Annotated in this window: 60 protein-coding genes and 1 tRNA gene (2 of these 61 cut by a window edge); 31 read left to right on the forward strand and 30 right to left on the reverse strand. The window is 63.2% G+C overall.

The genetic code is table 11. From position 1 onward, the window contains the following. The 3 genes in view from NKH59_RS14060 to NKH59_RS14070 are tightly spaced (at most 19 nt apart) and all read left to right on the forward strand, a layout consistent with a single transcriptional unit that may run on beyond the window. A protein-coding gene (locus NKH59_RS14060) for a tripartite tricarboxylate transporter permease (protein WP_352539407.1) crosses the window boundary here: on the forward strand, nt 1–521 show its 3' portion. The gene continues 1,003 nt to the left of window position 1, outside the view; 521 of the gene's 1,524 nt are visible here — the last part of the coding sequence; the start codon falls outside the window, past its left edge; its stop codon occupies nt 519–521. A 15-nt stretch (nt 522–536) separates the two neighbouring features. Further along, nucleotides 537–1,721 carry a CaiB/BaiF CoA transferase family protein gene (locus NKH59_RS14065; RefSeq protein WP_352469449.1) on the forward strand — a complete coding sequence of 395 codons (1,185 nt, stop codon included), beginning with the start codon at nt 537–539 and terminating at the stop codon, nt 1,719–1,721. A gap of 19 nt (nt 1,722–1,740) precedes the next feature. Continuing rightward, the gene (locus NKH59_RS14070) at nt 1,741–2,592 is read left to right on the forward strand and encodes a citryl-CoA lyase (protein ID WP_352469450.1); all 852 of its coding nucleotides are present in this window, start codon (nt 1,741–1,743) and stop codon (nt 2,590–2,592) included. Between the two features lie 80 nt (nt 2,593–2,672). On the opposite strand, the gene NKH59_RS14075 is transcribed toward NKH59_RS14070, so the two are convergent. From NKH59_RS14075 to NKH59_RS14135, 13 genes are all read right to left on the reverse strand, one after another. Beyond that, nucleotides 2,673–3,182, reverse strand: a complete 510-nt coding sequence (locus NKH59_RS14075; RefSeq protein ID WP_352469451.1) for an NUDIX hydrolase — start codon at nt 3,180–3,182, stop codon at nt 2,673–2,675. 130 nt (nt 3,183–3,312) lie between these two features. Further along, complete coding sequence (locus tag NKH59_RS14080) at nt 3,313–3,579, reverse strand: hypothetical protein (protein WP_352539406.1); 267 nt, start codon at nt 3,577–3,579, stop codon at nt 3,313–3,315. A gap of 160 nt (nt 3,580–3,739) precedes the next feature. After that, nucleotides 3,740–4,432 carry a response regulator transcription factor gene (locus NKH59_RS14085; protein ID WP_352448298.1) on the reverse strand — a complete coding sequence of 231 codons (693 nt, stop codon included), beginning with the start codon at nt 4,430–4,432 and terminating at the stop codon, nt 3,740–3,742. Beyond that, nucleotides 4,429–7,170, reverse strand: coding sequence for a DUF4118 domain-containing protein (locus NKH59_RS14090; protein ID WP_352539405.1), 2,742 nt, complete (start codon nt 7,168–7,170; stop codon nt 4,429–4,431). Before NKH59_RS14090 ends, NKH59_RS14085 begins: the two co-directional genes overlap by 4 nt. Before the next feature lie 53 nt (nt 7,171–7,223). Then, nucleotides 7,224–7,793, reverse strand: coding sequence for a potassium-transporting ATPase subunit KdpC (kdpC, locus tag NKH59_RS14095; RefSeq protein ID WP_352502664.1), 570 nt, complete (start codon nt 7,791–7,793; stop codon nt 7,224–7,226). Nucleotides 7,794–7,805: 12 nt separating this feature from the next. Next, the gene (gene kdpB, locus NKH59_RS14100; RefSeq protein WP_352539404.1) at nt 7,806–9,899 is read right to left on the reverse strand and encodes a potassium-transporting ATPase subunit KdpB; all 2,094 of its coding nucleotides are present in this window, start codon (nt 9,897–9,899) and stop codon (nt 7,806–7,808) included. Between the two features lie 213 nt (nt 9,900–10,112). After that, entirely contained in the window at nt 10,113–11,816 is a 1,704-nt protein-coding gene (kdpA, locus tag NKH59_RS14105; protein ID WP_352539403.1) for a potassium-transporting ATPase subunit KdpA, read from the reverse strand. Nucleotides 11,817–11,841: 25 nt separating this feature from the next. After that, nucleotides 11,842–11,931 carry a K(+)-transporting ATPase subunit F gene (locus tag NKH59_RS14110; protein ID WP_023675300.1) on the reverse strand — a complete coding sequence of 30 codons (90 nt, stop codon included), beginning with the start codon at nt 11,929–11,931 and terminating at the stop codon, nt 11,842–11,844. A gap of 333 nt (nt 11,932–12,264) precedes the next feature. After that, complete coding sequence (locus NKH59_RS14115) at nt 12,265–13,746, reverse strand: hypothetical protein (RefSeq protein ID WP_352994655.1); 1,482 nt, start codon at nt 13,744–13,746, stop codon at nt 12,265–12,267. A 107-nt stretch (nt 13,747–13,853) separates the two neighbouring features. Beyond that, the gene (locus NKH59_RS14120; RefSeq protein WP_352469832.1) at nt 13,854–14,036 is read right to left on the reverse strand and encodes a hypothetical protein; all 183 of its coding nucleotides are present in this window, start codon (nt 14,034–14,036) and stop codon (nt 13,854–13,856) included. Continuing rightward, nucleotides 14,036–14,224, reverse strand: coding sequence for a DUF3606 domain-containing protein (locus tag NKH59_RS14125; RefSeq protein WP_352502669.1), 189 nt, complete (start codon nt 14,222–14,224; stop codon nt 14,036–14,038). The genes NKH59_RS14120 and NKH59_RS14125 overlap by 1 nt, the downstream gene beginning before the upstream one ends. Before the next feature lie 233 nt (nt 14,225–14,457). Beyond that, nucleotides 14,458–14,688: a hypothetical protein gene (locus tag NKH59_RS14130; RefSeq protein ID WP_352469460.1), complete on the reverse strand. Its 231-nt coding sequence runs from the start codon at nt 14,686–14,688 to the stop codon at nt 14,458–14,460. Nucleotides 14,689–15,062: 374 nt separating this feature from the next. After that, complete coding sequence (locus tag NKH59_RS14135; protein WP_352539401.1) at nt 15,063–15,497, reverse strand: DUF3597 domain-containing protein; 435 nt, start codon at nt 15,495–15,497, stop codon at nt 15,063–15,065. Between the two features lie 320 nt (nt 15,498–15,817). On the opposite strand from NKH59_RS14135, the gene NKH59_RS14140 reads away from it, so the two are divergent. The 4 genes from NKH59_RS14140 (at nt 15,818) to NKH59_RS14155 (ending at nt 18,374) form a co-directional block, all read left to right on the forward strand. Next, nucleotides 15,818–16,243 carry a cupin domain-containing protein gene (locus NKH59_RS14140; RefSeq protein ID WP_352994653.1) on the forward strand — a complete coding sequence of 142 codons (426 nt, stop codon included), beginning with the start codon at nt 15,818–15,820 and terminating at the stop codon, nt 16,241–16,243. A 120-nt stretch (nt 16,244–16,363) separates the two neighbouring features. Then, nucleotides 16,364–16,963: a YdeI/OmpD-associated family protein gene (locus NKH59_RS14145; protein WP_352818264.1), complete on the forward strand. Its 600-nt coding sequence runs from the start codon at nt 16,364–16,366 to the stop codon at nt 16,961–16,963. 461 nt (nt 16,964–17,424) lie between these two features. Next, nucleotides 17,425–17,697: a hypothetical protein gene (locus tag NKH59_RS14150; protein WP_352469463.1), complete on the forward strand. Its 273-nt coding sequence runs from the start codon at nt 17,425–17,427 to the stop codon at nt 17,695–17,697. A gap of 269 nt (nt 17,698–17,966) precedes the next feature. After that, nucleotides 17,967–18,374, forward strand: a complete 408-nt coding sequence (locus tag NKH59_RS14155) for a hypothetical protein (RefSeq protein WP_352501933.1) — start codon at nt 17,967–17,969, stop codon at nt 18,372–18,374. A gap of 213 nt (nt 18,375–18,587) precedes the next feature. Here NKH59_RS14155 and NKH59_RS14160 read toward each other — a convergent pair. Continuing rightward, nucleotides 18,588–18,677 (reverse strand) — tRNA-Ser (locus tag NKH59_RS14160). Nucleotides 18,678–19,107: 430 nt separating this feature from the next. Between NKH59_RS14160 and NKH59_RS14165 the strand changes: the two genes are divergently transcribed. From NKH59_RS14165 to NKH59_RS14175, 3 genes are all read left to right on the forward strand, one after another. After that, entirely contained in the window at nt 19,108–19,431 is a 324-nt protein-coding gene (locus tag NKH59_RS14165; RefSeq protein ID WP_352469464.1) for a hypothetical protein, read from the forward strand. 66 nt (nt 19,432–19,497) lie between these two features. Then, entirely contained in the window at nt 19,498–20,160 is a 663-nt protein-coding gene (gene msrA, locus NKH59_RS14170; protein ID WP_353012658.1) for a peptide-methionine (S)-S-oxide reductase MsrA, read from the forward strand. 216 nt (nt 20,161–20,376) lie between these two features. Beyond that, the gene (locus NKH59_RS14175; protein ID WP_353012661.1) at nt 20,377–21,366 is read left to right on the forward strand and encodes a BMP family lipoprotein; all 990 of its coding nucleotides are present in this window, start codon (nt 20,377–20,379) and stop codon (nt 21,364–21,366) included. 84 nt (nt 21,367–21,450) lie between these two features. Here NKH59_RS14175 and NKH59_RS14180 read toward each other — a convergent pair whose 3' ends face one another. Continuing rightward, nucleotides 21,451–21,660: a SlyX family protein gene (locus NKH59_RS14180; protein WP_031211352.1), complete on the reverse strand. Its 210-nt coding sequence runs from the start codon at nt 21,658–21,660 to the stop codon at nt 21,451–21,453. Nucleotides 21,661–21,840: 180 nt separating this feature from the next. On the opposite strand from NKH59_RS14180, the gene NKH59_RS14185 reads away from it, so the two are divergent. The 6 genes from NKH59_RS14185 to deoA are packed head-to-tail and all read left to right on the forward strand — an operon-like array spanning nt 21,841 to nt 28,015. Beyond that, nucleotides 21,841–23,373 (forward strand): ABC transporter ATP-binding protein, encoded by a 1,533-nt coding sequence (locus NKH59_RS14185; RefSeq protein WP_352539397.1) that lies wholly within the window; start codon nt 21,841–21,843, stop codon nt 23,371–23,373. Beyond that, on the forward strand, nt 23,370–24,509 hold the full coding sequence (locus NKH59_RS14190; RefSeq protein WP_352979034.1) for an ABC transporter permease: 1,140 nt from the start codon (nt 23,370–23,372) through the stop codon (nt 24,507–24,509). The genes NKH59_RS14185 and NKH59_RS14190 overlap by 4 nt, the downstream gene beginning before the upstream one ends. Nucleotide 24,510: 1 nt before the next feature. Continuing rightward, entirely contained in the window at nt 24,511–25,482 is a 972-nt protein-coding gene (locus tag NKH59_RS14195) for an ABC transporter permease (protein WP_352469471.1), read from the forward strand. A 6-nt stretch (nt 25,483–25,488) separates the two neighbouring features. Beyond that, nucleotides 25,489–25,881 carry a cytidine deaminase gene (gene cdd / locus NKH59_RS14200; RefSeq protein WP_352488680.1) on the forward strand — a complete coding sequence of 131 codons (393 nt, stop codon included), beginning with the start codon at nt 25,489–25,491 and terminating at the stop codon, nt 25,879–25,881. Next, nucleotides 25,878–26,696 (forward strand): purine-nucleoside phosphorylase, encoded by an 819-nt coding sequence (locus NKH59_RS14205; RefSeq protein ID WP_352539395.1) that lies wholly within the window; start codon nt 25,878–25,880, stop codon nt 26,694–26,696. The genes cdd and NKH59_RS14205 overlap by 4 nt, the downstream gene beginning before the upstream one ends. Then, nucleotides 26,696–28,015 carry a thymidine phosphorylase gene (gene deoA / locus NKH59_RS14210; protein WP_353022187.1) on the forward strand — a complete coding sequence of 440 codons (1,320 nt, stop codon included), beginning with the start codon at nt 26,696–26,698 and terminating at the stop codon, nt 28,013–28,015. Before NKH59_RS14205 ends, deoA begins: the two co-directional genes overlap by 1 nt. A gap of 110 nt (nt 28,016–28,125) precedes the next feature. On the opposite strand, the gene NKH59_RS14215 is transcribed toward deoA, so the two are convergent. The 3 genes from NKH59_RS14215 to NKH59_RS14225 form a co-directional block, all read right to left on the reverse strand. Continuing rightward, nucleotides 28,126–28,686 (reverse strand): TIGR02281 family clan AA aspartic protease, encoded by a 561-nt coding sequence (locus NKH59_RS14215; RefSeq protein WP_352539393.1) that lies wholly within the window; start codon nt 28,684–28,686, stop codon nt 28,126–28,128. 100 nt (nt 28,687–28,786) lie between these two features. After that, entirely contained in the window at nt 28,787–29,416 is a 630-nt protein-coding gene (upp, locus tag NKH59_RS14220) for a uracil phosphoribosyltransferase (RefSeq protein ID WP_023675320.1), read from the reverse strand. Nucleotides 29,417–29,544: 128 nt separating this feature from the next. Next, nucleotides 29,545–30,519, reverse strand: a complete 975-nt coding sequence (locus NKH59_RS14225) for an adenosine deaminase (RefSeq protein ID WP_352469476.1) — start codon at nt 30,517–30,519, stop codon at nt 29,545–29,547. 167 nt (nt 30,520–30,686) lie between these two features. Between NKH59_RS14225 and ubiE the strand changes: the two genes are divergently transcribed. From ubiE to coaBC, 3 genes are all read left to right on the forward strand, one after another. Continuing rightward, on the forward strand, nt 30,687–31,463 hold the full coding sequence (gene ubiE, locus NKH59_RS14230; RefSeq protein WP_352539392.1) for a bifunctional demethylmenaquinone methyltransferase/2-methoxy-6-polyprenyl-1,4-benzoquinol methylase UbiE: 777 nt from the start codon (nt 30,687–30,689) through the stop codon (nt 31,461–31,463). 64 nt (nt 31,464–31,527) lie between these two features. After that, complete coding sequence (gene ubiB, locus NKH59_RS14235) at nt 31,528–33,102, forward strand: 2-polyprenylphenol 6-hydroxylase (protein ID WP_352539391.1); 1,575 nt, start codon at nt 31,528–31,530, stop codon at nt 33,100–33,102. Nucleotides 33,103–33,167: 65 nt separating this feature from the next. Then, entirely contained in the window at nt 33,168–34,625 is a 1,458-nt protein-coding gene (gene coaBC, locus NKH59_RS14240) for a bifunctional phosphopantothenoylcysteine decarboxylase/phosphopantothenate--cysteine ligase CoaBC (protein WP_352539390.1), read from the forward strand. On the opposite strand, the gene NKH59_RS14245 is transcribed toward coaBC, so the two are convergent. From NKH59_RS14245 to rpsU, 4 genes are all read right to left on the reverse strand, one after another. Continuing rightward, the gene (locus tag NKH59_RS14245) at nt 34,622–36,079 is read right to left on the reverse strand and encodes an MFS transporter (protein ID WP_352539389.1); all 1,458 of its coding nucleotides are present in this window, start codon (nt 36,077–36,079) and stop codon (nt 34,622–34,624) included. The two genes, coaBC and NKH59_RS14245, sit on opposite strands and share 4 nt — an antisense overlap. A gap of 403 nt (nt 36,080–36,482) precedes the next feature. Beyond that, a complete protein-coding gene (locus NKH59_RS14250) occupies nt 36,483–36,956 on the reverse strand; it encodes a DUF992 domain-containing protein (RefSeq protein WP_352469481.1) in 474 nt (157 codons plus the stop codon). Nucleotides 36,957–37,092: 136 nt separating this feature from the next. Further along, a complete protein-coding gene (locus NKH59_RS14255; RefSeq protein WP_352469482.1) occupies nt 37,093–37,938 on the reverse strand; it encodes a tetratricopeptide repeat protein in 846 nt (281 codons plus the stop codon). A gap of 161 nt (nt 37,939–38,099) precedes the next feature. Continuing rightward, on the reverse strand, nt 38,100–38,372 hold the full coding sequence (gene rpsU / locus NKH59_RS14260) for a 30S ribosomal protein S21 (RefSeq protein ID WP_023675331.1): 273 nt from the start codon (nt 38,370–38,372) through the stop codon (nt 38,100–38,102). A 207-nt stretch (nt 38,373–38,579) separates the two neighbouring features. Here rpsU and NKH59_RS14265 point away from each other — a divergent pair, with 207 nt between their 5' ends. Both NKH59_RS14265 and NKH59_RS14270 read left to right on the forward strand, forming a co-directional pair. Continuing rightward, the gene (locus NKH59_RS14265) at nt 38,580–38,867 is read left to right on the forward strand and encodes a type II toxin-antitoxin system RelE/ParE family toxin (RefSeq protein WP_352448269.1); all 288 of its coding nucleotides are present in this window, start codon (nt 38,580–38,582) and stop codon (nt 38,865–38,867) included. 1 nt (nt 38,868) lies between these two features. Next, a complete protein-coding gene (locus NKH59_RS14270) occupies nt 38,869–39,159 on the forward strand; it encodes an addiction module antidote protein (protein WP_352448268.1) in 291 nt (96 codons plus the stop codon). 134 nt (nt 39,160–39,293) lie between these two features. Here the strand turns inward: NKH59_RS14270 and NKH59_RS14275 are convergent, their stop codons facing one another. Next, nucleotides 39,294–39,680, reverse strand: a complete 387-nt coding sequence (locus tag NKH59_RS14275; RefSeq protein ID WP_352454023.1) for an SET domain-containing protein — start codon at nt 39,678–39,680, stop codon at nt 39,294–39,296. A 128-nt stretch (nt 39,681–39,808) separates the two neighbouring features. Continuing rightward, complete coding sequence (locus tag NKH59_RS14280) at nt 39,809–40,567, reverse strand: SDR family oxidoreductase (RefSeq protein WP_352469483.1); 759 nt, start codon at nt 40,565–40,567, stop codon at nt 39,809–39,811. Between the two features lie 195 nt (nt 40,568–40,762). Here NKH59_RS14280 and NKH59_RS14285 point away from each other — a divergent pair, with 195 nt between their 5' ends. Beyond that, nucleotides 40,763–41,503, forward strand: coding sequence for a hypothetical protein (locus tag NKH59_RS14285; RefSeq protein WP_352539387.1), 741 nt, complete (start codon nt 40,763–40,765; stop codon nt 41,501–41,503). A 47-nt stretch (nt 41,504–41,550) separates the two neighbouring features. On the opposite strand, the gene NKH59_RS14290 is transcribed toward NKH59_RS14285, so the two are convergent. Continuing rightward, nucleotides 41,551–41,919 (reverse strand): DUF2568 domain-containing protein, encoded by a 369-nt coding sequence (locus NKH59_RS14290; protein WP_352488692.1) that lies wholly within the window; start codon nt 41,917–41,919, stop codon nt 41,551–41,553. Nucleotides 41,920–42,124: 205 nt separating this feature from the next. Between NKH59_RS14290 and NKH59_RS14295 the strand changes: the two genes are divergently transcribed. The 6 genes from NKH59_RS14295 to NKH59_RS14320 are packed head-to-tail and all read left to right on the forward strand — an operon-like array spanning nt 42,125 to nt 47,944. Continuing rightward, complete coding sequence (locus NKH59_RS14295) at nt 42,125–43,378, forward strand: sarcosine oxidase subunit beta (RefSeq protein WP_352448264.1); 1,254 nt, start codon at nt 42,125–42,127, stop codon at nt 43,376–43,378. Then, nucleotides 43,378–43,800 carry a hypothetical protein gene (locus NKH59_RS14300; protein ID WP_352488693.1) on the forward strand — a complete coding sequence of 141 codons (423 nt, stop codon included), beginning with the start codon at nt 43,378–43,380 and terminating at the stop codon, nt 43,798–43,800. Before NKH59_RS14295 ends, NKH59_RS14300 begins: the two co-directional genes overlap by 1 nt. Nucleotides 43,801–43,808: 8 nt before the next feature. Further along, nucleotides 43,809–44,105 (forward strand): sarcosine oxidase subunit delta, encoded by a 297-nt coding sequence (locus NKH59_RS14305; protein WP_023675338.1) that lies wholly within the window; start codon nt 43,809–43,811, stop codon nt 44,103–44,105. Next, on the forward strand, nt 44,102–47,095 hold the full coding sequence (locus NKH59_RS14310) for a sarcosine oxidase subunit alpha (RefSeq protein WP_352539385.1): 2,994 nt from the start codon (nt 44,102–44,104) through the stop codon (nt 47,093–47,095). Before NKH59_RS14305 ends, NKH59_RS14310 begins: the two co-directional genes overlap by 4 nt. Then, complete coding sequence (locus NKH59_RS14315) at nt 47,088–47,666, forward strand: sarcosine oxidase subunit gamma (protein ID WP_352539384.1); 579 nt, start codon at nt 47,088–47,090, stop codon at nt 47,664–47,666. Before NKH59_RS14310 ends, NKH59_RS14315 begins: the two co-directional genes overlap by 8 nt. Nucleotides 47,667–47,719: 53 nt before the next feature. Next, on the forward strand, nt 47,720–47,944 hold the full coding sequence (locus tag NKH59_RS14320) for a hypothetical protein (protein ID WP_352539383.1): 225 nt from the start codon (nt 47,720–47,722) through the stop codon (nt 47,942–47,944). Nucleotides 47,945–48,045: 101 nt separating this feature from the next. Here the strand turns inward: NKH59_RS14320 and NKH59_RS14325 are convergent, their stop codons facing one another. Continuing rightward, the gene (locus NKH59_RS14325; protein ID WP_352539382.1) at nt 48,046–48,285 is read right to left on the reverse strand and encodes a DUF680 domain-containing protein; all 240 of its coding nucleotides are present in this window, start codon (nt 48,283–48,285) and stop codon (nt 48,046–48,048) included. 177 nt (nt 48,286–48,462) lie between these two features. After that, nucleotides 48,463–49,104 (reverse strand): TetR/AcrR family transcriptional regulator, encoded by a 642-nt coding sequence (locus NKH59_RS14330; protein WP_352469491.1) that lies wholly within the window; start codon nt 49,102–49,104, stop codon nt 48,463–48,465. A gap of 189 nt (nt 49,105–49,293) precedes the next feature. On the opposite strand from NKH59_RS14330, the gene NKH59_RS14335 reads away from it, so the two are divergent. Further along, nucleotides 49,294–49,995 carry a hypothetical protein gene (locus NKH59_RS14335; protein ID WP_352469493.1) on the forward strand — a complete coding sequence of 234 codons (702 nt, stop codon included), beginning with the start codon at nt 49,294–49,296 and terminating at the stop codon, nt 49,993–49,995. Nucleotides 49,996–50,036: 41 nt separating this feature from the next. Here NKH59_RS14335 and NKH59_RS14340 read toward each other — a convergent pair whose 3' ends face one another. The 3 genes from NKH59_RS14340 to NKH59_RS14350 form a co-directional block, all read right to left on the reverse strand. Further along, on the reverse strand, nt 50,037–50,531 hold the full coding sequence (locus NKH59_RS14340; RefSeq protein ID WP_031211357.1) for a MaoC family dehydratase: 495 nt from the start codon (nt 50,529–50,531) through the stop codon (nt 50,037–50,039). A gap of 38 nt (nt 50,532–50,569) precedes the next feature. Continuing rightward, nucleotides 50,570–51,385: an SDR family oxidoreductase gene (locus NKH59_RS14345; protein WP_352539381.1), complete on the reverse strand. Its 816-nt coding sequence runs from the start codon at nt 51,383–51,385 to the stop codon at nt 50,570–50,572. A 506-nt stretch (nt 51,386–51,891) separates the two neighbouring features. Continuing rightward, nucleotides 51,892–52,719, reverse strand: a complete 828-nt coding sequence (locus NKH59_RS14350; protein WP_352469495.1) for a MurR/RpiR family transcriptional regulator — start codon at nt 52,717–52,719, stop codon at nt 51,892–51,894. Between the two features lie 146 nt (nt 52,720–52,865). Between NKH59_RS14350 and NKH59_RS14355 the strand changes: the two genes are divergently transcribed. Further along, complete coding sequence (locus NKH59_RS14355) at nt 52,866–53,690, forward strand: N-formylglutamate amidohydrolase (protein WP_352539380.1); 825 nt, start codon at nt 52,866–52,868, stop codon at nt 53,688–53,690. 22 nt (nt 53,691–53,712) lie between these two features. Further along, nucleotides 53,713–54,582, forward strand: partial view of an amino acid permease gene (locus NKH59_RS14360; RefSeq protein ID WP_352539379.1) — the 5' portion only. It continues 693 nt past the right edge of the window; the window shows 870 of its 1,563 coding nt (coding positions 1–870); its start codon is at nt 53,713–53,715; the stop codon falls past the right edge of the window.

Below are 54,582 nucleotides of genomic sequence, written 5' to 3' on the forward strand. Positions count from 1 at the left end.
TGTCGGCGTTCCAGAGCTACGGTATCAATCCGGGGCCGCTGCTGCTGACGACGCAGGCCGACCTGGTGTGGGGGCTGATCGCCAGCCTGTTCATCGCCAATGTCATCCTCGTCGTCCTCAACCTGCCGCTGATCGGGCTCTGGGTGCGATTGCTGAAGATCCCGGCGCCGCAGCTCTATGCCGGCATCCTGGTGTTCGCCACGGTCGGCACCTACGGCATCTCGCAATCGCCGATCGACCTCGTCATCCTCTATCTGCTCGGTGCCGCCGGCTTCCTGATGAGGCGTTTCGATTTCCCGACCGCGCCGGTCATCATCGGCATGATTCTCGGGCCGCTTGCCGAAACGCAGTTCCGCCGCGCGATGACCATCTCCAACGGCGATTGGACGGTGTTCTACAAGCATCCGCTGTCGCTGACGCTGCTGACGCTGGCCTTCATCGGGCTGGTTGGACCGCATATCTGGGCCTACATCGAGCACAGGCGCATGCGTGGACCGGAGCACGTGCCGGGCGATGCCTGAGCTGTTCGTGACGTCATGACAGACCTGCTTTCCGGCATCCGCGTCCTTGACCTGACCAATGTGCTGGCCGGCCCCTATTGCGCCTACCAGCTGGCGTTGCTCGGGGCCGACGTCATCAAGGTCGAGACGCCGCAAGGTGGTGATCTGGCGCGCCAGCTCGGCGCCTCGCCGGAGCTCAACCGGGCGGGCATGGGCGCTTCGTTCCTGGCGCAGAATGCCGGCAAACGCTCGGTGGCGCTCGATCTCAAGCAGGAGGCCGACCGCGAACGCTTCCTCGATCTGGTCGCTTCGGCCGACGCGCTGGTCGAGAATTTCCGCCCCGGCGTAATGGACCGGCTGGGGCTTGGCCATGCCAGGCTGAAGGAGGTCCGGCCAAGCCTTGTCTACTGTGCGATATCGGGCTTCGGCCAGACCGGGCCGATGCGCGACAATCCAGCCTACGACCAGATCATCCAGGGTCTTTCCGGCATCATGAGCATCACCGGTACACCGGAAACGGCGCCGCTGCGTGTCGGCTATCCCGTCGCCGATACGCTTGGCGGGCTGGTAGGGGCGTTCGCCATTACCGCCGCACTGGTCAAGCAGAAGACGACTGGCGAGGGCGCGTTCCTCGACGTGTCGATGCTCGAATGCACGCTTTCTGCGCTCGGCTGGCCGGTGTCGAACTATCTGACGGCGGACGTCGAGCCGCAGCCGATGGGCAATGAAAACATGACGGCCGCACCGTCTGGCGCGTTTCGCACCGGCGACGGCTTGCTCAACATCGCCGCCAACAAGCAAGAGCAGTTCGTCACACTGTGCCGGTTGATCGGTCGGCCGGAGTTGGCGTCGGATGTCCGCTTTGCCGAGCGCGAAACGCGCAAGCAGAACCGCATTGCATTGAAAGCGCTGATCGAGGATGCCTTGGCGAGCGGCTCGGCCGCCGCCTGGGAGGAGACGTTCAATCGCGCCGGCGTGCCGGCAGGCCGGGTGCTGACAATCCCGCAGGTACTGCAAGAGAGACAAGTGATCGAGCGCGGCATGACGGTACGCTTCCAGGCCGTGTCCGGGATGGCTAGGCCGCTGACCGTGGTGCGCGGCGGCTTCATGGTCGATGGCGAGGCACCTTTGCCGAGCAGGCCGCCGCCGGGGCTGGGCGAGCATATGGACGAAGTTTTTGCCAACCTGCCGCCACGCGCCAAGAAAAGAGCGAAGGCATGAGCGGCACGGAAAAGAAGCCATGAGCGACACGGAAAACAAGGCTGGCCGCGCGCGCGGCGAGGAATGGTGGCAGACCGGCATCATCGAGATGCGCCCCGGCGTCATCCGGCTGCGCGGCTATGAAATCCAGGATCTGATCGGTCGCGTCAGCTTTCCGGCAATGATCTGGCTCATGCTGCGCGGCGAACTGCCGAGCGAGGAGCAGGCGGCGCTGCTCGGCATCGCGCTGGGTGCTGCCGTCGACCATGGGCCGCAGGCGCCGTCGATCGCCATCGCCCGCATGGCGATCACGTGCGGCGTCGGCATCAACAGCGCCATGGCATCTGCCATCAACGTGCTTGGCGATGTGCATGGCGGCGCCGGCGAACAGGCGCTTTCCTTCTACGGCGACATCGCCGCTGAAGTGGACGCCGGCGTGCCCCTCACGGGCGCCGTGTCGCTGCGGGTTGATCATTTCCTTGCTGGGGAGGACGGTTATGTGCCCGGGCTCGGCCATCGCTTCCACCCGGTCGACCCGCGGGCGCCCCGCCTCATCGAGCTGACCCGTGACTTTGCCGCGCGCGGCGTCGTCAGCGGGCGCTTCGCCGATATCGCCGAGATGGTCGAGGCCGAGGTTTCGCGGCGCAAGGGCAAAAAAATCCCGCTCAATATCGACGGCGCCACGGCCGTCATCTACGGCGAGCTCGGCTTCCCGCCGCCGCTGACGCGGGGCCTTTTCGTGCTGTCGCGCTCCGTCGGCATCCTCGCACATGCATGGGAACAGTCGCAGGAGAGCGAACGCAACAAAGGGCCACTGCCGCGCGAATGGCTGTGGGCCTATACCGGCACGCCGGCGCGGCCTCTGCCCGAGGAAGACGATGGCAGTCAGTGAGGCATCGGTTCAAGAGACGGGGGCGGCGGGCGCTGGAAAACCAATTCCATCCCGACACAGTCGGGGCATGCCTCCATCTTCTATTGAGCGGGATCTTTTCCGAACGCCGGACTCTGCTTTTTGGGATTATGCTCCAGTTCGGCAATCCTGATGTTCCTCACCAGCGTCGAAAGATCCGGCTCGTCGATCAGCAACGCCGCGTCGGTCGGCGTCAGCCATGCCCGCTGCCGTCTCTTGGCTTCTTGCCACTTGGCAAGTTCCTCGGTTACCTCAAGCAAATAGACGACGACATCGACGCGAACGAAGCGGTTCGCCAGCCGCTTCCAGTAGTGGTAGGTGCCGGCAGGCTGTTTCAGTGTCTTGCCGAGAACACCGGCTTCTTCCTGTGCTTCGATGGTGGCTGCCTTGCGGCCGCTCTTGCCCTTCATCGGCCAGCCCTTCGGTACGATGAAGCGCCTCGTCGTTCGCGATGTGACCAGCATCACCTCGACATCGCCATGCTCGTTCAGCCGAAAGGGAATCGCCGCGACCTGGCGAACCCCGTCGCCCTTCCTTGCCTTGCGTACAACCTTCTTCTTGCTGGCTGCCATTCGATAATCCAGTCGAATCGGTGCCCAGACGGCAAGGGCAGCGTTGCAAACTCGCCCGCTTTCAATGGGGCGCAGGCGGAGCGGTTTCCCCAGTATATAAGTCGGCTAAATAAATGAAAGAGACCGGTCGTCAGCGGCAGGTGCTGACAAAGCCGCTCCCTGACGGCAGCAACTGGCAAGTTGGCCTCATCTGCGGCACCTCCTGCCGTTGCGGTATTGGGATTTGGCGATCCAGGGCACGGTACTGCTGTTGCTGCTGCTGGTATTGCTGCCGCCGCAGCCTGTTCTCCAACATCTGCAATTGGTCTTGCTGGATCAACACGTTGCGATCGGCGGGACTGCCGACCTGTGCCGATGCAGCTGGATTTACGCCCGACAGCATCGCCGCAGTCAGCATTGCCGACCCTAGAAACGTCAATAGACGAAGCCGTGGCATTCGTTCATTCCCGCACAAAACCAATCTTCGCTTAATATAGGGCTTTTGTCCGGCGACGCCATGGCCGCCGCTGATTTGAAGCAGATTGGAAGAGGCATTTCGGCTTCGGATGCTCGTCGCGTCAGTCGACTTCGCGCAGCCGGTATCCGACGCCGGTCTCGGTCGTGATATAGCGGGGCTGGTCGGGCGTCTTCTCAATCTTTAGCCTGAGTTGCCGGACATAGACTCTGAGATATTGAACGTCGGTGGAATCGCCCCAGACCTGCTTCAGCAGGAACTGGTGGGTGAGAACCTTGCCGGCGTGCTGCACCAAGGTGCGAAGAATGTCGTATTCCTTCGGCGAGAGCTTTATCTCCTTGTCCTCGACCTTGACGATGCGCTTCACCAGATCGACGGAGAGGTCGCCGGTCTGGAACACCGGTCTCTCACCCTGCTGCTGGAACTTGTGGCGAAGCGCGACGCGGATGCGTGCGACAAGCTCGTTCATACCGAATGGCTTGGTGACATAATCGTCGGCGCCGAGTTCGAGGGCCGAGACGATGCCGGCCTCGTCGGTGCGGCTGGAAAGAATAACCACGGGAATGTCCAGGCCATCATCCCGCCATTTGCGGAGCAACTCATGCCCGCTCATGCCGGGCAGGCCGAGATCGAGCAGCACAAGGTCCGGCTTTTCCGTCGCGATGAGTTCAATCGCCGCCCTGGCGTTCGGCGCCTCGCTGATCGCATAGCCTTGGCTGCCAAGCCCGACGCGAAGCAGTTTCCGGATCGGCGGTTCGTCGTCCACCACCAATATCCTGACGTCCAGGCTCGTCATGCCAGATCGTCCATATTTTGATGGCCCGTCTCGGGTTCGCCGAGATTGGGCAGTTCCGCCGGCACCAGTTGCATCTTGATCGTGAAAACCGCCCCCGAGCGGTCGGACCTGTTTGCCGCCAAGAGCGTCCCGCCCATCGCTTCGATGAAGCCGCGGCAAATCGACAGGCCGAGCCCCGTGCCGGCACGCACCTGGTCACCCTTGCGCACACGGTAGAAAGTGTCGAAAACGCGCTCTAGATCCGCTGGCGGAATGCCTGGTCCCTCATCCATGATCTGCAGGATGACGAAGCCGTTGTCGGCCCAGGCTTGCAGGCGGATCGTCGAACCTGGCGGCGCGTATTTTGCAGCATTGTCGAGGAGGTTGAACAGCACCTGTTCGAACAGAACGGGGTCGACCCGCAACATCGGCAGATCCGATGGAATGTCGATCTCGGTCTTATGCTCGCCGACGATCTTGCGGGCCCGATACAGAGCTGAACCGACAATGTCGCCGAGATAGTGAAACGCATAGTTCGGCTCCATCGTGCCGGATTCGATCTTGGTCATATCGAGCAGATTGGCGATGAAGCGGTTAAGCCTCTCCGCTTCATCGAGCACGGTCGACAGCAGTTCCGCCCGGTCCTGCTCGGGAAGCGCGGCCTCGAAGTCCCTGAGTGTTCCGGCCGCGCCCATGATGGCGGCAAGCGGCGTTTTCAAATCGTGGGAAATGGAGGTGAGCAAGGCCGAGCGCAGACGGTCTGCCTCGGCCGCAAGCTTGGCCCGGTCAACATCGGCGACGAGCTGGATGCGCTCGATGGCGACCGCCGCCTGGTCGGCGAGCGCATCGAGCAGACGCTGCTGCTCGGGTGTCAGCAGCGGACCTTGCTTGTCGTTGTCGAGGCCGACAACGCCTACCGCCGTGCGTCCGGTCCGCAAGGGCAGATAGAGGCGCTTTGCTCCGGGCAGCGTGTCGGCGCCGCGCCCGGCGGCGCGGTTATGCTCCCAGGCCCAGCGGGCTGCTGCGATGTCGGCCTCGGCCAGCGTGTCGTCGGGTGGGTAGCCGGCTTTGACCGCAATCGTGCCGTTCTCCGGCAGAAGCAGCACCACGCGCAGCTTCAGCATCGAGGCGATCTGGAAGGCAGTCGCCCAGAGAACGTCATCAAGCGTCCCAGCGCCGGCGAGCTTCTTTGAGAAGAGATAAATATCTTCTGTGGCGCGTGCCCGCGAGCGCGCGGCGACCGCCTGACGCTGCACGCGCGCTGTTAGATTGCTGCCAATGACCGCAACAACCAGGAAGACAGCCAGCGCAACGATGCTCTCCGGATCCTCGATCGTCAGCGTGTAGCGTGGTTCCAGGAAGAAATAGTTGAAGGCAATGGCGCTGATGAGGCAGGCATACAAAGCCGGCCAGAGACCGCCGGTCACCGCCGACGTCAGGACCCCAATGAGAAAGATGATCGCCAGATTGCGGACGTCGAGAAACTGGTCGAGAAGGACGGCGAAGGCGAGCGAGCCAACAACATAGGCCGTGGCCCTGAGATAGGGCCAGATCTCGAACTGCCACTGCTCGTCCGCCGCCTTGACGGTCCTCGACGTCGCCTCGGCGTTGCGTTCGTTTCCCGAAATGACATGGACGCTGATGTCGCCGGCATTGCGGATGAGATCGTAAGTGAGCGAGCCTTCGATCAATTCCCGCCAACGCGATCGGGTCGGCCTGCCGATCACGATATGGGTGAAGTTGTTCGCCGTCGCATGCCGAACGATGTCTTGCGCGACGTTCTGACCCGGAATGGTCGTCACCTCGGCACCGAGCTGCTCGGCAAGGCGCAGCTGCGTCGCCAGCCGATCCTTGTCCTCCTCGGGCATGGCAGCTGAACGAGGGGTATCGACATGAAGCGCCGTCCAAGGGGCGCGGAGCCGGTCGGCCAACCTCCGCGCATAACGTACACGGGCCGCCCCGCCCGGACGCGCATCGACGCAGACGAGAACCCTTTCCCCCGCCGCCCAAGGCCCGGGTATCGCGTGGGCCTGCATGTGGGTCAGCAACTGCTCGTCGACCCGCTGGGCAGTGCGGCGGAGCGCCAATTCCCGGAGCGCCGTCAGATTGCCCGGCGAGAAATAGTTCTCGATGGCGCGCTGGGCGGTGCTGGGGATGTAGACCTTGCCTTCCTCAAGCCGTTTGATCAGATCGTCGGGGGTGAGGTCGATGATCTCGATGTCGTCGGCCTGGTCGATTATGGAGTCGGGGACAGTTTCCCGCACCCTGACGCGGGTGATCTGCGCCACGACATCGTTCAGGCTCTCGACGTGCTGGATATTCAGCGTCGTGTAGACATCGATGCCGTGCGTCAGGATTTCCTGGACGTCGAGATAGCGCTTGGGGTGACGGCTGCCGGCGACATTGGTGTGGGCGAGTTCGTCGACCAGAACCAGCGCCGGGTGCCGGGCGAGGATGGCGTCGAGATTCATCTCCTCAAGGATCCGCCCCTTGTAATCGATCTCAAGGCGAGGAATGACCTCGTAGCCTTCGACCAGCGTCTGGGTTTCCTTGCGGCCGTGCGTCTCGACGATGCCGATCACCACGTCGACCCCGTCGGCCAGCCTGGCGCGGCCCGACATCAGCATCTCGTAGGTCTTGCCGACACCGGGGGCGGCGCCGAGAAATATCCTCAGGCGGCCGCGCTCCTCCCGCTCGGCATGCTCGAGCAGCGCGTCGGGAGAGGGCCTGGTTTCGGCGGTGCGTCTGTCGTCTGGCATACGGGTCAATCATGAACGGCGCCGGCTTCGGTGTCGATCCCGGCGCCGGTCCTTCACTGTTTCATGGCATCGTCCAGCGCAAGGTTGAGGGCCAGCACATTGACTACCGGCTCGCCGATGAATCCCAATTCGCGATCTTCGACATGGCTGTCGACAAGCGATTTGATCCTGGATTCATCGACGCCCCTGGCCTTGGCCACCCTGGCAACCTGAAAATAGGCCGCATCGGGGCTGATATGCGGATCGAGGCCGCTGCCGGACGTGGTGACCAGATTCATCGGTACCGGCTGGCTCGGGTTTTCGGCTCTCAGCTTTTCGGCGTCGCTCTTGATCCTGTCGATGAGCTTCGGGTTGGTCGGGCCGAGATTCGAGCCGCCCGAGGCGGCGGCATTGTAGCCGTCGCCGGCAGCCGACGGGCGGCCATGGAAGTAGCGGTCGCTTTCGAAAGCTTGGCCGATCAGCTCGGAACCGACGAGCTTGCCGTCCTTCTCGATCAGGCTGCCATTGGCCTGGCGCGAAAACAGCGCCTGGGCAATGCCGGTCATGCCGATCGGATAGACCAAACCCGTCAGAATGGTGAAGAAGACGATCATGACGATCGCGGGCCTGATTTGATTGAGCATCGACGTGGTTCCTTAGGCGAGACCGAGAGCGGTGATGGCCATGTCGATCATCTTGATGCCGACGAAGGGCACTACGACGCCGCCAAGGCCATAGACAATGAGATTGCGGCTGAGCAGCGCACCGGCGCCGACCGCGCGGTATTTGACGCCCCTCAGCGACAGCGGGATCAGCGCAATGATGATCAGCGCGTTGAAGATGATGGCCGAGAGGATAGCGCTCTGCGGCGTCGCCAGATGCATGACATTGAGCGCTTGCAGCGGCCCGGCGGTCTGGCCCGGGGCGATGTAGAAGGCGGCGAATATTGCCGGGATGATGGCAAAATACTTGGCCACGTCGTTGGCGATGGAGAAGGTGGTCAGCGAGCCACGCGTCATCAGCAGCGCCTTGCCGATTTCGACGATCTCGATCAGCTTGGTCGGATCGCTGTCGAGATCGACCATGTTGCCGGCCTCGCGCGCCGCGACCGTGCCGGTGTTCATGGCAACGCCGACATCGGCCTGCGCAAGGGCCGGCGCATCGTTGGTGCCATCGCCGCACATCGCGACCAGTTTGCCTTTGGCCTGCTCGTCGCGGATCAGCTTCAACTTGTCCTCGGGCGTCGCCTGGGCAAGGAAGTCGTCGACGCCGGCTTCCGCCGCGATCGCCGCCGCGGTCATCGGATTATCGCCGGTGATCATCACCGTGCGGATGCCCATGCGGCGCAATTCGGCAAAGCGTTCTGCGATGCCGCCCTTGACGATGTCCTTCAGATGGACGACGCCGAGCAGGCGCCCGTCGCGCTCGACCGCGAGTGGAGTGCCACCCGATTTGGCGATCTCGTCGGCGATCGCCTGAAGGTCGCGGACGGTGTCGCTGCCGGGGCGCATACTGCCTGTGGCAACGGTCGAGAGGTTGACGTGGGCAAGTACCGCATCGACTGCGCCCTTGCGGACCGAGGAGCCTTCCAGATCGACACCGCTCATGCGGGTTTGCGCGGTGAAGGGCACGAAAGTCGCGTGCAGGCTTGCCATGTCGCGGGCGCGGATAGCGTATTTTTCCTTCGCCAGGACGACGATCGAGCGGCCTTCCGGCGTTTCGTCGGCAAGCGAGGCAAGCTGAGCCGCGTCGGCCAGTTCCTGTTCGGTGACGCCCTTGACCGGACGAAATGCCGTCGCCTGACGGTTGCCCAGCGTGATGGTTCCGGTCTTGTCGAGCAGCAGCGTGTCGACATCGCCGGCCGCCTCGACGGCGCGGCCCGACATGGCGAGCACGTTGAAGCGCACCAGGCGGTCCATGCCGGCAATGCCGATAGCCGACAGCAGGGCGCCAATTGTGGTCGGGATCAGGGTAACGAACAGGGCGACCAGCACGGTCACCGGGATATAGCCGCCCGAATACGAGGCGAAGCTCGGGATCGTCGCCGTCGCCAGCACGAAGATCAGCGTCATGCCGACGAGCAGGATGTTGAGCGCGATCTCGTTGGGTGTCTTCTGGCGCTCGGCGCCCTCGACCAGCGAGATCATGCGGTCGAGGAACGTATGACCGGCAGCCGCAGTGATGCGCACGCGGATCCAGTCGGACAAGACCTGCGTGCCGCCGGTCACCGCCGAACGATCGCCTCCGGATTCGCGGATGACCGGTGCGGATTCGCCGGTGATGGCCGCCTCGTTGACCGACGCCACGCCTTCGACCACCTCGCCGTCCGAGGGGATGATGTCGCCGGCTTCGACAAGCACGGTGTCGCCGACCTTCAGGCTGGTGCCGGGCACCAGTTTGAACTTGCTGCGGTCGCCACCGTTCAACAGCTTTGCCTGCGTCTCGGTTCGCGCCCGACGCAGCGAGTCAGCTTGCGCCTTGCCGCGGCCTTCGGCCACCGCTTCGGCGAAATTGGCGAAGAGCACGGTGAACCACAGCCAGATGATGATCTGCAGCGTGAAGCCAAGATCGCCGCCGCTGGTAACGAGATCCTTGACGAACAGCACGGTGGTGAGCGCCGAGACGACGGCGACGACGAACATCACCGGGTTTCGCATCAAGGTGCGCGGGTTCAGTTTTCTGAAGGAACCGCCGATAGCGGGCCACAGAATGCGGGTATCCATGATGCTCACGGATTTCGACGGGCTCATTTGGTAGCTCCAGTGTCGATGTTGTTGACCGGTCGATCGTGTGCCGAACGAAGGTGCGGCGGCCCGTAAGCCAGCAGCCAGATCATGATCAAGGCTGCCGCAATAGCGAGGAATGTGGACAGCGTCGGGAAAGGAGGGGGCGTTTTCTCCCCCTCCGGCTCGGGGCGATGCCGGACCTTTCGAGGTATGATCTTGAACCAGGGCATCGCCGTTTCAGAATGTCTGACCGTGAATCATCGCCAGGTGCTCGACGATCGGTCCGACCGCCAGGGCCGGGAAGAAGGTCAGGCCGCCGACGATCAGGATGACACCGGCCAGCAGCCCGACGAACAGCGGACCATCGGTCGGGAAGGTGCCGGCGGAGGCAGGGACGGTCTTCTTCGCAACCAGCGAGCCAGCAATCGCCAACGCCGGAATAATGACCAGGAACCGGCCCATCAGCATGCCGATGCCGAGCGTTACGTTGTACCAGGGCGTGTTGCCGCTGAGGCCGCCAAAGGCGGAGCCATTGTTCGCCGCGGCCGAGGTGTAGGCATAGAGAACCTCGGAGAAGCCATGCGGGCCGGCATTGGCGATGGAAGCAACGCCGGTCGGCAGCACCACCGCGATAGCAGTGAAGATCAGCATTGCAAGCGGCAGGCAGAGCACGGCCAGCATAGCCATCTTGACCTCCTTGGCCTCGATCTTCTTGCCGAGATATTCGGGCGTGCGTCCGACCATCAGCCCGGCGACGAAAACGGCAATGACGATGAACATCAGGATACCGTAGAAGCCGGCGCCGACGCCGCCGACAATGACCTCGCCGAGCTGCATGTTGATGATGGGGATCATGCCGCCGAGTGCGGTGAAGCTGTCATGCATGGCGTTGACCGCGCCGCAGGATGCGGCCGTGGTGATGACGGCAAACAGTGCCGACAGGGCGATGCCGAAGCGGCTCTCCTTGCCCTCCATGTTGCCGCCGTCGACACCCAGCGCATGAACAAGCGGATTGCCGGCGGCTTCCGCCCAGTAGCAGACGGCAACGCCAGCGATGAACAGCACGCCCATCGCCGACAGAATTGCCCAGCCCTGGCGCTGGTTGCCTACCATGCGGCCGAAGACATTGGTCAGCGCCGCGCCGAGGGCAAAGATCGTCACCATCTGGATCAGGTTGGAGATTGCATCGGGATTTTCGAAGGGATGCGCTGCATTGGCGTTAAAGAAACCGCCGCCATTGGTGCCGAGCATCTTGATGGCAACCTGGGAAGCGACCGGCCCGACCGCGATAGTCTGTTGCGCGCCTTCGAGCGTCGTCGCGTTGACGTAGGCAGCGAGCGTCTGCGGCATGCCGAGATAGACATAGACGAGAGTCAACACGATGCAAAAGGGCAAAAGCAGGTAGAGCGTGCCGCGGGTCATATCGACCCAGAAATTGCCGATCGATTTGCCTGAGGCTCTGGCAAAGCCGCGGATCAATGCGACCGCAATGGCGACGCCAGTCGCCGCCGACAGAAAATTCTGCACGGTCAAGCCGGCCATCTGCACGAGATAGGACATCGTGCTTTCGCCGCCGTAGTTCTGCCAGTTGGTGTTGGTCATGAAGCTGGCGGCGGTGTTGAAGGCCAGCTCAGGTTCGACGGCGGTCATGCCGGCCGGATTGTAGGGCAGGCCGCCTTGCAGCCGTTGCAGGAAATAGAGCACCAGGAAGCCGGCCAGGTTAAAGAACAGCAGGGCGGCCGCATAGGAGGTCCAGTGCTGCTCCTCGCGCTCGCTGGTCCCTGATATGCGGTAGAGCCCGCGCTCGAGCGGGGCCAGAATTGACGACAGGAATGTGCGCTCGCCGCTGAAAACGCGATGCATGTAGCCGCCGAGCGGCTTGGCCAGCAGAACGACGATCCCGCAATAGACGAGGATCTGCAGCCATCCGTTGATTGTCATGGGGTTGGCTCCTTGCCAGCGGAGATCAGAAGCGTTCCGGGCGAACGAGGGCGTATGTCAGGTAGGCGAGAAGAAACAAGGTCACGGCGCCGCCGAGGATATAGTCGAAAAGCATGTTACGATCCCCTAAACTTACAGCTTGTCGCAGGCTTTGATGTAGCCGAAGCATAGAGCAAAGAACGCGATTCCAATCGCGACAACAAATATGTCCATAATGCATTTTCCTATATCGTGTTTGTTCTTTTAATTTGGACAAAACTGCCCAACCCGTCGCCGCATCATATGGGCGGCTGGATACACCGCTCCTGTGAATATGGATCAAAGTGCCATAAAGGTTCGAGACGGGACGCGGAGCAAAGAAATCAAAATCCCATAAGGATTTCGCCGCCTCGGCGCTGGCCGAAGCTTCAGGAGGGAGGTGCGCACCGGCGCGCGAAGCTGCCGGGGCTCAGTCCGCGCGGGTGTAGATCACCGCGTAATCGTCCGCATAGGCCCGCTTCCAGCCCAGTTCGTCGAAGAACGGAATGCGGCTGTCGTCGGCGGTCAACAACGCCCAGCCTATCGTATATTTGTCGAGTTGGGCTTTCAGGATCGGCTTGCCCCGGCTGTGCCCCGTCTGCTCATCCGTTTCCGTAAAGCCATTCAGGAAGAGCTGATCCGCGCGGCCGTCGATAAACGTCCTGATGCCATGGAAAATCAGCGTGCCGCCGAAATCGTAGGAGTTCAGCAGATTGCCCGACAGATTATGGGTTTGGGCAAAGGCCAGTGCGTCCCTCGCCGAGGTCTTCTGGCTCGGCGCGACCGGATAGCTCGTCAAGGCGGCAGCCGCCAAAACCAGCAAAACGGCAAGTCCAGCACAAATCCTGGAAAATTGCCGTGCGAAAAATTGTTCAAGTCCGTCACGCTTTTCCGCCGCCCATTTCTCGGCTGAAAGCGCTGGATATTGTTGCGCGACCTCGACGGCAAGGACCACCGGCACGAGAAGAAAGAACAGGTACATGAACCGTATGTGGGTGAGATAGACGTGCAACGTGAAGACAAGGAACAGCGCCTTGGCCCAGCCAATGCGCAATCTCGACACGAGCAGCCCGAAAAGCGCCACCAGCAGGGCCACCTCCTGGAGGGTGTGCCGCGCGGCGTCGAAGGGCTGCCACTCCGCAATGTAAGGCACCGCCTCATTGCCATAGGCCACGGTGAATGTGGCGAGTATGGCCTTGACGCCATAGGGATTGAGCAGGCTGACCAGTGGGCAAAGCAGCCCGAAAAGGATCCACTTGGCCAGCAGCCGGGGGTTCGACAAGCGTGTGCGCATGACGAGATCGAGGCCGGCGAAGGCGGCGATGACGAAACCGAAGGTGAAGGTGGCATGGAGATTGGCCCAGAGGCAAAGCAGCGCCAGCAGCCATAAGGGCGGTGCTTTCTCGTTGCGTGCGGCCTGGAAAAGACCGGCGGTCCAGACGACGATGATGGGCAAGGTAAAGATGTGCGGCCGGGCGACATAGATTGGCCCGATCAAGAGCGCGAGAACCAGCGTCAGTCCTATCGCCAGCGTCGGCTTCAACCACGCGCTGAGATACCACGACGTCAAGAAGGCCGTAAGCGCGATTACTGCAGTCGCCAGCAGCACCACGCCGTTCCAGCCGCCGGCTTGAAAGGCAATTGCAAGGAGGACCTGGCTAAGCCATTCCTTGGCGATCCATGGCTGGCCGGCAAAAGTATAGGAATAGATGTCGACGGTGGGGAATGTGCGGCGTGCCAGCATATCCATGCCGACCTTGATGTGCCACCAGCTATCGGGATCCTGCAGGAGGGAGTGGGCAAAGGCGAGGAGCGCCGCCGCCATCACGACCGCCGCCACCAGGCAAAACATCAGCCTCACATGCCGTATGTCGTCTATCGACGGCCTCGCCCCACCAGATATCCCGCGCATATGGCATCCCTGAGCCGCGATAGCGGAAGGGATAGGCCGAATTTGTTAGAAAACCGATAAGCCGCAGGATCGCGGCCCCATGCCGCGCGTCCAACCGGCTGGGCGGCTCAGCCCTCGGCCTTGAAGTTCTTGGCTTCCTTCTCGACCTTCGGGCTGTCCTTGCCGTGCTTGCGCATCAGATCCTTCGCCTGCTTCGGCGAAACGTCGGTGGTTTCGGCCAGGCGCAGAGCCTCCTTTTCGTCCAGATCGCGCGTCTTGCGGTCGGCCATTGCGGTTTTCTTGTCAGCCATTACGACGCTCTTATGCTCTCGGCGATTTCGTTCAGCACCTTGCGGTCGGTGCCGTGGCGCTTGATCAGCGTGCGCGCCTGCTCAGGGGTAATGCCCGCTTCCTCGGCGAAGTGACGTACCTCGTAGTCTTCGCCGCCCGCCACTCGTGAGCGGTCGCGACTGTCGGTCTTGGTTTTGTCGTCGGCCATGGCAGCTCTCCTCATCTCAACGAGAGCATAACGGGCAAGATTTCAGCGAGTTCCTTCGAGCGTGTCGCCCAACTACCGGCTTCGGGCATGACCCGGCATGAGCAGCGGTTTTGCTCAAAGCAAGGGCTTGGTGCCAGGCCGACCTTCACGCACAAACAGGCCGGCCTCTTTGGCGGCGCTGCCACCGCCCGCCACTGCTCCTGGGCGCAGCCTGATGTTCGTTCCAGATTGTTTTAATGGGAGCGATGGTCGAACACGACGCCCATGGTCCTACCAACCGCCGTCATGACGATAAGCTCGACCAGATCGTCGTCACTGTTGCCGCAGGCCGGAGCCGTCCTGCGAACGATGTCCAGCATCGCCCTCGTCGATATGGTGTCGCCGGCACCAAACCGTGAAAGCGCAGATGAAACAAGCTCTTGGGCTGTCAAGTCGGCGACCGTCACCCGCTTCACCACGTTCATTGGCTTCCTCCCACCATGAACCCTCTCCCGAGAGAATGATACGCCGAACGTCGCGTTTCGCCAGCAAAATGGTGGTCCTACCAGCGCGTGGGCAGCGACCGAAATCGTCGGTTTTTGCGGGAGGCAATCCGGGCGCGAGGCGGCAGCGCTTTGTGCCATGCGACTTCCCATGGACCCAATCCCGGCGGCCGGGATCGGTCTCAGTTTTATCTAATGGCAGTCTGATGCTTGGCAGTGTGGTCTGCTCGGTTGCGGCCGAAGCCGGCGCAGCAAGAACCACGGTGCGGGCAGAACCGGTCTGTCTTTTTCGTTTGACGCAATTCCGGACGGAAAACCGTTCACCACGTTTTCCTGGAATTGCTTGTCTTGTGACTCTAGGCGGCCAGGTCGCTCGGAAGCTTGCCGCCGTTCTCGGCCAGCTTTTTCATCAGTGCGTCGTGCAGCCACAGATTCATCGTTACAGTGTCGTTCATATCGCCGGTGTAGTTCAGCTCGTGGGCAAGCTCCTTGCGGGCGCCGAGGCTGCTGTCGATATTCAGAGCCTTCATCAGGTCGACGATCGAATTCTTCCAGTTGAGTTTCTGCCCCCTCGCGGCCACCGCCTTGTCGAGAATGGCAGCGATGTCAGGGGCAGAGGACGGCGCGGCCGGCGCGGCCGGAGCCGGGGTTGCAGCCGGGGCGGATCGGGTAGGCGCCGTCGGCTGGGTGGCCGTGCTCGAAGCAGGCGCGGGAGACGGTTGCGCCGGCGGCGCTTCGCCCGCAACCGCGTTTCCGAAAATCGCACCTTTGATACTGTCGAAAATGCCCATTGCTATCTCCTGTATTGGCTCGACGGTGTGTTGCCCTGACGGTCGGTGAGGCGACCGTTGCCGAATGCCGCATTGAGCGCCCTGGTTGTACCGGACCACGAACGCAACGCAGGGGCAACTCAAAACTGACTAAAAGGTAAAGGCTTGGTTGCATTGGGGGATCGGCTCAGTGATCCGGCCCGAGAGTAGAATAGATCGGATCGCGGCCCGGCAAATCGTCACGCGCAATGGACGGGGAACGGTCAGCAGCCAGTTTTGCTGACGCAGACCAGAAAAATCATCTAGATTCGTGTTCGCAATTCGCTGAGAGGAACGAAGCCATGACAGCAGTCGTCGCATCCGACAGGCTCGAACGTTCGCTGGTTTGGGCAGAGGACGATCTGTCGGTCAAATGGGCCGGCGCTTTCGCGGTTTACGGCGGGCACGGCACCACCCAGTCCTCGGTCATTGTCTACGAGATCGAGCCCGGCAAGCGGCTCGGCTGGCACAGAGACGCCACCGAAGAGACGCAATACATCATCGCCGGCACCGGCGAGCTACACATTGAGGGCGGCAGCACCCACCCGGTCGGGCCCGGCAGCGTCCTGGTACTTCCGACGCCGGTCCGGCACGACCTCGTCAACACCGGCACCGAAACCCTGCGCGCCGTCGCTTTCTTTGCGGCGGCGATGTTCACGCAGACATTCGACGACGTCATGCTGCCGCCGAAATCCCATGTCCTCGGAACGCCCAATCGTGCGGGCTGAATGCGTGCCGGCGAGAATCACCAGGCCTGCGGATTGCGGACTCGGAGCTGAGATGAGCGCGCGCGCGGCCGGCAAGCGGTTTGGCGTCGTTACGCGCCTGCGTCGTGGGCGGACCGGCTGATGGCGCCCGTCAAGGTCGACCCCGCCAAGGTGCGCGAGTTCAGGGATGCCGAAAGCTTCCATGCCTGGCTTGGCGAGCATCACGACAGCGAGGACGAAGTCTGGATCAAGATCCATAAGCTCGATTCGGGACTGCCGTCGATCACTCCGAAGCAAGCCATCGACGTGGCGTTGTGCTGGGGCTGGATCGATGCCGTGCGCAAGGCCTTGGACGGCAAAAGCTACCTGCAGCGCTACACCCCGCGCGGCAAGAAGAGCACCTGGAGCCAGATCAATGTCGACAATGTCGCCCGGCTGATCGAGGAGGGCCGGATGACCGAGCACGGGCTGAGGCAGGTCGATGCGGCCAAGGCCGACGGCCGCTGGGCGCGCGCCTACAAGAGCGGCAAGGGGATGAAGATCCCCGACGACCTCCAGGCGGCAATAGACGCCGAGCCCACGGCGAAAGAGATGCTGGCAAAGCTCAGCGGCCAAAACCGCTTCGCACTCGCCTTCCGCATCCACAACATGAAAACCGAAGCCGGACGCAAGAAGAAGATCGCGGCGTTCGTGGAGATGCTGAAGCGCGGCGAGACGATCTATCCGCAGGGCAGAAAGTAACATCTGACGAGGCGTGCCGGCGCTGCGTCTTGTGCTTGTCCCGGTCGGCGAGCCTCGAATGCGGCCGGATCACTGCTCAGGCCCACCTTCGATCCAGGCGATGTCGCCGACGATTTGTTTTCGACGAGCGTCGCCCGGCACTTCGACACCAGCTCTCATTCGTTTAGTTGATGCAGGAAAAAGTCTCGTCCTCACAGTCGGCATGGTATATTAGCAGGCGCTGTTATGAGGTTTTTGCCCGTTCAGGAGCCGACTGGCACGTGGGCCGTGTTTGATGCGACCGTGGATGTGCCTGCGGATTTTGCTGGCAGTGCCTTATCGGCTTGCCGCGGGAGCGGGCGGAGTGGCTCGCAGCAAGAGCCAATCGAGATGCTGCAAAAGGCACTTCGATTTGCCGGTTGTCAGCTGCCGGATCGGCACAAGCCGCGGTTCTTAGACTTAGACCGATAGGAGAGATTTCGATGATGCAAGAAAGGGTAATGGCGGCTGCGTTGGCAGCCAGGAATCAGGAAGCGGATATTCGTGGTGTCTTCGATATCACCAACAAAACCGATGCGCCAATTGGGCCCCGCCGATTGGGCGAGGCTATCCACTTTGTCGCCAATGCACCTATCGTTGGCTATGATGTTCACGCCGCCGTCATCAGATATGGCCCAGTCGGAACCCCCAGCCTCAGAGCAACAGATTGCGCACAGCTGTGGGAGAAGTTCGGCGAGGCCTTGCTGCAACACTGACGGGCAGATCTTTGGCGCGTATGGCACCACCATCGTGCAGGACACTTCCCTGGCGAGAACGACATGCAAGCCTGGCCGGTAATGTTGCAATTAAATTAGCGTGAGTGCATATTTTTTGCTGGCTGGACTCGCAACCGGCCAGGCCCGGCGGCCGGCTGCCAACGGGCTGTCAGGCCGGCGACAAATGGCTCCGCAGGCCCGACGGTCCCTTGGCAAGATCGCCGGAACCACAGCATGATGCGGCGGCAAAACGGGTTTGGGAGAATGATATGCCTAAGGTTTCGGAACTCTTTTTCAAGACAGCCATCATCTTTCTTATTCTGGGAATTGCAGCTGGCCTGCAGATGGCAATTTCAGGCGATCACGGCGCGTTTCCGGCTCACGCGCACATCAACCTGCTGGGGTGGGTCACCAGTGCAATATTCGGCGGCTATTATGCGCTGAACCCGGCGAAGGCTGCCCGCAGGAGCGCGATGATCCACTACGGAGTCTACAATCTCGGCCTGGTCGTGATGCTGCCGGCGCTTTACCTGATGCTGCAGGGAAATCCGGCGCTCGAGCCGATCGTCGCCACCGGCTCAATGATTGTCGCTGCCGCCGTGCTGATCTTTGCCTTCGTGGTTTTCTCCGCCGAAACAGAGCGCTCGGTCTCGGGAATACAAGCGGTCCCGCGCTAGACGGGGCGGCGACGGTGCCGAGTCGACCAAGCCCGCGCTTCTGGTGAAGCGCGGGCCGATTGGTTGTAGGCTGATCTGAGGTAAGGGTGCGGCGAAGATGAAAGCCGCTCAGCAGCCTTCGCGCCCCTCTGCCTGCCTGCCTCAAGATACTGCATCGCAGCGGCAGTCGCCGTCCAGCGTCCCTTCAGACTCGGCGAGCCGGTGAGATTTAACTGGCGGAGAGAGCGGGATTCGAACCCGCGTTACGGTTTCCCGTAAACACACTTTCCAGGCGTGCGCCTTCAACCACTCGGCCACCTCTCCGTCTCTTTAGCATTTTCGACGCGGCCGGTTTCGCCGCGCGGGTTGGGGAGATGCATCTCCTTTGGGATTCCGGTGCCGGAATTCCGGCCGTGGGCGCCGTCAACCAGCGGATACCCTTTCCCCGCACCTGAGCCGTCAAAGCAACAGGCGCGGGGCTCATCTAGTCGATCCGGTGCCGAATGCCAAGACATAACGGCAGTCTATTCGCTTTGCCGGATACGGATGCTCAGCCCATGCCGCTGAGGCACCCGTTGGGAGCCTATCGAAAGGAGCGGCGGAGGTGTGCTTGCCGTCCCCGGCGCGCCACCGGTCCCGGCGAACCGGCGGCCGCAGGTTCAACTTCGCGTGTCGCGATTGCGGATAAAGCACGCAGATCCTATTTAACAGTCCACACGACATTCTGATAAACTCCTGGGGAGGAAGGGTCCGGATGTTCCGCTTTATCTTCCGTCTTGCTGCAATGATCGCGCTGTCGGTTTCGGTCATCATGGCCGTGCTCGATGCGACCCGCTCGGTGGCGGCTTCGGCGCTGGTGATGACTCCGCTCAACACCAGCTGGCTCGCGGTTTCGCCGGATACGCGCAGCGCCTTCGAAAGCTTCGTCCGCGACAAGGTCAACCCGCTGCTGTGGGACGGTGCCATCGCCTGGGTGCTCAGCCAGCCCGGCTTTGCCGTGTTCGCGGTGCTGGCGTTCATTCTTTATGCCATCGGTTACAGGCGGCAGCGCCCCAGCGGGCGGTTCGCCGCAACCTGACATTTCCAGCCTGACCCGGTGATCCCGTACCAGGAAGGCTCAACCAAGAAGAAAAGGAAGCCACACATGTTTCTCAGCGACATGCTGAACAAGAAGCTCAACCTGCCGAAACCCTCCGAGGCGTTGCCCGGCCGCGACCGGCCGATCCCGACGGCATCGAAGCACTTTGTCTCGAACAGGCCGCTCAAGGGTCCTTATCCCGAAGGGATGGAAATGGCGATGTTCGGGCTGGGCTGCTTCTGGGGCGCCGAGCGCCTGTTCTGGCAAGTCGAGGGCGTATGGGTCACGGCGGCCGGCTATGCCGGCGGCGTCACGCCCAACCCGACCTATCAGGAAACCTGCACGGGCCTGACAGGCCATGCCGAAGTCGTGCTCGTCGTCTACGATCCCAAGATCGTGTCCTATGCCGAGCTCTTGAAGCTGTTCTGGGAAAGCCACGACCCGACGCAAGGCATGCGCCAGGGCAATGATGTCGGCACCACCTACCGTTCGGCGATCTATACGTTCAACGACGCGCAGTACCAGGCGGCGCTCGCCTCGCGCGATGCCTACGAGGCTTCGCTGCGCGGTGCCGGACGCGGCAAGATCACCACCGAGATCGCGCCGGCGCCGGAATTCTACTTCGCCGAGGAAGACCACCAGCAATATCTGGCGAAGAACCCTTACGGCTATTGCGGCCTGCACGGAACCGGCGTCACCTGCGCCATTCCGGCCGCCGTCTCCGCCTGATTTTATACCTCTGACGCAAGGAATATGCTGTGGCGCCGCGATGCGGCGCCATGCTTTTCCAAAGGGTCAAAATTCCACGTGAATTTTGTTTCGGGCCGTGCCAGATTGACCCGAAGCGGGAGGAAGACACTCCTGCCCGACACCCGTATGCCTGCCGGAGAACCGGGCCGGCATGCGGTGCATAATGGACAAATAACCGACAGGGGTGTGGATCACATGAAACGTATCGTTCTCGGCCTCATGGCCGCAGCTGCAATGGTTCTTCCGGCCTTCGCCGCGGACATTCAACCCGCGATCCTCTATGATCTCGGCGGCAAGTTTGACAAGTCGTTCAACGAGGCATCCTTCCACGGCGCTGAAAAGTTCAAGACCGAGACCGGCATCCCCTATGTGGAATTCGAGGTCAGCAACGCCACCCAGCGCGAGCAGGCGCTGCGCCGTTTCGCCGAGGACGGCCGCAACCCGATCGTCATGGCGGGCTTCTCGTGGGCTGACGCGCTTGACAAGATCGCCACCGAGTTCCCCGACACCAAATTCGCCATCATCGACATGGTCGTCGACAAGCCCAATGTCCGCTCCCTGGTCTATAAGGAGCAGGAAGGCTCGTACCTCGTCGGCGTGATGGCGGCGATGGCTTCCAAGACCAAGAAGGTCGGCTTCGTCGGCGGCATGGATATTCCGCTGATCCGCAGGTTCGGCTGCGGCTATGTCGGCGGCGCCAAGGCGGCCGGGGCCACCGACGTCATCCAGAACATGACCGGCGATACGCCGGCAGCCTGGAACGATCCGGCCAAGGGCGGCGAGATCGCCAAGACGCAAATCGACCAGGGCGCCGACGTAATCTACGCAGCGGCGGGCGGCACCGGTGTCGGTGTGCTGCAGGCAGCGGCCGACGCCGGCAAGCTCGGCATCGGCGTTGATTCCAACCAGAACGGCCTGCAGCCCGGCAAGGTGCTGACCTCGATGGTCAAGCGCGTCGACGTTGCCGTCTACAACACCTTCATGGATGCCAAGAACGACAAGTTCACGGCGGGCGTCAACGATCTCGGCCTCAAGGAAGGCGGGGTCGACTACGCCATGGACGACAACAACAAGGCGCTTGTCAACGATGCGATGAAGGCGGCGGTCGAAAAAGCCAAGGCCGACATCATAGCCGGCACCATCAAGGTGCACGACTACATGTCGGACAATGCCTGCCCGTATTGATCGATTGCTGTTATTGATCGACTGGCACTGCTGAAGTGACGAGCCGCCGGGTGAAAGCCCGGCGGTTTTGTCTTGTCGGCCCGCTCACCAGTGCGGCGGCTTGGTCACCGGCACGTCGGGCGCGGCCTGTTCCTCCAGCGCCAGGAAGCGCTCGGCCAGCGCGTCGAGCTTGCGCTGCATGCGCTCGATCACCTTCCACTGCTCGGCGATCTGGCCGGAAAGTTCCTCGATGGTCTTCTCCTGCTCGGCGGCGCGGATTTCCAGCGTCGTCAGCCGGTCCTCGGGCATGGTCATTTGAAATCCTCGATCAGGCGATTGTGCAGGCTGCGGCCACGTTGGAAATTGACAAGCATGGCGGGATTTGTCGAGAGTGAACCTGCTCCGGCCAATTGCTACGGACCCAATTGGCACAGACTGGGCGTCATGCTAGGCGTTTGACCAAGCGGTAAAAAAATAACAGTGGGAACAGGCTGCATGGCGCAAGCCGCAATCGAGCTGATCGGCATCGACAAGAGCTTTGGCGCCGTGCGCGCCAACCGTGACATCAATCTGGAGATTATGCGCGGCACCATCCATGGCATCGTCGGCGAAAACGGCGCCGGCAAGTCGACGCTGATGTCGATCCTCTATGGTTTCTACCAAGCCGATTCCGGCGAGATCCGTGTCGGCGGCCAGCCGGCATCGATCAAGACACCGAATGATGCGATCGCGCTCGGCATCGGCATGGTGCATCAGCATTTCATGCTGGTCGACAATTTCTCGGTGCTGGAAAACGTCATTCTCGGCGCCGAAAGCGATGCGCTGCTGAAGAAGAGCATTGCCAAGGCGCGTTCCGAGCTGGAGCGGCTCGAGCGCGAATACGGGCTCGAAGTCGATCCCGACGCCATCATCGAGGAGTTGCCGGTCGGCCTGCAGCAACGCGTCGAAATCCTCAAGGCGCTCTATCGCGGCGCCGAGATCCTGATCCTCGATGAGCCGACAGGCGTGCTGACGCCGGCCGAGGCCGACCACCTGTTCCGCATCCTCAGGCAGCTGAAGGAGCAGGGCAAGACGATCGTGCTGATCACCCACAAGCTGCGCGAGATCATGGCGATCACCGACACGGTGTCGGTGATGCGCCAGGGCACGATGGTGGCGACACGCGAAACCAGGAAGACCACGGTCGAGGAGCTGGCCGAGCTGATGGTCGGCCGGCGCGTGCTGCTGCGCGTCGAAAAGGGCGAGGCGAAGGCCGGCGGCGTCAAGCTTGCGGTCAAGAACCTGACGGTCAAGGATTCCCGCGGCGTCACCATGGTCGACGACGTCTCCTTCGACGTCCATGCCGGCGAGATCGTCGGCATTGCCGGCGTCGCCGGCAACGGGCAGTCCGAATTGCTCGAGGCGATTTCCGGCATCAGGCATGCCGTTTCGGGCTCGGTCATGCTCGACGGCAAGCCGATCGACCTCACCGGCGCCGCCGACCCTGGCGAGTTGCGCGAGCGCGGCCTTGCCCATGTGCCGGAGGACCGCCATCATGTCGGGCTCGTGCTGGCCTTCGAGGAGAACGAGAATTCGATCCTCGGTTATCAGGACGACGCGCGCTATCTGAAGGGGCCGTTCCTCGACATCGATGCCATCCGTAACGATGCCAGGGACAAGATCGTCAAATATGACATCCGCCCGGCGGACTGCCGCCTCAAGACCGCCAATTTCTCCGGCGGCAACCAGCAGAAGATCGTGCTGGCGCGGGAAATGGAACAAGATCCCGGCGTGTTGATCGTCGGCCAGCCGACACGCGGCGTCGATGTCGGCGCCATCGAATTCATCCACAAGCGCCTCATAGCCATGCGCGACCAGGGCAAGGCGGTGCTGGTGGTTTCGGTCGAGCTCGACGAGATCCGCTCGCTGTCCGACCGCATCCTGGTGATGTTTGCCGGCCGCGTCGTCGGCGAACGCGGCCCCGACGCGACCGAGGGCGAGCTCGGCCTGCTGATGGCCGGCGTCGAGCACCGGGAGGCCGCCGAGTGAGCACCCCCTATGCCAAGCTGCCGGCCTGGGCCGATTACGTGCTGATCCCGCTGATCAATCTGTTCGTCGCATTCGTCGTCGCCGGCTTCGTCGTCATATTGGTCGGCGAGAACCCGCTGCGTGCAGCCGTCATCCTGGTCGAGGGTGCCTTCGGCCGCGGCCAAGGCATCGCGTTCACGCTTTTCTATGCCACCACCTTCATCTTCAGTGGGCTTTCGGTGGCGGTTGCGGCGCATTGCGGCCTGTTCAACATCGGTGGCGAGGGCCAGGGCTACATCGCCGGTCTCGGCATAGGCATCGTTTGCCTGGCCTTCGACAGCCTGCTCCCTTGGTGGCTGACCTTCCCGATCGCCATTATCGCCGCCGCGGCGATGGGCGCGCTGTGGGCGCTGATCCCGGCCTATCTGCAGGCCAAGCGCGGCTCGCATATCGTCATCACCACCATCATGTTCAACTTCATCGCCGCCAGCGTCATGGTCTATGCGCTGGTGGGGATGCTGAAGCCGCCCGGCTCGATGGCGCCGCAGACGCGCACCTTCCTCGAAGGCGCGCAATTGCCGAAGCTCAACTGGGTCATCGAATTGTTCGGCGCCAAAATCCGTTCGGCGCCATTCAACGTCAGTTCCCTGCTGGCGCTAGCCATGGCCTTTCTGGTGTGGGTGCTGATCTGGCGCACGAAGCTCGGCTACGAGATGCGCACCTATGGCCACAGCCCGAAAGCGGCGCGTTATGCCGGGATTTCGGAGATCCGCATCATCATCATTGCGATGATGATCTCGGGCGCGCTGGCCGGCATGATGGCGCTCAACCCGACGATGGGCGACCAGCACAATGTCGCGCTCGAATTCGTTTCGGGCGCCGGTTTCGTCGGCATCGCGGTGGCACTGATGGGACGCCTGCACCCGGTCGGCATCGTGCTGGCGGCGATCCTGTTCGGCATGCTCTACCAGGGCGGCGCCGAGCTCGCCTTCGAGATGCCGGTGATCAGCCGCGACATGATCGTCATCATCCAGGGCCTCGTGATCCTGTTCGCCGGCGCGCTCGAGCATATGTTCCGGCCCTACGTCCAGGCGTTGTTCGCCTCGCTCAGCCCGAAATCGGTCGGCATGGAAGCGGTCAAGGGGAAGGGCGCCTGAGATGGATTTCTTCAACGCCATCGTACAGGTCCTGGACTCGACCATCCGCCTGTCTGTGCCCTTGCTGCTCGCCTGTCTCGCCGGCCTCTATTCGGAGCGGGCCGGCGTCTTCGACATCGGGCTCGAGGGCAAGATGCTTGTCGGCGCCTTCGCCGGTGCGGCCGCCGCCTCGGTCTTCCACTCGGCCTATCTCGGCCTCGGCATGGCCATCCTCATCTCGGTTGCCTTCGCGCTGATCCACGGCTTTGCCTCGATCACCCATCGCGGCAACCAGATCGTTTCCGGCGTCGCGATCAATTTCATTGCCGCCGGATCGACGATCATGCTCGGCCAGGCCTGGTTCCAGCAAGGCGGGCGCACGCCGGCGCTGGCCGCCGGCGAGCGCTTCGAGGCAATCATCTGGCCGGGCGCAGAGGCGCTCAGGAGCGTTCCGATTCTCGGGCCGATCTATTCGGAACTCATCTCCGGCCATTCCGTGCTGGTCTATCTCGCCTTCCTGGCCGTGCCGTTCACCTGGTGGGTGCTGTTTCGCACCCGCTTCGGCTTGCGCCTGCGCGCCGTCGGCGAGAACCCGGCCGCGGTCGACACCGCCGGCATATCAGTCGCCTGGCTGCGCTATCGGGCGCTGATCTGCACCGGCGTGCTCACCGGCATTGCCGGAGCCTATCTGTCGATGGTGCAGAATGGCGGCTTCGTGAAGGACATGACCGCCGGCAAGGGCTATATCGCGCTGGCCGCGCTGATCTTCGCCAAATGGAAACCGGTCAACGCCATGTTCGCCTGCCTGCTGTTCGGCTTCCTCGACGCCGCGTCGATCCGCCTGCAAGGCACGCCGCTGCCGCTGATCGGCAAGGTGCCGGTGCAATTCATGCAGGCGCTGCCCTATGTGCTGACCGTCATCCTGCTTGCCGGCTTCATCGGCAAGGCAATCCCGCCGCGCGCCGGCGGCGTGCCTTATGTCAAGGAACGCTGATCTATTATGGCTCATGATCTGTTCGAAGCGGCGAAAGCCGCCATGGCCAAGGCCTATGCGCCCTATTCGAAATTTCCAGTCGGCGCGGCGTTGCGCACCGAGGACGGCCGTGTCTTCACCGGCGCCAATGTCGAGATCGCGTCCTATCCGGAGGGCTGGTGCGCCGAAACCACCGCACTTGCCAACTACATCATGGGCGGCGGCGGCAAAATCACGGAAATCGCCGTGATCGCCGAACGCGTGGCAAAATGCTCGCCCTGCGGCGGCTGCCGGCAGCGGCTGGCGGAATTCTGCCGGCCGGAGACGAAGTTCTATCTCTGCGATGATAGCGGCGTGGTCGAGACCGTGACCATGGGCGAGTTGCTGCCATACGGGTTTGAAGGCGATGTGCTGAAATGAAGGAAGCGCTCGATCACCTCGTCGAAAGGCTGGACGGGCTGGCGCCGACTACCGCCTTGGTGCTGGGGTCAGGGCTTGGCGGGCTTGTCGACCAAGTCGAGGATGCGGTGCGAATCTCCTACGCCGACTTGCCGGGGTTTCCCCGAAGCGGAGTCAGCGGCCATGCCGGCGAGGTGGTGGCGGGGCTCTTTGCCGGCACGCCGGTGCTGATGCTGTCCGGCCGGGCGCATTATTACGAGCACGGCAACGCGGCGGCGATGCGGCCGGCACTCGAGGTGCTCGCCGGCCTCGGCATCTCCAGGCTGATCCTCACCAACGCCGCCGGTTCGGTCGATCCCGGGATGGGCCCGGGCTCGGTGATGCTGATCACCGATCACATCAATTTCTCGGGCTCCAACCCGCTGATCGGCGAACCGAGCGACCGCCGTTTCGTCGGCCTGACCGAAGCCTATGACGCCGGTCTCCGCTCCGCCATCGAGCAGGCGGCGAAGGCCACCGGTACCAAGCTGCACAAGGGCGTCTATATGTGGTTCTCCGGCCCATGCTTCGAGACGCCCGCCGAGATCCGCATGGCGCGCGTCATGGGCGCCAACGCCGTCGGCATGTCGACGGTGCCGGAGGTCATTCTCGCCCGCTTCCTCGGGCTGCGCGTCGCCGCGTGTTCGGTCGTGACCAACCTTGCCGCCGGCATGACCGGAGCCGAGCTGTCGCACCAGGAGACCAAGGACATGGCACCGGTCGGCGGCGCGCGGCTGGCGACCATTCTGCAGCGTGTTTTTCAGGACGGGCTTCCGGAGCACAGGGTCGACGCCTGATGCTTCCCCAGGAAATCATCCGCCGCAAGCGCGACGGCCAGAAGCTCTCGGCTGAGGAGACAGCGTTCTTCATCGAGGGTCTGACCGCCGGCACAGTCACCGACGCGCAGGTCGGCGCCTTTGCCATGGCGGTGTTCTTCAACGGCATGAGCCGCGACGAGGCGGTGGCGCTGACTATGGCGATGCGCGATTCCGGCGATGTGCTCGACTGGTCGGATCTGCCCGGTCAGATCACCGACAAGCATTCGACCGGCGGCGTCGGCGACAATGTCTCCTTGATGCTGGCGCCGATCGTCGCTGCCTGCGGCGCCTATGTGCCGATGATTTCCGGCAGGGGTCTGGGCCATACCGGCGGCACGCTGGACAAGATGGATGCCATCCCCGGCTATATCAGCCAGCCGGATGTTGCGCGCTTCCGCAAGACGGTGCTCGAAACCGGCTGCGCCATCATCGGCCAGACCGCCGATCTCGCACCCGCCGACGCCAGGCTCTACGCCATCCGCGATGTGACGGGAACGGTCGAATCGGTGCCGCTGATCACTGCTTCGATCCTGTCGAAGAAGCTGGCCGCCGGCCTCAATTCGCTGGTGCTTGACGTCAAGGTCGGCAACGGGGCCTTCATGGAGAAATCGCGCGACGCAACCGCACTGGCCAACAGCCTGGTCGACGTCGCCAATGGCGCCGGCCTTAAGGCCTCGGCGCTGGTCACCGGCATGAACGAGCCCCTGGCGTCCGCCGCCGGCAATGCGGTCGAGGTGCGCAACGCCGTCGATTTTCTCACCGGCCGCTTTCGCGACCGGCGGCTGGAGGACGTGACGCTGGCGCTGGCCGCCGAGATGCTGCAATCGGCAGGCCTGGTGTCGTCCAACCAGGACGGCCTGCGCCGCGCCGCCGAGACGCTGGCCGGCGGCCGCGCCGCTTCCATCTTCGCGCGCATGGTGGCGGCACTGGGCGGTCCCGTCGACTTTGTCGACAATCCGGAAAAATATCTGCCGAAAGCGGCAACGGAATTCGCGGTCAAGGCGAGCGCGAACGGCTTTGTCACCGGCATCGCGACCCGCGAGATCGGGCTTGCCGTGGTCGGGCTTGGCGGCGGGCGGACGCGGCCCGACGACAGGATCGATCACGCCGTTGGCATCACCAGGCTGTTGCCGGTCGGCGCTGAAGTGCGGGCCGGCGAAGCGCTGGCGCTGGTCCATGCCCGCAATACCGGGGATGCCGAAGCGGCCGCGGCCGCCGTGCTTTCGGCGTATACCATCGGCACTTTCAAACCGGCCACGGAGAAAACCGTCATCCGGCGGATCCTGCCCCGCGGGTAGAGCCATTCCGACGGTATCGGATGGGTTCTATCTTTCTTTGGACCACGATCTTGTCCGAAGACTGGTCCCCAACTTTTCGCAGGCGCGGACCTGCGGTTCGGGATCACGTTCTACTGAACCAGCAGCAGCTTGCCGCCTTCGACCTGGTATTTTTCGAGCCGCTGCAGAAAGCTCATGCCGATCAGGTTGGTGTGCAGCGCCCTGTCGTCGAGCACGACGGCCTCGACGCCCTCGACGGTGATCTTGCCGATCTGCAGGCGATCAATCGTCACCACGGCGGCCTTGATCGCACCATTGGCGGTGTTGACCTGATGGCTGAAGTCCGTCGAATTGAGCGAGATGCCGATCCTGCGCGCGGTCGAGGTGTTGATGGCGACGAGCGTCGCACCGGTGTCGATCATGCCGTCGACCTGGCGACCGTTCAACTTGAAGAGCGACATGAAATGCCCGCGCGCGTCCGCGGTGACGACGACCTTGCGGCCGAGCGGCTGCGGCGTTGCGGGCCTGTTCGGGACGGCGGCGAGATTCAGGTCGGTTTGTGTGTCGGCCGGCCTGGCTCCGATGGCTGATTTCAACAGCCGCTCGATTACCTGTGAATTGGACTGATACACGATCGGCAACGATGCCGACGTTCCGGCAAACACGCCAAGGATGAGAAGCTTGCGCAGCATGGACCGGCCTTTGTGGTTGCCGATCCTTAGTCCGACATGGTGTTTGCCGCTCTAACGAATGCGGAAACCAGCCGTTTGCGTAAACAATCGGTAAACGGATCTATTTGGTGCCGTACATGCGGTCGCCGGCATCGCCGAGACCCGGCATGATGTAGCCCTTCTCATTGAGTTGGCGGTCGATCGAAGCGGTGAAGACCGGAACATCGGGATGCGCCTGGGTAAACCGCTCGAGGCCCTCTGGTGCCGCCAGCAGGCAGAGAAAGCGGATGTTTGTGGCACCGCGGCCTTTCAGCTTGTCGATCGCGGCGATCGCCGAATTGGCGGTCGCCAGCATCGGGTCGACGACGATCACCAGCCGGTCGGCGAGGTCGCCCGGCGCCTTGAAGAAATACTCGACCGCTTCCAGCGTCTCATGGTCGCGGTAGAGGCCGATATGGGCGACACGCGCCGCCGGCACCAGATCGAGCAGGCCTTCGAGCAAGCCGTTGCCGGCGCGCAGCACCGAGGCGAAGACCAGTTTCTTGCCCTCCAGCGTCGGCGCCTCCATCGTCTCGATCGGCGTCTCGATGGTCGTCGTCGTCAGTTCCAGGTTGCGGGTGACCTCGTAGCCGAGCAGCAGCGAGATCTCGCGCAGCAGCCGCCGGAAGCCGGCCGTCGAGGTTTCCTTCTTGCGCATGATGGTCAGCTTGTGCTGGACAAGCGGATGGTCGACGACGGTGACGCCCTTCATGGTGTTCTCCAACTGCGCAAGTGAATGGTGAATGGTGAATAGTGAATAGTGAACTGGTTTGCGAGTCCTTGGTTGCGCGGAAAAACTCGCGGCTGACGGACCGAAGCGCCGGGTGAACCATTCACCATTCACCTGCCCTTGGCGCCGAGCCTGCCCAGCAGCGCCGCCCTGGTCTTCCTGTCGACGAAGGCTGCCTCGATGGCCGTCCTGGTGACGGCGGTGAGCGCCTTGTCGTCCATCGCAAAATGCTCGGCAGCGATGTCGTATTCGCGTTTCAGCGAGGTCCAGAAATAGGGCGGGTCATCGGAGTTGAGCGTCACCTTGCAGCCCGCTGCCCGCAAGGCGGGGAAGGGATGGTCGGCGAAGCTGTCGAAGATTTTCAGGGCGATGTTGGAGCCAGGGCAGCATTCGAGCACGACGCCTTCGTCGGCGATGCGCCGCACAAGCTCGGGGTTCTCGATGGCGCGCACGCCATGGCCGATGCGAGACGGGCGGATGTGGTCGAGTGCCGCCTCGACGCTCTCCCAGCCCATCAATTCGCCGGCATGGACGGTGATGCCGAGGCCGGCCTCGCGGGCGATCTCGAAGGCCCTGACATAATCTTCCAGGTCGCCTATCCGCTCGTCGCCGGCGACGCCGAAACCGGTGACCAGCGGATGCCCGCAGCGCGCGGCGAAACGCGCCGCCCGCTCGATCGATTCGACACCGAAATTGCGCACGCCGGTGACGATCATGCGGCCTTCGATGCCGGTCTTCGCCTTGGCGCGGGCCATGCCTTCGCCGAGCGCGTCGGTATAGGCCTTTGGCGACAGCCCGGCCTTGTTGGCATGGTCGGGCGAGGTGAAAACCTCGGAATAGATGGCGCCGTCGCGGGCGAGGCTGGTCAGGTAATGGTCGGCCAGCCGCGCATAGTCTTCTTCGGTGCGGAACAGGTCCGACGAGAAGTCGTAGGCGGCGAGGAAAGAGGTGAAGTCGTGCCAGACGAAGGAGCCGTCCTGGATGTAGGGCGAGGCATCCTTGCCGTATTTCTCAGCCTGGCGGAGGACGAGTTCAGGCGCCGCTGCCCCTTCGATGTGGCAGTGCAGTTCTGCTTTCAAAGGCATTCAATTATCCCGTCAGGCTTTTTCTTATGACGCAAGTTCCTGTCGGAAAACCGTGTGACACTTTTCCGGAACCTGCTTCGAAGCGCGGCCGAACACCGCGCCTTAAACAATAGCGCCCGCACCATCGATCGGCTATGGTCCCGCCGATTTTATGGCGGATCAAAACGATGTCGGTTGAAAGAACCACTGCTGCGGGCGGCATGGAAACCTCCTATGGTTTCAAGCGGGTAGGGCCAGGCGACAAGCAGTCCCTGGTCAATGATGTTTTCCACAAGGTGGCGAACCGCTACGACCTGATGAACGACCTGATGTCGGCCGGCTTGCATCGATTGTGGAAGGACGCCATGGTCGCCTGGCTCAATCCACCGAAGCGGCCGGGCTGGAGCGTTCTCGACGTTGCCGGCGGCACCGGCGATGTCGCCTTCCGCATCGTCGAGGCGAGCGGCAGGCACGCTCATGCAACGGTTCTCGATATCAACGGCTCGATGCTCGCCGTCGGCCGCGACCGGGCCGAGAAAAAAGGCCTGTCGGCAAATACCGATTTCGTCGAAGCCAATGCCGAGGAACTGCCTTTTGCCGACGCTACTTTCGACGCCTACACCATCGCTTTCGGCATCCGCAACGTGCCGCGCATCGATGTGGCGCTTGCCGAAGCCTATCGCGTGCTGAAGCCTGGCGGGCGCTTTCTCTGCCTTGAATTCTCCGAGGTCGAGATGCCGCTGCTCGACAAGGTCTATGAAGCATGGTCGTTCAACGCCATTCCGCGGATCGGCAAGGTGGTGACCGGCGATGACGAGCCCTATTCCTATCTGGTCGAATCGATCCGCAAGTTTCCCAATCAGCAGAATTTCACGGCGATGATTTCGCGCGCAGGCTTCGAGCGCGCCTCATTCCGCAATTATTCCGGCGGCATCGCCGCGCTTCATTCGGGCTGGAAGCTTTGAGGCTGGCCCGCATTTTCCGACGTGCCTTGCGCCAGTTCAGGAAACCGGCAGGGCAAAGCCAGCCATGAGCAGCATCGGCGCTGGTTTCAGGCTCGTGCGGGCCGGCTGGGTGCTTGTGCGCGAGGGTGTCATCGCGGCTTTGCCCGGTGACGAGCTCTTCGGCTTGCCGAAATTCGGCTGGCGCATGGCCCGGCTGTTCACCCGCCGTCGGGCGCTTGCCTATGAGCGCGGCGACAGGCTGGCCAAGGCGGTCGTGCGGCTCGGCCCGTCCTACGTCAAGCTCGGCCAGTTCCTGGCGACACGGCCGGATGTCGTCGGCAACGATATCGCGCTTGATCTTGCCATGCTGCAGGACAAGATGCAGACGTTTCCCAAGGCCGAGGCTGTCGCCGCGATAGAGGCCTCGCTCGGACGCAGGGTCGACGAGCTCTATGTCAGTTTTGGCGAGGCCGTCGCCGCCGCCTCGATCGCCCAGGTCCATACCGCCGAAACGCTGCAGGACGGCGTCGTTAGGCGAGTGGCGGTGAAGGTCATCCGGCCGGGCGTGCGCCGACGCTTCTTTCGCGATCTCGAAAGCTATTTCCTCGCCGCCCGGCTGCAGGAAAAGTACATCCCGTCGTCGCGCCGGCTGCGGCCGGTCGAGGTGACGGAGACGCTGGCCCAGACTACCAAGATCGAAATGGATTTGAGGCTGGAGGCAGCGGCTTTTTCGGAGCTCGGCGAGAATACCAAGGACGATCCCGGCTTCCGTGTGCCGTCGGTCGACTGGGAGCGCACCGGTCGTGACGTGCTGACCATGGAGTGGGTCGACGGCATCAAGATGAACGATATTGCCGGCCTGACCGCCGCCGGCCACGACCTGAAGGCGATTGCCGCCAACCTCGTTCAGTCGTTTCTGCGCCATACGCTGCGTGACGGTTTCTTCCACGCCGACATGCACCCGGGCAACCTGTTTATAGAAGCCGATGGCACCATCGTCGCCGTCGATCTCGGCATTGCCGGCCGGCTCGGCAAAAAGGAGCGCCGCTTCCTCGCCGAAATCCTCTACGGGTTCATCACGCGCGATTACCAGCGCGTCGCCGAGGTGCATTTCGAGGCCGGCTACGTGCCGCGCCAGCACAATGTCGCGGCCTTCGCCCAGGCGATCCGGGCGATCGGCGAACCGATCCACGGCCAGCCTGCCGAGACCATCTCGATGGCCAAGCTGCTGACGCTGCTGTTCGAAGTGACCGACCTCTTCGACATGGCGACGCGGTCCGAGCTGGTGCTGCTGCAGAAGACCATGGTCGTCGTCGAAGGCGTCGCCCGCACGCTCGACCCGGCCTTCAACATGTGGAAGACGTCGGAGCCGGTGGTGAGCGGCTGGATTGCCCGCAACCTCGGCCCGCGCGCCCTGCTGGCCGATGCGCGCGACGGTGCCAACGCGCTGCTGGCGCTGGCCCGCCAGGCACCGGACCTCGCCGCCCGCACCGAGCGGCTGTCGCGTGAGATCGACCTGATGGCCGAACACGGCCTGCGCTTCGACGAAAGGACCGCACGCGCGATCGGCAAGGCCGAGGCGCGCTACACCCGCTCCGGCCGGCTGGCGCTGTGGGTGATTGCATTGACGCTGGTGTATATCGCCTGGCGTATTTTCTAGCGCTTGTTGCAAAGTGATTGCATTGCTATCATTGCACTCAGCAATTCCGGGCAAGGTGCAATCAGATGGCCAGCATCACGATCCGCAACCTTGATGACGAGGTCAAGGACCTGCTGCGCCGACTGGCGGCGGAGAATGGCCGGTCGATGGAAGACCAGGCGCGGGTGATGATCCGCGCAGCGGTCGAAGGTCAGTTCGGTTCGGCCGGTCGCATCGACCAGATCGAGAAAACACTGCGCGAACTGACGAGTTCGCAGAGTCCAGCAGCGCCGGTGGTCGCCGTCTCCAGCCCGCGAGGCATCCTCTCCGGCAAGCGCATCCTGCTGATCATCGGCGGCGGCATCGCCGCCTACAAGGCGCTCGACCTGATCCGCCGGCTGCGCGAGCGCGGCGCGGCAGTGCGGGTGGTGATGACCGCGGCGGCGCAGGAGTTCGTCACTACGCTGTCGGCCGGGGCGCTGTCGGCCGACCACGTCTTCACCGAATTGTTCGACCGGCAGGACGAGCACGACATCGGCCATATCAGGCTGTCGCGCGAGGCCGACCTTTTGGTCGTGGCGCCGGCCACCGCCGACCTGATGGCAAAGCTCGCCAATGGCCATGCCAACGACCTTGCCTCGACCGTGCTCATCGCCACCGACAAGCGCGTTTTGGTGGCGCCGGCGATGAACCCGAAAATGTGGGCGCATCCGGCGGTCCGCCGCAACCGTGCGACGCTGAGCAAGGACGGCGTCGCATTCGTCGGCCCGGCGAAGGGCGAGATGGCCGAGAGCAACGAGGTGGGCGAGGGCCGGATGGCCGAGCCGCTGGAGATCGTCGCCGCGATCGAGGCGCTGCTCGACAGCCGGCCAAAGCCGCTGGCGGGCAGGAAGATCATCGTCACCTCCGGGCCGACGCATGAACCGATCGACCCGGTCCGCTACATCGCTAACCGGTCGTCGGGCAAGCAGGGCCACGCCATCGCGGTGGCGCTGGCCAGGCTCGGTGCCGACGTGCGTCTCGTCTCCGGCCCGGTCGGCATTGCCGATCCGGCCGGCGTCGCCACGCTGCACGTCGAAACGGCCGTCGAGATGAAGGACGCCGTCGAGCAGCTGCTGCCGGCCGACGCGGCAGTGTTCGTCGCGGCTGTCGCCGACTGGCGCACTCAAAATTCGGCCGGGGAGAAGATCAAGAAGGTGGCGGGCGAGGGGCCACCGGCGCTGCAGATGGTGGAAAATCCCGATATTCTCGCCGGTGTCGGGCATCACAAAAAGCGGCCGATGCTGGTGGTCGGTTTCGCCGCGGAGACGCAGGACCTGGTCAGGAACGCCGAGGCCAAGCTTGCAAAAAAGGGTGCCGATCTTATCGTTGCCAATGATGTCTCGCATGAAGATGGTTCCCCGGGCGTGATGGGCGGCGACCGCAACAAGGTGCGGATCGTCTCGAAGGCCGGCGTCGAGGAATGGCCGGAGATGAGCAAGGACGAGGTGGCGACGCGGCTCGCGGCGCTGATCGCCGACCGGATGAAGACGGTCGTTGTCTAGTCAATCTCCCCCACGGAGATTGACAGCTTCGCCGGCTTCGTGTCGGTCGCCCCCGAAATCCGCAAGGCGGCAAGGCATCCCAGGATTCCGAGCGGGATAAACGCCAGGAACAGCCAGGCGGCGACACTTGCCGCGGCCTCACGGTTCAGGCCTTCGGAAAAGCCGCTGGCGTTGGCGACGATGCCGGTCAGTGCCGCCCCCACGGCATAACCGATGCGCTGCATGGTCGGCACAGCGGCCGAGGCGATCGTCTGCTCGCCTTCCTTGGCCGATGCCACGATGACACGCGTGACGAACGGCCAGGCGATGCCGAAACCGCCGCCTTGCAGCAAGGCACAAAGCAGGATCAACGGGATAGAGCCGGCCGGCACCGTATAGGCGAAACCGGCGACGCCCGTGGCGATCATCAGCGCCCCGCCGACGATGATCAGCCGCTCGCGTTCCGGCGGCGCATTGGCGACGAGGATCGACAGGATCGACCAGGCGATCGATTCGGCGGCGATGATGTAGCCGGTGGTCAGGATCGGAATGCCGTGCAGGCTGGTCAGAAGCAGCGGACCGTAGACGGTAAAGGAGCAGGTCGCCACCGAAAACGCCGCGACCATGGTCATGCCCGCGCCGACCGGCGAGCGCCACGAGAACAGCCGCGACGGGAACAGGCGCGAGCGCGGCTTCAGTGCGTCGATATAGATAAACAGCGCCAGGCCGATCAGGCCGAGGGTGAGCAGCAGCGACGAGCGCAGCAGGGCGATGTCGACGCCGGCGGTGGCAATCAGCACGACGCTGACGGCGAGGCAGCCAAGCGCCGCAAAGGGAAAGGGCGGCGCCGAGCCGCCCGTCGCCTGCGGCCTTGTTGCTTCCGGTGTGTCGAGCACGATGAAGCTTGCCAGCGCCATCGCCGTGCCGCCGAGGGTGAAGACGCCGAAGGCCCAGCGCCAGGACAGCAATTCGGTCATGACCGCGCCGAGCACGGGGCCGCTGAAGGCGGCGACGCCCCAGATCGCCGACATGACGCCGAAAAGCTGCGGCCAGATCGCGCGGGCAAACAGCCGCTCGACCGAGACGAAGGCCAGCGACACCAGCGCGCCGCCACCGAGCCCCTCGATCAGGCGGCCGCAGAGGAACAGCGGCATCGAAGGCGCGGTGGCGCAGACCAGCGCGCCGGCGGCATAGAGCATTGCGGCGACCATCATGTTGGTACGCAGCGCGACATAGCTCACCAGCCGTCCGGCGGCCGCACCGGCAACGATGGCGCCGAGCTCGTAGATCGCCAGCGACCAGCCGACCAGTTGCACGCCGGCGAGTTCGCCGACCATGGCCGGCATGACCGTTGCCACCATGGTTTCGTTGGTGGCGTGCAGCAGGATGCCGAGGCTGATGAAGCAGAAGCGCGCCAGGTCGCCGCTCGCCCACAGCGCGCGCCAGTCGACCCTGTTTGTGCTTGTCTTGGTCATCCGGTCCCCCAGGCTTTGCTGGTCTGAAGTATTGGAGCGTTCTTCACGTCCAAATGAGTACATGCCGCAGTATGGGAGGACTTCTAGAACCTCAACCGTAGTTGAGATCAAGCGGTCTTGATCGCCGTTGACGTGGCGGATTTCAAAATTGTGCGATGGGGGACGATCACGAGGCGTTGAGATTCTGGTCAGACCGAAGACAAGCAATATTGGATCGCCGCAATCTTCGGTCACGGTAACGGCATGAACACAGTTGCCATGCCGTGATCTTCGAGCGCCGCAACTTTGAACATCAGGGCGGCCCGTCCTCTGGGGAGTGGCCCTGCCGGAATCTATGAGCCTTCGGCAGCCATTCGCAGGCCGACACCTACGCTCCCCGCCGCTCGGGAGCCATGCTGCGCCGTTATTTGAACGAGTGGATCAGGTCGAGCGAGGTGACGGCGACCGCCAGGTTGACGCCGGTCTGTGCCTGGACACTGAGCGGCTGCAGCGAAAAGGCGCTGTCGAGGCCGCCGACCAGGAGATTGGCGCCGCCACCGGTGACCACGCTGGCCTCGGCGTTCACGCCATAGTAGCTGCCGGCAAGGTCGCCTTCATCGTGGTTGCGGGTCGCCGCCAGAACCGCCCATACCAGCTGGCCCTGATGCGTCCGGCCGACATCGACGCCGAGCTTGGAAATCACACCGGTATAGACTTCAGAGGGGCCGCCACGATGCGGACGAAAGACACAGGAAACACCCTTGTTGGAAGTGACGAGATAGGCCGTGCCGCCGTCGATGGTGCAGTCGAGCACGCCGAGCTGGAGTTTGCTGGCGCTGGCGGGAGCGGCAACGACGGTCGTGGCGAGAACAGCGGCACAAGCGAGTTTCTTGATCATGGCAGGGTCCTTTCGAAATTGCCTTGTACAAACGGCTGAGCACGCCGAGCGTTCCGCCGAAAACTTGGCGCCAGCAAGGCGAAGCTAAACGCAGGGTTGTCGGAGTGCGGAAACGGAGGCCCGATTAACCGGCCGCTCAGCCGGCACTGGTGCGGGCCAGGCCGTCCTTGGCCGGCTGGTAGGTCGGATTGAGGTGCACGGCCTCGCGGTAGGATTTCGCGGCCCTGACCTTGTCGCCGCGCCGCTCGTAGATCAACGCCTGGTTGGACCAGGCCTCAGCATTCTTGCCGTCGAGCTTGATCGCCATGTTGAAGTCGGCGAAGGCATTGTCCTCGTCGTTCATGGCAAGGTAGGAGAGGCCGCGCCCGTTGTAAGGCTCGGAGGCGTCCGGCGCCAACGAAATGGCGGTCGAGAAATCCTCGATGGCAAAGGCGTGCTGGCCCTGACTCTGGTAGATCAGGCCGCGATTGTGATAGGCGCGCGCATCGGTCGTGTCGAGCTGGATGGCTTTCTGGAAATCGTTGAAGGCTTCCTGGACCCGGCCCGCCCTGCGGTAGAGATTGCCGCGGCCGATATAGGCGGCGTCATAGTTGGAATTGATCTGGATCGAGCGATTGTAGTCGGCGAGCGCGCTCGCCTGATCGCCGAGGAAGCGCTGGATGAGCGCACGGTTCGAATAGGCCTGGTAAAAATTCGGATTGAGCTGGATGGCGGTGTTGAAGTCCTTCAGCGCCGCCTGGTACTGGCCGCCGCGGCCATAGGCCGAGCCGCGCACATTGTAGGCTTCCGGATCCTGGGGGTTGCGCTGGATCACCGCCGACAGCGAGGAGATGTTCTCGCTCGAGCCTTGCGCCTTGTCGATGTTGTTGAACTCGCCGGTCGGAACGCTCTGGCAGCTGGCAAGCGCCATCCCGGAAAGCAGGGCTGCCGTCAGGGCGAGGCCGCGCCACGCGGTTCTGCGCTCTACGGTGATTGCGTCCATGTCTGCCCTGTCCTTACTGCGCCGTCTGGTCCGTTCCCCCTCCGAACCGGCATCTCTCCCAACCGGTCCTCTCGGACCGGGTCGAACTCACAACAAAAAGGTGGCGGCGATTCCGCATCGCGCCACCTTGGATATCCTTGGAAAAGGACGAAAAATTGACGTCAGAACCGCGGCGGACGCGGAGCACCGGCACCGGCAGCACCGGCCGCGACCGGACGCGGCGTCATCGGCAGCAGGCCTTCGCGCTGGGCGCGCTTGCGGGCCAGCTTGCGGGCACGGCGCACGGCTTCCGCCTTTTCACGGGCGCGCTTCTCGGAGGGCTTTTCGTAATGTCCGCGCATCTTCATTTCGCGGAAGATGCCTTCGCGCTGCATCTTTTTCTTGAGCGCGCGAAGCGCCTGATCAACATTGTTGTCGCGGACGAGTACCTGCACGTGCAATCCTGTCTTTCGGGTTTGAAATCAACAGGCAAGCGGCCATAGCCGCAAGCCTCCGCGGCGCGTTACACCACGAATTGGGGCGGCTGATAGCAGAATCAAGGGGCTCTGTCCACAGCCGATTGAGAGGCGGTGCCGTCCGGGCGGGCACGACAGTCCCACATGGCGGCTTGATTTTTTCAATCTGTGAACTATAGTTCACGAGTGACCATCGTTGAACAAACCGCCGAGTTCCGGGACTGGCTCAAGGGTCTAAACGATATGCGGGCGGCCGAGCGGATTGCGATCCGCGTGGCACGTATCCAGTCCGGACTGATGGGAGACGTGAAGTTCTTCGATGGCATCGGCGAGCTTCGGATAGACTACGGTCCCGGTTACCGACTGTACTTCGTCAAGCGCGGCAGCGCGCTCGTTATCCTGCTCTGCGGCGGCGACAAGTCCTCGCAGAAGCGCGATATCAGGAAGGCCATTGAAATGGCCAAGGAGATCTGAAATGCCCCACGAGACCTTGCCTTTTGATCCTGCCGAACATCTCGGCCGCGCGGAGGCCCAGGCCGAACTTCTTGCCGACGCCTTTGCCACGGGCGATACCGGCTATATCGCGAATGCTCTCGGCATAGTTGCCCGCGCGCGTGGCATGTCCAAGGTGGCGAAAGATGCCGGCGTCACCCGGGAGGCCCTGTACAAGGCACTGAGCCCCGATGGCGACCCGCGCCTCTCGACATTGCTTGGCGTGGTGAAGGCCTTAGGGGTGAAACTCACCGCCGAAAAGACCGAAGCCTGAGGCCGCCGAATCCCGAAACGAAAAAACCCGCCTCGGCGGCGGGTCGCTGGTGTGAATCACACCGTAGAGAAATTAATAGCATAGCTGCCGGCACAAAGCAAGAACAAAATTCGCCTTGGGCCAGATAGGCGCCGCTACGCCGTGGCCAGGTGGAGCTGCTCGAAACCCTCGAAGAACTCGCCGTAGTCGCAGGTTATTTCCTCGCCGGCGGCGATGTCGCGGGTCGCGGTGGCCCCGCCATATTGCGAAAAGTCGGTGTTCGGCTTGTCGGCGTGGTTCATGAAGCGGCCATTGTCGACCTCATACACCATGAAGCCCGGCCGGTCCGGACTGGGATAGGCATATCTGTCGAGCAATTCCTTGAGGTGCGGCGGCGCCGTCTCGTATCTTTCCATCGGGATCAGCCGGTCGAAGTCCGGATCGAGCCGCCAGATCTGCGCCCCTTTCCGGATCGGCTCGGCGGCGAACACGCCGACGCCTTCGATTGCGCTTGCAGCGATATAGGTCCTGATCAGCAGCATGTTTCCAACCCGTTTTCGAGGAGAAGACGGAATCGTCAAATCGCCGGGAAAAGCAAGACCGGTTTTTCCGGCATTGCGGCTGGCGGCCGACATTGCGGCTGGCGGGCCGACGCCAACCGCGAAACGCTTCACGTGCGGGTGATCGAGACACCGCCGTCGGCGAACAGTGCCGTGCCGGTGGTGAAGCTCGATGCATCGGAAGCCAGGTAAAGCGCCGAGCGGGCGATCTCCTCTGGCTCGGCGACGCGCTTCAAGGCATGCAGGTTTTCGACGAACGCCCGCGATTCAGGTGTGTTGAATGTCGCCGAAGGCGTGTCGGTGCCGCCCGGCAGCAGCGCGTTGACCCGGACGCCCTTGGCGCCAAATTCGGCGGCCAGCACCTGCGTCAATCCGATCAGTCCGGCCTTGCTCGCGGCATAGCTGGTCATGCCGGGCATGCCGACCGTGTAGCCGACGAAGGTTGAGGTGAAGATCAGCGAGCCGCCGCCGCGTTCGACCATCGCCGGCACCTGGTATTTCGCGCCGAGAAAGGCGCTGGTCAGATTGGTATCGAGTGTCTCGCGCCAGCCCTCCAGCGACAGCTCAGAAACCGGCCCCATCCTGCCGACGGAGCCGGCATTGTTGAAGGCGATGTCGAGCCCGCCGAATTTCTCGACCGCCAGGTCGACCAGGACTTTCGCGTAGGCCTCGTCACGGACATCGCCGGCAAGAGCGATAGCCGTGCCGTCGGCGTCTTCGATTTCGGCAACCAGCGCATCGAGTTCCGCCTGGCGGCGGGCGGCGACGACGAGCCTGGCGCCTTCCTCGGCAAAGAGCTTTGCCGTGGCGCGGCCGATGCCGGAACTGGCGCCGGTGACGATGGCGACTTTGTTGGTGAGTGTGAACATTTTCTGCATCCTTTTTTCGCGCCGGTTCTGGCCGGCAATTGGATGCTTGGTCGCAAATCGGGGCGGTGCGGACCACCCGATACTTGCGCTGTTTTCAACAGCGCTCCTTGACGTCCGTTGGCCACCAAGTTACGGATCGTCATCCAAAACTCGCGGGTGGACGCGCCACCCATTCCAATGACCCCCCAAGACATAATGATCAAGTTGTTGGCCCCCGGCTTCGAGGGCGACAGCGAGTTGACGATCGCCCTTCAATCGGAATTTGGCAAAGGCTTTCCCCTTGAAAACCTCCGGCCGCTGCTGACGTCCGGCAACCTTCATACACAGGCCGCTGCCGCGTACTTGGTGGCCGAAGCCAATTCCAAAATGAGTTACAAGATGAATTGCGTCGTCGCGGAGATCGCCGATCTGCTCGACAGTGAATCTTCGGGTATCCGGTTCGACGCGATCGAGGCGCTTCTGGGATGCACGACGCCGGCCGATGGAGCCGTTCTCGGTCGCCTCATGCTGCGGCTGGATGACGAACATGCCGGTGTGCGGTGGGGGGTCGTCCAGTTCATCTGCCTTGCGGAGCGCTGGCAGCTAAGGCTTGCGGTGGAAAATGCCGCTACCCTGCGTCCGGACTCGGCTTTCAAGACACTGGTCAATGCTTATGGTCAATATAACATGCCGAGCACCAAGGACCTGCCACGGTTGCTCGCGCATCCGGATGCCGTGTTGAGGCGCTTTGCTGCGGCAGTGGCTATCAGGCCGCGCCAGGTGATCATCGAGCGCTTCGTGGCCATGGTGGAGCAGTCAGACGATGCGGAAATTCGTAAAATCGCCGCCGATTGCCGTGAGGGTTATTTGCGGCCGATCTATGCAATCGGGCCGTCCATCCTGAAGCGTGCTCCGGCTGACCCGTCAAAAGGCGAAGCTCAGAACAGCGATCAGTGAAAGCACGGCGCAAAACGGCAAGCGCCGTCGCAAACGGTGCAAGGCGACTATTGCTTGAGCAGCCAGCCGAGCCGATCGAGCGAAAATGCGTAGCTGACGGCGATCAGCAGGGCGACGGCAATGCCGGCTGTCGTGTAACCGGCCAGGTGGAATCCCGCAGCGCCGCCGAACAGGATGACGAGCTCGAGTACCAGCCGCAAACCGCCCGGCACCGGAACCGGCGCCCGCCCCGACCGGCTCGGATCGTTCGGCACCGCGAACGTACCCCAGAGCGCGGCGGCAACGAACGGCAATGCCGCGGCAAGGGTCCAGCGCCACATGCCCGCTGAGAGGCTCCAGCCCGCCATGCCGAGGCCGAGCAAAGCGGCGAGTTCCAGCATGAAGCGCAATGTCAGATTCCACCAGACGTTAGCCACCGCCATAATCCTCCGATCGCCAGGCGACGGATAGTGATGGATGGCAATTGCATCAACCAGCCCGCATGCGGCTTTTTCACCACGGCGCAAAACGGCAAGCGCCGTCGCAAACAGTGCAAGGCTGGCAGCGCCGTTTCGCTAGTGATACAGCTCGCGCGCCGGGGTCGACCGATCCGCCCGGCCGCCATTTGCGAGGCCTGCGACGTTGAAGAAATACTCGGTATTCGCCATCGCCCGCGAGGCCATGCGCGGTCACAAGGGCTGGGAGGAACAATGGTCCTCACCGGAGCCGAAGAAGGAGTACGACGTCATCATCGTCGGCGCCGGTGGCCACGGCCTGGCCACCGCCTATTATCTCGCCACCGTGCACGGCGTCACCAACGTCGCGGTATTGGAAAAAGGCTGGCTCGGCGGCGGCAATACCGGCCGCAACACCACCATCATCCGTTCCAATTATCTCTATGACGAAAGCGCCGGCATCTACGACCATGCGCTGAAGCTGTGGGACGGGCTCAGCCAGGAGCTCAACTACAACGTCATGTATTCGCCGCGCGGCGTCATGATGCTCGCCCATAACATCCATGACATCCAGGTCCTGAAGCGGCACGTCCATGCCAACCGGCTGAACGGCATCGACAATGAATGGCTGACGCCGGAGCAGGCCAAGGAATTCTGCCCGCCGCTCAACATTTCGCGCAATGCGCGCTATCCGGTGATGGGCGCCTCCCTGCAGCGCCGCGGCGGCACGGCGCGGCACGATGCCGTCGCCTGGGGCTATGCGCGCGGCGCCTCGGCGCGCGGCGTCCACATCATCCAGAATTGCGAGGTCACCGGCGTCAAACGGGCGCCGAACGGCGCGGTCACCGGTGTCGAGACGACGCGCGGCTTCATCGGTGCCAGGAAGGTCGGCGTGGTTGCCGCCGGGCACTCATCGGTGATCATGAACATGGCTGGCGTGCGCATGCCGCTGGAAAGCTATCCGCTGCAGGCGCTGGTGTCGGAGCCGGTCAAGCCGGTGGTGCCTTGCGTGGTGATGTCGAACACCGTGCATGCCTATATCTCGCAGTCCGACAAGGGCGAACTGGTCATCGGCGCCGGCACCGACCAATATGTCTCCTATTCGCAGACCGGCGGGCTGCACATTTTGCAGCATACGCTGGACGCCATCTGCGAGATGTTCCCGATCTTCACGCGCATGAAGATGCTGCGCTCATGGGGCGGCATCGTCGACGTGACGCCGGACCGTTCGCCGATCCTAGCCAAGACGCCGGTGCCCGGCCTCTATGTCAATTGCGGCTGGGGCACAGGCGGCTTCAAGGCGACGCCGGGTTCGGGCCATGTCTTTGCCCATACGATCGCCAGAGACGATCCGCACCCGATCAACGCGCCCTTCACCATCGAGCGCTTCCGCACCGGCCGCCTCATCGACGAGGCGGCGGCGGCAGCGGTGGCGCACTGATGATGACCGAGATGGCCGTCGCCATGCCGCTGATGCTCGCCGGCGAGCAAGGCCTGTTCCATATCCCCACGCCAGAGGAGGTGCGCCTGCAGCCCATCAGCCGCGCCGGCAATGAAGCAGATTGGCCGTTTTCCGTCGACGAGGGTGTACTCGCCTGCACCTGGAGCGCCGGTCAGAGAGTGGTCACCTTTATGGAGAACCGGCCAGCCGATCTCGAGGAGGGCGAAAAATTCGAGCGGCGCTACGTCATCGTGACGACCGAACCGATGACGCTTTCGGTCGGCAATATGGCGTATCGCGACCTTTTCCGCCCGGTAGCCAGCATCGAGGAGCGCATCCGGCTGGTCGCGCCCTTCGTGACGATGGGCCAGAGGCTTTGCGACCAACCTGCCGGCGCTCGCGTCGGCCACGGCGAACTGTAGGACCAACCATGCTTCTCATCCGCTGCCCCTATTGCGAGGAAGAGCGTCCGGAGCTCGAATTCCGCAACGCCGGCGAGGCGCATATCGCGCGTTCCCCAAACATCGCCAGCGAGAGCGACGACGATTTTGAAAAGTTCTTCTTCATCCGCTCAAACCCCAAGGGGATCATCTATGAGCGCTGGCGGCACATGCATGGCTGCGCGCGGTTCTTCAACGCCGTGCGCGACACCGTCAGCGACAGGTTCCTGATGACCTACAAGGCCGGCGAGCCGAAGCCCGTAAAGCTGCCGGGAGCCGCCAAATGAGCGCCACGTTCCGCATTGCCGGCGCCGGGCGGCTCAAACAGGCAAAGATAGCTGGCTTCAGCTTCGACGGCCGCCCCTATACCGGCATCGAGGGCGATACGTTGGCCTCGGCGCTGCTTGCAAACGGCGTCCATCTCGTCGGCCGCTCGTTCAAGTACCACCGGCCGCGCGGCTTGCTGTCGGCCGGCGCCGAAGAGCCGAACGCGCTGGTCGAGATCAAGCGCGACGCGGCACGCAAGACGCCGAACGTGCGTGCCACGGTGCAGGAGCTCTATGACGGATTGACCGCACAGTCGCAGAACCGCTGGCCGTCGCTCGCTTTCGACGTCGGTGCCGTCAGCAGTATTGCCTCGCCGATGCTTTCGGCCGGCTTCTACTACAAGACCTTCATGTGGCCGAAGGCTGCGTGGAAAAACCTCTACGAACCCAAGATCCGCGCCGCCGCCGGTCTTGGCGTCGCTCCTGACCAGCCGGATCCCGACCACTATTCGGCGCGCTTCGCCCATTGCGAGGTGCTGGTGCTTGGCGGCGGTGCCGCGGGCATCGCCGCGGCATTGGCCGCGGCCGAGACCGGCGCGCGCGTCATCCTTGCCGACGAGCAGGCGGAATTCGGCGGCAGCCTGCGCTTCGAGAGCGGCGCGAAGATCGAAGGCCAGGACGGTTTTTCCTGGGCGCAATCGGCTCTCGCCAAGTTGAGCGCGATGGACAATGTCCGCGTGCTGCCGCGTACCACGGCCTTCGGCTATTACGCGCAGAATTTCGTCGGGCTGGTCGAGCGCGTCAGCGACCATCTGCAGAACCCCGGCCGCGACCTGCCGCGCGAGCGGCTGTGGCAGGTTCGCGCTAAACGCGTGGTACTGGCGACCGGCGCCATCGAGCGCCACATGGTGTTTGCCGACAACGACCGGCCGGGCATCATGCTGGCGTCGGCGGCGCGCACCTATCTCAACCATTACGGCGTCGCCGTCGGCAGGAATATCGGCGTCTATACGGCGAACGATTCCGCCTATGCGGCGGCGATCGACCTGAAAAAGGCCGGCATCAACGTGGCGGCGATCGTCGACCTGCGCGACAACCCGACCGGGCCGGCGATCGACGAGGCGAGGGCGCTCGGCATCGAGGTCAATTTCGGCCGCGCGGTGATCCGCGCCGGCGGCAAATTGCGGGTGTCGTCGATGACCGTGCAGCCGAAGAATGGCGGCGGCGAGCGCACCATCCCGGTTGACGCGATTCTGATGTCGGCCGGCTGGACGCCATCGGTGCATCTGTTCTCGCAATCGCGCGGCAAGGTCGCCTTCAATGACGAGACCAAGCGCTTCGTGCCCGGAATTTATGCGCAGGACTGCGTCTCGGTCGGCGCCTGCAACGGTACCGACGGGCTGTCGGCGACGATCGACGAGGCCTATGCAGCGGGCGCCAAGGCGGCCAAGGACGCCGGCAGCAGGCCGGCCAAGGGCTCCAAGCCGAAGGTCAACGCCGGCGAGAGCTGGTCGCGCGGCATGCTGGGTGCAGCACCCGGTGCCGGATCGGAGACGACGGTCAAGGCGTTTGTCGACTTCCAGAACGACGTCACCGCCAAGGACATCCGCCAGGCAGTGCACGAGGGCATGCGCTCGATCGAGCACGTCAAGCGCTTCACCACCAATGGCATGGCGACCGACCAGGGCAAGACCTCCAACATGCACGGCCTGGCGATTGCCGCCGAGACGTTGGGCAAGCCGATCCCGCAGGTCGGGCTGACGACGTTCCGCGCGCCCTATACGCCGGTGACATTCGGCTCGATCGTCGGCCACGCGCGGGGTCCCCTGTTCGACCCGACCCGCAAGACGGCGATCCATCCCTGGGCCGAGCGCCAGGGCGCTGTATTCGAGGATGTCGGCCAGTGGAAGCGCGCCTGGTATTTCCCGAAGCCGGGCGAGGACATACATGCCGCCGTCGACCGCGAATGCATAACGGTGCGCAAGACGGCCGGCCTGTTTGACGCCTCGACGCTGGGCAAGATCGAGGTGGTCGGGCCGGATGCGGCCAAATTCATGGAACTGCTCTACACCAATCCATGGGAGAAGCTCGAGCCCGGCCGCTGCCGGTACGGCATCATGCTGCGCGAGGACGGCTTCATCTATGACGACGGTGTCGTCGGCAGGCTTGCACCCGACCGTTTCCATGTGACGACGACGACGGGCGGCGCGCCGCGGGTCATGAACCATATGGAAGACTATCTCCAGACCGAGTTCCCGCATCTCAACGTCTGGCTGACCTCGATCACCGAGCAGTGGGCGGTGATTGCCGTGCAGGGACCGAAGTCTCGCGACATCATTGCGCCGCTGGTCGAGGGCATCGACATGTCGGATGAGGCGCTGCCGCATATGTCGGTGCGCGAAGGCAGGATCTGCGGCGTGCCGACAAGGCTGTTTCGCATGTCGTTCAGCGGTGAGCGCGGCTTCGAGGTCAACGTGCCGGCCGATTATGGCGAGGCGGTCTGGGAAGCGCTATGGGCCGAGGGCCAGAAGCACGGAGCCTGTGCCTACGGCACCGAGTCGATGCATGTGCTGCGCGCCGAAAAGGGCTACATCATCGTCGGCCAGGATACCGACGGGACGGTGACGCCGAACGATGCCGGGCTCGACTGGGCCGTCGGCAAGAAGAAGACCGATTTCGTCGGCATTCGCGGCATGGCGCGGCCGGACCTGGTCGCCAAGGGCCGCAAGCAGCTTGTCGGCCTGAAGACCAGGGATCCCAAGGTGGTGCTGGAGGAGGGCGCGCAGATCGTCGCGGACCCGAAGCAGGCAATCCCGATGAAGATGATTGGCCATGTCACCTCGAGCTATTGGTCGCAAAATTGCGGCCGCTCGATCGCGCTGGGGCTGGTCGCCGGCGGCCGCGATCGCACGGGCGAGACGCTCTATGTGCCGATGCCGGACGGGATGATCGAGGTGGAGGTCACCGGCATGGTGTTCTTCGACGAGAAGGGGGAGCGCCTCAATGGCTAAAGCCGCTTTGAAAACCGACGCCGCCGGACCCTCAGTCGAACGCCGTCCAGCTCTCGCCGGCCAGTCGCTTTCCGCCGCCGGCGTTACACTTGCCGTGCTGCCGCCGGCCGAGCGCATATCGCTGCGCGCGCCGGAAGCCTCGATTGCGGCACTTTCGAAAGCGCTCGGCGTCGTCCTGCCGCAAAGGCCGAAAACCTCGGCGGCAAAGGCCGGACGCACGGCCTTGTGGCTCGGGCCGGACGAATGGCTGGTCATCGACGAGAGCGGAAAAGATCCGCTCGCCGACTGCGCCAGCATTTCCGTACTGCATTCGGCGGTCGGCATCTCGCACCGCAACGTCGCCATATCGGTTACCGGTCCGGCTGCCGCGGCGACGATCAATGCCGGCTGCCCGCAGGATCTGTCGCTCGACGTCTTTCCGGTCGGGGCGGCGTCGCGTACCATTCTCGGCAAGGTCGAAATCGTGCTGTTGCGCACGGCGGCCGACGCGTTCCGCGTCGAATGCTGGCGTTCCTTTTCCGATTATGTCTTTACTTTTCTGTCGGAGGCGGCGCGCGACGCAGCAGCATAGGCATGTTCGCCGCGCCCGCCCGTTCTGCGACAGCGAGCCGAGGGAGAACGCAAATGCCGCCGAACTCCGCGCCGAAGTCGCCGGTCAAGACGCCGGCCGTGCGCTCTTTCGAAGACGAGCAGCGCACTGGGACGGATATCGAAGAGGAACTCGAGGAAGGCCTCGAGGATACATTCCCGGCCAGCGATCCGGTATCGATCACCGGAACGGCCATTCCCGGCGCACCGGCAAGACCCGGCAAGCCCAAAAGGGTGGTGGGACAGAAGCGCAAGAAGTGATCTGCGCGGGGTGACAAAAAGCAGGGCTGAGGCAGCACGATGGGCGGCCGGTAATTGCTGCCGCCCTTTCGGTTCATCACCGCGTGTTGTCGCCCGTCGGCTCAGAAGCTGCTTGGCACGATCCACGGGTCGATGCCGATGCCGAGCCTCGGGCCCTTGCTGCCGGCCTTGTGGGCCGCGGCATCGGCGTTTTCAAGCGATCCGGTCGGCGCGCAATCGAGCTTCACATCAGCCTTGGTGTCGATGCAGGCCGCTTCTTGCTTGCCTGTCTGACTGCTGCCGGCAAATGCGGCGCCAGAGAGCGCCAGCAGGGCGGCGAGCGTGAGGATTGCCTTCTTCATCGTCGGTCTCCGGTTCAGCTATTGAATTTCTCGTACTTGTACGGTATTGCGTACAGATACGCCCTGGACTCCCGATGTTCAAGCAGAATCGTACGCGTACGGAGAATTGCCGAACGCTCGGCGCTGTGGCGCGGATCGTTCGGAGAAGATCCTGCAGATCGGGAGGAGCGCCGCTCTTCAGCAGTTGACGGGCGGCGTGAGCGGCGCAATCTCGTGCGCGGCGATGGCTTCGAGCATGATGTCGCCGATCCGTGTGATGAACGTCGTCTGGTCGCCGAACGGGTAGAACGGGAAGGTGATCAGCAGCGAGATGGCGCCGTGGCCGACCGCCCACAGCATGGTGGCGATGGCGCGTGGATCGCCTTTGAGCCTGCCGGCGGCAACGCAGGCTTCGACCCTCTCGATCAGCACTTTCATCGCCGGGTTGCCGCCTTCCATCTCGGCAAAGGTCTTGCCGGTCGGCGGCTTGACTTTTTCGGTCATGAACACGGTGCGGTACTCGTTGGGATTTTCCAGCCCGAAGGCGGCGTATTCGACAAGCACCGCCTTGAGCGCCTCGATCGGGTCGTCGGCCGTATGATTTGCGATGCGCCTGGCCAGGGTCTCGAAGGCATCCTCGGCCAGCGCGAACAGGATGTCCTGCTTGTCGGCGAAATAGGAATAGACCGACATCGGCGCATAGCCGACGCGCTTGGCGAGCTTGCGGATGGTGAGGCCGTCATAGCCTTCTTCCTGGACAAGCTTGTGCGCGGCGTCGACAAGTTCGGAACGCAGTTCGGCCTTTTGTTTTTCGCGGCGCTCCTGGACGCTTAGCTGCAACTTTCTACTGCCTTATGACTGATGCTGGATGCAGCATATATACGCTGTACGGCGTCGGGCAAGGGCGGTGTGAAGCAGAGGCTTGACCTCACAAAACGATGTAACCAGGCAATAAAGCCGGCAACATCGGACTGTTACAGACAAAGACTAATTCGCGGCTCTGCAAAAATTTCGTTTCGGGAGGCCGTTATGACCGGAACTGAGCTTTCGTCCGGCGTGCCGGACGTGGACCCGCTTTCTCATCGCGCCAGGATGGCGCTCAGGCGCGTCGTCATGGTCGCATGGCTGGCGATCGCGCTCGGCTTCGCCATGGAAGCTCTCATTCTGACCGTCAGATTTGCGGCAGGTGCCTACCCGGCGACGACGCAGGTTCTGATCGAACTGGCGCAAGGCGTGACCTGGTCGTTCTTCGTCTGCGCGGGCGTCAGCCTCGGCACGGCGCTCACCAAGGTGCGAGCCTCGCTCGGTGGCCTGATCGGTGCGATTTCGGCGCCACTGGCGATGGGCATCGCCAAAGGGACGCAAAAGGTTATGGTCAGCGCGCTGGACGCGGCGGCAAAGCCGGCCATCCTGTCGCTCACGACGCTCGGTGTGCTGCGGGCTATCGAATACGGGCTGCTCGGCTGGGCACTGGCGTCGCTGGCATCGAAGGAAGAACCGCGTCCGCTCCATTTCGCGCTGGCAGGCGCCCTGATAGGCGCGGTATTCGGCGGCGGCATCACGGTGCTGACCATCGAGACGGCCGCGGCGAACGACGCTGCTCTCGCAATGCCACAGGCGATCGCAACCGGCCTCAACGAGATCGTGTTCCCAATCGGTTGTTCACTGGTCGTCTACATTGCGCTGCAGGTCAGCCGCCACATGAAGTACGTCGCGGCCGAAGCCAAATAGATTTGGCACAGATAGATTCGGGCTTCTCCGCCCGACGAGAGTCAGACCGCTTCCGGCTGGCGTTCGATCAGCGTCAGCGTCAGCCAGCGCGCGGTCAGCGCCGGTTTCTTCGAGCCCTCGATCTCGATCGTCACGTCGTGCGCCGTCTGCACCCACCCCGACGGCCTGACCTTGACGTCGGCCAGCACGAAACGGGTGCGGATGCGCGAGCCGGTCTTCACCGGCGCCAGGAAGCGCAGCGAATCGAAGCCATGATTGACGCCCATCTTGCTGTTTTCCAGCGGCGGCATGGTTTCGAAGGTCATCGCCGACAACAGCGAAAGCGACAGGAAGCCATGCGCGATGGTGCCGCCGAACGGTGTTTCGCGGCTGGCGCGTTCCGGATCGCAATGGATGAACTGATGGTCGTCGGTGGCATCGGCGAACTGGTCGATCATGCGCTGGGTGACGACCCGCCATGGCGACACGCCGACTTCCTTGCCGACGTTGGCCAGAAGCACATCGAGACTGATCGGTTCCACGCTGATGTCCTCCATCTTCACCCCCGGCATTTCGTTGCCGGATGGCGTGCGTCTCATTCCTTGAACAATGTCAGCCCGTGTTGCACCGACTGCCCGCCATCGATCGGCAGGATGGCGCCGGTGACATAGCTGCCGGCCCGGCTGCACAAATAGAGCGTTGCGCCGGCAATGTCATCCGGTGCGCCGATGCGGCCGATCGGAACGTGGTTGCCGATGTGTCTTGCCTGGTCCTCGGTGCCGGTGGCGAAGGCCGTCATCCGGCTCTGGAAAGGGCCAGGCGCAAAGGCGTTGACGGTGATGCGGCGGGCGGCGAACTCGATTGCCAGGATGCGCGTCAGGTGGTGAACCGCGGCCTTCGAGGCCGAGTAGGAGTAGGCATCTTCGGCCAAAGGCTGCGTGCCCATCACCGATCCGAGGTTGATCACCCGGGCCGGGTCGGCATCGCTGGCGGCGGCCTCGAGCAGAGGCAGCAATTCGCGCGTCAGGTGGAAGACCGCGGTGACGTTGACGCCGAACACCTTGGCCCAGGCATGGTAGGGAAAGCTTTCCAGCGGCGCGCCCCAGGAGATGCCGGCATTGTTGACCAGGATATGCAGCCGCTCGGTCCGCGCCCTGACCTCGGCCACAAGCGCCGCAATGCCGGCCTCGCTGGAGACGTCGCCGGCAAAACCTTCCGCCCGGCCGGATGCGCCAAGTCCGTTCAACTCGCCGGCAACCTTGGCGCAGTCCTCGCCCTTGCGCGAGGCAATCATCACCGAGGCGCCAGCCATGACCAGAGCGGTCGCCGCCATGCGGCCGATGCCGGTCGCGGCGCCGGTGACCAGCGCCGTCTTGCGGGCGACTGAGAACAGCTCGTCCAGATAGCTCATCGAATTCCTCCGCGCAGTTCACCGCGCTTTGGTTCAAGGAAGCGGCTTCACGTCGACAAGGTTAGCCGAACTTCGATCATGCTTGCCATGGGTAAAGTAGCTGGAGTGGGGCACGCTTAGCGGCTGAATGGTTAAGCCCGAAATGCAAGGTGGTCATTCGGCCGTGACATGGGTCGGATGAATGATGCGGCCGTGCCCGTTAGCGAGCACCTTGGTAAGCGGTTCATTTCGCACGTGAACCAGTCGTCATTACTCCTCCGCCCAAGCCGCAGGCGGGTCTTGAGGAGTTGGGAGGTGGCCGAGCAGTGGGGCGGGACTGATATTCGCAGTCGTGGACGGGGACTATGCTGTCGGGGGGAAAGCCATGGGTAAGAAACAACGCACCGTCCTGCTGGCAGCGGTGGTTGCGACTGTCTTTGGCGTCCTTTTGCTGATCCTGATCCTGCAGATGATCAGTTTTCTAGTGGACTAGACCGAAGCGAAAGGCGTGCCTTTCCGGAGGAGCTCTACCGCAGGCTTTCCAGTTCGCGGATGCGTTTGGCGCCGTCGGCTTCGAGCTGCCTTGTGACCGCGCCGATCAGGGCTTCGGCAACGACGAAAAGCGCGGCGGATGAGTCCCAGGCCGAAGGCACGGCGGTGCGCCCGGCGATGACATGGCGGGCGAAGCGGGCGATCGGCGACAGCCACTGGTCGGTAAACAGCACGATCTGCACGCCGCGCTGGTTGGCCGTCTCGGCGAAACGGACCAAGCTGTCCTGGTAGCGCCTGATGTCGAAGATCACCAGCACGTCGCGCTTGCCCATGTCGATCAGTCGGTCGCGCCAGACGCTTTCCTGCCCGCCGAGGTGAAAAACGTTGGGCTGGATGATGGCGAGGTGGGCGGCCATGTAGCGCGCCAGCGGGTCGGTGAAGCGGCCACCGATCAGGAATGTCTTGCCGCGCCGGTCGGCTAGCTTGGCGACGATGTCGGCAAGCTGCTTGTCCGAGAGGTGCCGGAATGTCTCGCGCATGTTGTCGAGGGTCGCCTCCAGCATCGGCGACACGGCGCTGCTGCCCTGGGAGGGGGGATTGAGCGTGCGCGAAGCCGGCGACTGCAATTGCGCCGCCAGTTCGTCTTGCAGCGCCGACTGGAATTCCGGATAGTTCTGGAAGCCGAGCCGGGCGACGAAACGCAGGATCGTGGGCGATGATACGCCGGCCGTAGCCGAGAATTCGGCGACCGTCTTCAGCCCGATCAGCGGATAGCTGGCGATCAGCGCTTGCGCTGCGCGCCGCTCGCCGGCCGGCATGGTGCCGATGCGGTCGGAGATCAGTTCGGCAATGCTCGAAACCATGCTTTTTCCCCACCCTGGCCGTGCCGTTAGCGCATTATCGAAATCGCGTTTGACAAAGCCGGCCAAACTGTATGAAATCATCCGCAGGGACGCAATGAGGCAAAATACGTAACATACGATACAGCGCTCCCCGGGGACAGCAGACAATGGAGACAGCACGGCCCGCCAGCCTTGCATCGCCTGAAACCGTAAGGGTGACGAACCCCGGCGGATCAAGCCCTTTCGTGCTGACCTGCGACCACGCCTCCAATTTCCTGCCACCGGAATTCGGAACGCTCGGCCTTGCCGCCGAGGAACTTTCCCGCCACATCGCCTGGGATCCCGGCGCCTTGCCGGTGGCGCGCCGGATGGCCGAGGTGCTTGATGCGACGCTGGTCGAGACCTGCGTCTCGCGGCTCGTCATCGACTGCAACCGGCCGATCGACGCGCCGGACCTGATAGTGACGGTCAGCGCCAGCGAAAAAACCGTGGTCCCGGCCAACCAGGGGCTTTCCGCCGACCAGCGGCAGGCGCGCATCGCTCTGGCGTGGCGGCCGTTTCACGAGAGGATCGCTGCAATCATCGACGAACGCCAGGCGGCCGAGCGAGAAACCAGACTGGTCTCGATCCATTCCTTCACGCCGGTATACAAGGGCAAGAGCCGGCCCTGGCACATAGGCATCATCCATGACGAGGATGGTCGGTTGGCGGCGCCGCTGATCGCGGCGCTGAAGCGGCTCGCCGGCGTCACGGTCGGCGTCAATGAACCCTATTCGCCGGCCGACCGCGTCTATTTCACACTGGAACGCCATGCCCGCTCGCGCGGGCTGGCCTGCGCAATGATTGAAATCCGCAACGACGAGATCGCCGGCGCAGCCGGGCAGCGGAAATGGGCGGATCTGCTCGCAGGTATTTTTCTCAATCTGGAGCCCGAAGCGGCCAAGGCCTCCAGACCAAGCGCAGTCGGAAAGTCAGTTCAATCGGCCAGCTAAGAAACCAAAAGGGGACTTTAAAATGGTAGCACCGGGTTACAGCGAAGTTGACAAGAAGGAGGACCTGAAAGTTCTCCACGGAATGGGCTATGCTCAGGAACTGTCGCGAAGCATGAGCCGCTTCTCGAATTTCGCGATCTCGTTCTCGATCATCTGCATCCTCTCAGGCGGCATCAATTCCTTCGCGCAAGCGACGTCGTCCATCGGTGGCGCCGGCGCTGGCATCGGCTGGATCGTCGGGTGCATGGTTTCGGGATTTTTCGCGCTCGCCATGGCCCAGATCGCCTCTGCATTTCCGACCGCCGGCGGCCTCTATCACTGGGCATCCATCCTAGGGAACCGTTTCACTGGCTGGCTCACCGCATGGCTCAATCTGCTCGGCCTGATCACCGTGCTCGGCGCCATCAACATCGGCACTGCTTTCTTCTTCGTCGGAACGTTCGGGAGCTGGTTCGGCATTACCGGTACTCCGGGCGAGATTGTCGGATTTGTTGCCGTCATCACCGCAATCCAGGCGCTCTGTAATCACTTCGGCATCAAGCTGACCGCCATGCTGACTGACGCTTCCGGCTTCCTGATCCTTGGCGCAACAGCTGTGCTGATCATTGCCTGCCTGGTGTTTGCGCCCGCAATCGACATCACGCGGCTGTGGACCTTCACCAACTATTCGGGTGATGCCGGCGGCGGTGTCTTCCCACAGTCGGATTCCATGAGCTACCTGTTCCTGCTCTGCCTGCTGCTGCCGGTCTACACCATCACCGGATATGATGCGTCGGCGCATACTTCGGAAGAAACGCTGAAGGCAGCGCATTCCGTTCCGCGGGCGATCATTTCGTCCGTGCTCTGGTCGTCGCTTATCGGCTGGGCGATGGTCTGCGCGATCGTTCTGGCA

The sequence above is a fragment of the Mesorhizobium sp. M0998 genome, assembly GCF_040318885.1.
Taxonomy (GTDB): Bacteria; Pseudomonadota; Alphaproteobacteria; order Rhizobiales; family Rhizobiaceae; genus Mesorhizobium.

Bases quoted from the DNA above. Each gene is read 5' to 3' on its own strand.
- NKH59_RS14065 (WP_352469449.1), top strand. From the start codon at position 537: ATGACAGACCTGCTTTCCGGCATCCGCGTCCTTGACCTGACCAATGTG.
- NKH59_RS14070 (WP_352469450.1), top strand. From the start codon at position 1,741: ATGAGCGACACGGAAAACAAGGCTGGCCGCGCGCGCGGCGAGGAATGG.
- NKH59_RS14075 (WP_352469451.1), bottom strand. From the start codon at position 3,182: ATGGCAGCCAGCAAGAAGAAGGTTGTACGCAAGGCAAGGAAGGGCGAC.
- NKH59_RS14080 (WP_352539406.1), bottom strand. From the start codon at position 3,579: ATGCTGACTGCGGCGATGCTGTCGGGCGTAAATCCAGCTGCATCGGCA.
- NKH59_RS14085 (WP_352448298.1), bottom strand. From the start codon at position 4,432: ATGACGAGCCTGGACGTCAGGATATTGGTGGTGGACGACGAACCGCCG.
- NKH59_RS14090 (WP_352539405.1), bottom strand. From the start codon at position 7,170: ATGCCAGACGACAGACGCACCGCCGAAACCAGGCCCTCTCCCGACGCG.
- kdpC (WP_352502664.1), bottom strand. From the start codon at position 7,793: ATGCTCAATCAAATCAGGCCCGCGATCGTCATGATCGTCTTCTTCACC.
- kdpB (WP_352539404.1), bottom strand. From the start codon at position 9,899: ATGAGCCCGTCGAAATCCGTGAGCATCATGGATACCCGCATTCTGTGG.
- kdpA (WP_352539403.1), bottom strand. From the start codon at position 11,816: ATGACAATCAACGGATGGCTGCAGATCCTCGTCTATTGCGGGATCGTC.
- NKH59_RS14110 (WP_023675300.1), bottom strand. From the start codon at position 11,931: ATGCTTTTCGACTATATCCTCGGCGGCGCCGTGACCTTGTTTCTTCTC.
- NKH59_RS14115 (WP_352994655.1), bottom strand. From the start codon at position 13,746: ATGCGCGGGATATCTGGTGGGGCGAGGCCGTCGATAGACGACATACGG.
- NKH59_RS14120 (WP_352469832.1), bottom strand. From the start codon at position 14,036: ATGGCTGACAAGAAAACCGCAATGGCCGACCGCAAGACGCGCGATCTG.
- NKH59_RS14125 (WP_352502669.1), bottom strand. From the start codon at position 14,224: ATGGCCGACGACAAAACCAAGACCGACAGTCGCGACCGCTCACGAGTG.
- NKH59_RS14130 (WP_352469460.1), bottom strand. From the start codon at position 14,688: ATGAACGTGGTGAAGCGGGTGACGGTCGCCGACTTGACAGCCCAAGAG.
- NKH59_RS14135 (WP_352539401.1), bottom strand. From the start codon at position 15,497: ATGGGCATTTTCGACAGTATCAAAGGTGCGATTTTCGGAAACGCGGTT.
- NKH59_RS14140 (WP_352994653.1), top strand. From the start codon at position 15,818: ATGACAGCAGTCGTCGCATCCGACAGGCTCGAACGTTCGCTGGTTTGG.
- NKH59_RS14145 (WP_352818264.1), top strand. From the start codon at position 16,364: ATGGCGCCCGTCAAGGTCGACCCCGCCAAGGTGCGCGAGTTCAGGGAT.
- NKH59_RS14150 (WP_352469463.1), top strand. From the start codon at position 17,425: ATGATGCAAGAAAGGGTAATGGCGGCTGCGTTGGCAGCCAGGAATCAG.
- NKH59_RS14155 (WP_352501933.1), top strand. From the start codon at position 17,967: ATGCCTAAGGTTTCGGAACTCTTTTTCAAGACAGCCATCATCTTTCTT.
- NKH59_RS14165 (WP_352469464.1), top strand. From the start codon at position 19,108: ATGTTCCGCTTTATCTTCCGTCTTGCTGCAATGATCGCGCTGTCGGTT.
- msrA (WP_353012658.1), top strand. From the start codon at position 19,498: ATGTTTCTCAGCGACATGCTGAACAAGAAGCTCAACCTGCCGAAACCC.
- NKH59_RS14175 (WP_353012661.1), top strand. From the start codon at position 20,377: ATGAAACGTATCGTTCTCGGCCTCATGGCCGCAGCTGCAATGGTTCTT.
- NKH59_RS14180 (WP_031211352.1), bottom strand. From the start codon at position 21,660: ATGACCATGCCCGAGGACCGGCTGACGACGCTGGAAATCCGCGCCGCC.
- NKH59_RS14185 (WP_352539397.1), top strand. From the start codon at position 21,841: ATGGCGCAAGCCGCAATCGAGCTGATCGGCATCGACAAGAGCTTTGGC.
- NKH59_RS14195 (WP_352469471.1), top strand. From the start codon at position 24,511: ATGGATTTCTTCAACGCCATCGTACAGGTCCTGGACTCGACCATCCGC.
- cdd (WP_352488680.1), top strand. From the start codon at position 25,489: ATGGCTCATGATCTGTTCGAAGCGGCGAAAGCCGCCATGGCCAAGGCC.
- NKH59_RS14205 (WP_352539395.1), top strand. From the start codon at position 25,878: ATGAAGGAAGCGCTCGATCACCTCGTCGAAAGGCTGGACGGGCTGGCG.
- deoA (WP_353022187.1), top strand. From the start codon at position 26,696: ATGCTTCCCCAGGAAATCATCCGCCGCAAGCGCGACGGCCAGAAGCTC.
- NKH59_RS14215 (WP_352539393.1), bottom strand. From the start codon at position 28,686: ATGCTGCGCAAGCTTCTCATCCTTGGCGTGTTTGCCGGAACGTCGGCA.
- upp (WP_023675320.1), bottom strand. From the start codon at position 29,416: ATGAAGGGCGTCACCGTCGTCGACCATCCGCTTGTCCAGCACAAGCTG.
- NKH59_RS14225 (WP_352469476.1), bottom strand. From the start codon at position 30,519: ATGCCTTTGAAAGCAGAACTGCACTGCCACATCGAAGGGGCAGCGGCG.
- ubiE (WP_352539392.1), top strand. From the start codon at position 30,687: ATGTCGGTTGAAAGAACCACTGCTGCGGGCGGCATGGAAACCTCCTAT.
- ubiB (WP_352539391.1), top strand. From the start codon at position 31,528: ATGAGCAGCATCGGCGCTGGTTTCAGGCTCGTGCGGGCCGGCTGGGTG.
- coaBC (WP_352539390.1), top strand. From the start codon at position 33,168: ATGGCCAGCATCACGATCCGCAACCTTGATGACGAGGTCAAGGACCTG.
- NKH59_RS14245 (WP_352539389.1), bottom strand. From the start codon at position 36,079: ATGACCAAGACAAGCACAAACAGGGTCGACTGGCGCGCGCTGTGGGCG.
- NKH59_RS14250 (WP_352469481.1), bottom strand. From the start codon at position 36,956: ATGATCAAGAAACTCGCTTGTGCCGCTGTTCTCGCCACGACCGTCGTT.
- NKH59_RS14255 (WP_352469482.1), bottom strand. From the start codon at position 37,938: ATGGACGCAATCACCGTAGAGCGCAGAACCGCGTGGCGCGGCCTCGCC.
- NKH59_RS14270 (WP_352448268.1), top strand. From the start codon at position 38,869: ATGCCCCACGAGACCTTGCCTTTTGATCCTGCCGAACATCTCGGCCGC.
- NKH59_RS14275 (WP_352454023.1), bottom strand. From the start codon at position 39,680: ATGCTGCTGATCAGGACCTATATCGCTGCAAGCGCAATCGAAGGCGTC.
- NKH59_RS14280 (WP_352469483.1), bottom strand. From the start codon at position 40,567: ATGTTCACACTCACCAACAAAGTCGCCATCGTCACCGGCGCCAGTTCC.
- NKH59_RS14285 (WP_352539387.1), top strand. From the start codon at position 40,763: ATGATCAAGTTGTTGGCCCCCGGCTTCGAGGGCGACAGCGAGTTGACG.
- NKH59_RS14300 (WP_352488693.1), top strand. From the start codon at position 43,378: ATGATGACCGAGATGGCCGTCGCCATGCCGCTGATGCTCGCCGGCGAG.
- NKH59_RS14305 (WP_023675338.1), top strand. From the start codon at position 43,809: ATGCTTCTCATCCGCTGCCCCTATTGCGAGGAAGAGCGTCCGGAGCTC.
- NKH59_RS14310 (WP_352539385.1), top strand. From the start codon at position 44,102: ATGAGCGCCACGTTCCGCATTGCCGGCGCCGGGCGGCTCAAACAGGCA.
- NKH59_RS14315 (WP_352539384.1), top strand. From the start codon at position 47,088: ATGGCTAAAGCCGCTTTGAAAACCGACGCCGCCGGACCCTCAGTCGAA.
- NKH59_RS14320 (WP_352539383.1), top strand. From the start codon at position 47,720: ATGCCGCCGAACTCCGCGCCGAAGTCGCCGGTCAAGACGCCGGCCGTG.
- NKH59_RS14325 (WP_352539382.1), bottom strand. From the start codon at position 48,285: ATGAAGAAGGCAATCCTCACGCTCGCCGCCCTGCTGGCGCTCTCTGGC.
- NKH59_RS14335 (WP_352469493.1), top strand. From the start codon at position 49,294: ATGACCGGAACTGAGCTTTCGTCCGGCGTGCCGGACGTGGACCCGCTT.
- NKH59_RS14340 (WP_031211357.1), bottom strand. From the start codon at position 50,531: ATGGAGGACATCAGCGTGGAACCGATCAGTCTCGATGTGCTTCTGGCC.
- NKH59_RS14345 (WP_352539381.1), bottom strand. From the start codon at position 51,385: ATGAGCTATCTGGACGAGCTGTTCTCAGTCGCCCGCAAGACGGCGCTG.
- NKH59_RS14350 (WP_352469495.1), bottom strand. From the start codon at position 52,719: ATGGTTTCGAGCATTGCCGAACTGATCTCCGACCGCATCGGCACCATG.
- NKH59_RS14355 (WP_352539380.1), top strand. From the start codon at position 52,866: ATGGAGACAGCACGGCCCGCCAGCCTTGCATCGCCTGAAACCGTAAGG.